Origin of the sequence: Aestuariimicrobium sp. Y1814, assembly GCF_050113895.1 — a bacterium.
Lineage (GTDB): Bacteria > Actinomycetota > Actinomycetes > Propionibacteriales > Propionibacteriaceae > Aestuariimicrobium.
Genome location: NZ_JBNJRW010000003.1, coordinates 225041 through 279733, shown reverse-complemented (window position 1 = coordinate 279733; position 54693 = coordinate 225041). Strand labels below are relative to the sequence as shown.

Sequence of the window (54693 nt, the reverse complement as noted above, 5' to 3'; positions counted from 1 at the left end):
GCACGGCCCGGACGCCCGGCGCGCGCGGTGGGTCGAGCCGATCCTGTGCGTCCAGGTGAGGTTCCTGGGCCGGGCCGGGGGTTTCAGCCGTGAGGACGCCGCCACTGCCGGCGACAACGGCCAGCTGCGCCAACCGGTGCTGCGGCGGTTGCGCCCCGAGGTGACCGCCTTGGAAGCGCCCTATGCGATGATCGAGGAGCCGACCTGATGGTCACCCACCAGCACCTGTGCCTCACCGAGCAGGGCGTCGTCGACGGATGATTCCTCCAGCCCGAGGTGGTCGTCGTAGGCGCCGATGAAGGCCTGCTCCAGTTCGTCGATGGTGACCCCGGGGGCCTCCGTGGCCACCGTGCCGACCGAGGCGACGTCGAAGGGCAGTTCGAGGGCCCGGTAGACCTCGACCAGCAGCGGGGCGATCACCTCATGGTCGTCGACGATCACCACCGAGCTGAAGAACCAGGCGTCACGCACCACCCGCTGCGCGGTGCCGACGAGTTTCACGGTGCCACGCGCGTTGACCGAGTGGGCGCCGGGGCAGAACTCCCCCGGCACCTCCCCCACCCGCGCGTCGATGCCGTAGCCACCCAGCACTTCGGCCAGCAGGTGGCCGAACACCTCGAAGCGTTCGTCCATGCCGCCGGGGGTGGGGTCACGCTGCACGTGGTCGAGCACGATGGCGTTGGCGGTGGTGGCCACCGCCCGCCCGCCGGTGGGTCGCACCACGGGGACGAAACCGGCCGCACGACAGGCCCGGGCCGCGGCGGGGAACCCGGGCCGGTTCGCGTCCCGGCGGCCGAAGGCCACCATGCGGGTGGGTCGGAAGACCCGCAGTGCGGCCTGGAGCCGGCCCGTGCGGGCGCGCTGCAGCAGGGCGTGGGAGGCGGCCATCTCCAGCGCGGGGTCGGGGTCGTGCGGGTCGGCGAGGCGACCGCGCAGCAGGTCCACTCAGAACCCCAGCCGGTTGAGGAACTTCGGGTCGCGCTGCCATTCCTTCATCACCTTGACCCGCAGGTCCAGGTGCACGGGGGTGCCCAGCAGGGCGCTGATCTGCTGGCGTGAGCGGGTGCCCAGGTCGCGCAGGCGGCTGCCCTGGTGGCCGATGATGATGCCCTTCTGGGAGTCACGTTCGACGACCAGGCTGGCGAAGATGTCGAGCAGCGGCTTGTCGTCGGGGCGGCCCTCCCGCAGTCCCATCTCGTCGACGACCACCATGATCGAGTGCGGCAGTTCCTCGCGCACCCCTTCGAGGGCGGCCTCCCGGATCAGTTCGGCGACCAGCGTCTCGGTGGGTTCGTCGGTGATCTGGCCGTCGGGGTAGAAGGCCGGGCCCTCCTCGAGCAGGCTGACCAGCACGTCCTCAACGTCGTCGAGCTGTTCACCGCTGACCGCCGAACAGGGCACGATGTGCTCGAAGCGCAGGCCCAGTTCGTCCTCGAGTTTGGTGATGGACAGCAGGTGTTCACGCAGCCGGGTGTCGCTGACTAGGTCGGACTTGGTGGCCAGGGCCACCAGCTTGGGGCGGCGTTCGAGCTTGGCGATCTCGCTGACCAGGTAGGTGTCGCCGGGGCCGATGCGCTGGTTGGCCGGCAGGCACACCCCGATGATGTCGACCTCGGTCCAGGTGTCCCGGACCAGGTCGTTGAGGCGTTCCCCGAGCAGGGTGCGGGGCTTGTGCAGGCCCGGGGTGTCGATCAGCACCAGCTGCGCGTCGGGCCGGTTGACCACGCCGCGGATCGCGTGGCGGGTGGTCTGCGGCTTGGACGAGGCGATCGCGATCTTCTCCCCGACCAGGGCGTTGGTCAGGGTGGACTTGCCGGCATTGGGTCGGCCCACGAAGCAGGCGAAACCGGACCGGAAGCCCTCGGGCCGGTCACCGACCAGCAGGTTGGACGGGTCAAGCGTCATCGGTCGACTCCTCGTCGGCGGGTTCGGGTTCCGGTGCGCGGCGCACCAGGCAGGTGTCGATCTGGTGGCGTCGTCCCACGGCCTTCTCGGCGGTGATCTCGATGCCCTCCCAGATGATCTGGGTTCCGGGGATCGGCACCACGTTCAGCAGCTTGGCCATCAGGCCACCGACGGTTTCGACCTCGTCGTCGTCGGCGCTGAGGCCGAACAGCTCGGCCATGTCGTCGACCGACATCCGTGCCGAGATCCGGTAGGTGCCCTCGTCGACCTCTTCGGTGTGGGTGGGTTCGGCGTCGTACTCGTCGACGATCTCGCCGACGATCTCTTCGAGGATGTCCTCGATGGTCGCCAGCCCCGCGGTGCCCCCGAACTCGTCGACGACCAGCACCAGGTGGTTGCGGTCACGCTGCATGTCGCGCAGCACCTCGTCGACCGGCTTGGAATCGGGCGAGAAGCTGACCGGGCGCACCAACTGGTCGACCGACTCATTCTGGGCGGCCTCAGGGTGGTCGTAGATGCGTCGGGTGATGTCCTTGAGGTAGATGATGCCCAGCACCTCGTCGAGACCGGCCTCACCGACGACCGGGATGCGGCTGAAGCCCGAACGCAGGGCCAGCGACTGGGCCTGGCGCAGCGTCTTGTCCGCGGCGATGAAGACCACGTCAGTGCGGGGCACCATCACCTCCCGCAGCAGGGTGTCACCCAGGTCGAAGACCGAGTGGATCATCTTGCGTTCACCGTCCTCGATCAGGTCGCTGGCCTCGGCGATGTCGACCATTTCGCGCAGTTCCGCCTCGGACGAGAACGGGCCGTCGGCGAACCCGCGTCCGGGGGTCAGCGCATTGCCGAGCAGGATCATCAGCTGCGGGATGGGCCCGAGCACGGTGTTCAGCCCGGAGATCAGCCCCGAGGTCCTGGTGGCGATCGATTCGGCCCGCTGGCGGCCCAGGGTGCGCGGCGCCACGCCCCACATGATGAAGGAGACCACCACCATCACGCCGATGGCGATGAGCAGTTGCAGCCCGAAGTTCTGGATGTGGCGGAACACCACCAGGCTGACCAGCACGATCGTGGAGATCTCGAAGATCGTGCGCACGAACATGACGGTGTTGACGTAGGGGGCGGGGTCCTGGGCGATGTCGCGCACCCGGGCGCTGGCCCGGCGGCCGTCCTCGGCGAGCTTGTCGGCCCGCGAGCGTGACATGGACTGCAGGGCGGCGTCGGCGGCCTGGAAGACACCGGCCAGGATCGCGCAGGCCAGCGCGACACCCAGCAGGACCCAATCCTGGGTGCTCATCAGCCTCAGGCCCCCAGTTTGCGCCGTTGCCAGGCGGCGATCAGCTTGTCGTTGAGCCCGAACATGACTTCCTTCTCGGCGGGCTCGGCGTGGTCGTGGCCGAGCAGGTGCAGCAGGCCGTGGATGAGCAGGTACTCGGCCTCTTCGTCGGGCCGGCGCCCGTTCTCGGCGGCCTGGCGGCTGGTGACCTGCGGGCACAGCACGATGTCACCGAGGTGCCCCTTCGGGGGGTCGTCGTCGGGGTCGGGTGCGCGCAGCTGGTCCATCGGGAAGCTCATCACGTCGGTCGGGCCCGGCAGGTCCATGTACTTCTCGTGGTAGCTGGCCATCGTCTCTTCGTCGACCAGCAGGATGTGCAGGTCGCTGCGCGGGTGGATGCGCAGTTCGTTCATCGCGAAGCCGGCCAGGGCCACCAGGCCCAGCTCGTCGGCGGTCTCGCCGGACTCGTTGTTCAGGTCGATCATGGTCAGGCTCCGCGGTCGTGGTCAGGGCGCCGCCGCGGGGGGCGTTCGGCAGTGGTGCGGGTGACGTCGTACTGGTCGTAGGCCTGCACGATGCGACCCACCAGCTTGTGGCGCACCACGTCGTGGTTGGTCAGTTGGCAGAACGCGATGTCGTCGACCCCGTCGAGGATCTGCTGGACCTCGCGCAGGCCGCTGAGTTGGCCGCCGGGCAGGTCGATCTGGGTGATGTCACCGGTGACGACCATCCGGGAGCCGAACCCGAGGCGGGTCAGGAACATCTTCATCTGTTCCATCGAGGTGTTCTGGGCCTCGTCGAGGATGATGAAGGCGTCGTTGAGGGTGCGGCCGCGCATGTAGGCCAGCGGGGCGACCTCGATGGTGCCCGAGGTGAGCAGCTTGGGCACCGACTCAGGGTCGACCATGTCGTGCAGCGCATCGTAGAGCGGGCGCACGTAGGGGTCGATCTTGTCGTTGAGAGTGCCGGGCAGGAAGCCGAGCTTCTCACCGGCCTCGATGGCCGGGCGGGTCAGGATGATCCGGTTGACCAGCTTCTGCTGCAGCGCCTGGACGGCCTTGGCCATGGCCAGGTAGGTCTTGCCGGTACCGGCCGGGCCGATGCCGAAGACCACCGTGTGCTGGTCAATCGCATCGACGTAGCGCTTCTGGTTCAACGTCTTCGGACGAACGGTCTTGCCGCGCCCCGACAGGATGTTCTGGGTGAGCACTTCGGCCGGCGCCACCTCGGCGCCGGTCGAGGTCATCTGGACGACCCGCTCCACCGTCTCGGAGGTCAGGCCCTGGCCGGTGCGCAGGATGGTGACCATCTCAGTGAGCACGTCGACGGCCAGCCCGATCTGTTCGGCCGAGCCGGTCAGCGTGACAGTGTTGCCACGCACGTGGATGTCGGCGTCGAGGTCGCGTTCCAGCAGGCGCAGGAACTCATCGCGCGGCCCGAGCATGTTGACCATCGGGATCGAGACCGGGATGTCGAACTGGCGGCTGCCGGGCAGGGCGCCCACTGCGGCCACTCGGCGGGGTTGGTTGGGGTCGGTCTGGCTGGTCAGGGTGAATCCTCCGTGGGTGGTGTGGCCTCCATCCTAGAGCAGCGCCCGCACAGCAGCAGGGTGCGTGGGGCGGTAGCCTCGTCCGGTGGCCCTGAACCTGCGCTCGATCCTGGCCGACACCCGACCCCTGACGCGGCCGGAGTTCCGCCGGCTGTGGGTGGCCTACATCATCACCACGATCGGGGCGCAGTTGACGGTGGTCAGCGTGCCGGCGCAGTTGTGGAGCATCACCGAGGACTCCTTCTACGTGGGCCTGACCGGGGTGTTCGGGCTGGTGCCGCTGATCATCTTCGGGTTGTGGGGTGGCGCCATCGCCGATGCCTTCGACCGGCGCACGGTGCTGGTCGTGGCCACCCTCGGGCTGGTCGTGACCGGGTTCGGGTTCTTCCTGCAGTCGTGGCTGAACCTGAACAATGTCTGGCTGATCCTCGGGTTGTTCGCGGTGCAACAGGCCTTCTTCGGCCTGAACTCCCCGGCCCGCACCGCGATCCTGCCCGACCTGGTGGCACCCGAGGAGTTGACCGCCGCCAACGCCCTCAACACCACGGTGCTGACCTTCGGTGGCATCGCCGGGCCCTTGGTCGGCGGCTCCCTGATCCCCGTGCTGGGGTTCGACCTGCTCTACCTGGCCGACGCGGTGTTCCTGCTGGCGACCCTGTACGCAGTGGTCAGGCTGCACCCGATGCCACCGGCCACCCAGCCCCGGGGCGGGCAGAAGCCGGCGGCGGGACTGCGTTCGATCATCGCGGGGCTGCGCTACACGTGGCTGAACAAGATCATCCTGGTCAGTTTCGTGGTCGACCTGATCGCCATGGTCTTCGGCATGCCCCGCATCCTGATCCCGCAGGTCGCCAATGTCGACTTCGGTGGCCCGCTGGCCGGTGACTGGCGGATGGCGGTGCTCTATGCCGCGATGCCGGCCGGGGCGTTCCTGGGTGGGGTGTTCAGCGGCTGGGTGGGGCGGGTGACCCGGCAGGGTCGGGCGATCGTGCTGGCCATCGGGGTGTGGGGCCTGGCGATGGTCGGCTTCGGGTTGTCGGTCACCTTCGCCGGTGGCCGGGTCTGGCCCTGGTTCCTGGGGGCGGTCGGCTTCTTCCTGCTGGGTGGCATCGCCGACATGGTCTCGGCGGCCTTCCGGCAGACGATGCTGCTGCAGGCGGCCACCGCCGAGGTCCGCGGACGCATCCAGGGGGTGTTCTTCGTCGTGGTGGTCGGCGGGCCCAGGCTGGCCGACATCATCCACGGGGCACCGGCGGGCGTCTTCGGCGCCGGCCCGACCTCAGCGGCCGGTGGCGTGCTGGTGATCATCGGGGTCGCGATCGCTGCCGCGCTGACGCCGGCCTTCTGGCGCTACACCGTCACCCATCCGCGCCACAGTGACGCCTGAGCCGACCGGCCCGACTCAGTCCTGGTCGTCGTTGTCCAGGTGGTCGTCGGTGATGATGTGCATCGCGGCTTCCTCGGCCGAGGCCGCGCCGCCGGCGAAACCGACGTCCTCACCGACGGCTTCGTCCTCGGTGTCGATCGCGTCGTAGCCGCCCGCGTGGGCGACCAACCGACCGGCGCGCTGGTCACCGACCTGACGGCGCTCCTTCAGCGGGTTCCAGTCGGCGTCCTCGTCGGGGTCGGAGCGTCGACGCTCGGGTTCCTCCTGCTTGATGCGCATCTCCAGGGTCTCGCCCTGGCGCATCTCGGCGGCGGTGTTGCCGAAACCCTGCGCGGGAGAGTAGTCGAAGGGGGCGATGATGCCCTCGTCAAGGGCGTCATCCACACCACGATCAATCAACGTCTCTGTTGGTTGCAGCTGCTCGATGACTCGATCCTCGGCAGCCTCTGTTTCGTAGATGGCTTCCATGAACCGATTCTGCCACGCTTTGTCGGCGCCCGGGCGGTGCCCCACCCGTTGCCAGCCTGATCACAGCGGACGAGGGGCGCCGCTGTGACCAACTTCACCGCGCACCAACCAGCGCCTACACTCACCCGGGTGACCACGACGAGCCCCACCCCCACCCGCAGCAGCCCGGCCTACGCCCAGCGTGGCTCGGCCTATTTCGACGTGCTGGTCGCCGGCATGGCGGTGGTGATCGTGCTGTCGAACATCGGCGCCTCCAAGGGGGTGCAGTTCGGCCCGGTGGTCACCGACGGCGGGTTCTTCCTGTTCCCGCTGGCCTACATCCTCGGTGACGTGATCAGCGAGGTCTACGGATTCCGGGCAGCTCGGCGCGCCACGCTGGTCGGCTTCGCCGCCTCTGCGCTGGCGGTGTTCAGCTTCTGGGTGATCATTGCCCTGCCCGGCTTCACCGACGACTACGGCCTGGCCAAGCAGGAGGCCCTCGAGGTGGCGCTGGGCCCGGTCTGGCAGATCGTGGTGGCCAGCATGGCCGGCTTCGTCGCCGGGCAGTTGTCGAATGCGTGGGTGATGAGCCGGATGAAGGCCCGCAGCCAGGAGAAGGGGCTGGTGGCCCGGCTGATGGGCTCGACCGGGGTCGGTGAGGCCATCGACACGATCCTGTTCTGCACGATCGCCGCCACCGCCATCGGCATCACCACGCTGGGACAGTGGGCCAGCTACGTCTTCTTCGGTTTCCTGTGGAAGACCCTGGTCGAGTTCGCGCTGGTGCCGCTGACCCGCGTGGTGATCGGACGGCTGAAGCAGCGCGAGCCCAGTTACCAGGCCGCGCTGCTCCAGTCCTGAGCCTGCTCAGCCGAGCAGTTCGGTGCCCTTCGCGATGTAGGAAGCCATCTCCGCCGGGGGCACCATGCCGCCGCCGGTGGCCCACGCCAGGTGCGTCGCCCGGGCCATGGTCGCCTCGTCGAACCCAAACCGGTCGCGGTACTCGGCATCGGCCAGCACCCGCCAGGGGCCGGGGAAGCCGGCAGCGGCCGACGGTTCGATCTCCAGGTCCTCGGTCTGCTTCAGTATCGCGATGATGCGGTACAGCTCGTCGTCGTCGACGCTCAGGTAGCCGTCGAGCAGGTGCTGCATCGCGGTGCCCACGAAACCGGAGGCCCGGCCCACGGCCAGCCCGTCGGCGGCGGTGACATTGTCGATGCCGAAGTCCTGCACGCTGACGGCATCGTGCTGACCGGTGTAGACGCCCAGCATCATGCACGGCGAGTGGGTGGGCTCGCTGAAGATGCAGTGCACGTTGTCGCCGAAGACACTCTTCAGGCCGAAGGCCACTCCCCCGGGGCCACCACCGACACCGCAGGGCAGGTAGACGAACAGCGGGTGCCGCTCGTCCACGGTGACGTCGAGGGACTGGAACTGGCCGGCCAGGCGTCGCCCGGCCACCGCGTAGCCCACGAACAGGCTCTTGGAGTTCTCATCGTCGACGAAGTAGGCCATAGGGTCACGCTTGGCCTCCTCACGGCCCTGGGCGACAGCCACGGAGTAGTCCGACTCGTACTCCACGACGGTGACGCCGTGGGAACGCAGCCGGTCCTTCTTCCACTGCCGGGCGTCCGAGGACATGTGGACGCTGGCCTGGAACCCGAGCTGGGCGCTCATGATGCCGATGGACAGGCCCAAGTTGCCGGTCGAGCCGACGGCCACCTTGTACTGGCCGAAGAACTCCCGCGCCTGGTCGGTGTTGAGCTTGCGGTAGTCGTCGTCCAGGGTGATCAGCCCGGCTTCGAGCGCGAGCGACTCGGCGTGCTGCAGCACCTCGTAGATGCCGCCGCGGGCCTTGATCGAGCCCGAGATCGGCAGCTGGCTGTCGAGTTTGGCCCACAGCTTGCCGGGCAGGTCGGCCCCGAAGTGCTGGGCGAGGCGCTGCTGGGCCGCCGGGACCCCGACCAGCGGGGATTCCAGGATGCCGGCGCTGCGACCAGTTTCGGGGAAGACGTCGACCAGGTAGGGCGCGAACCGCTTCAGGCGGGCGGCCGCGTCATCGATGTCGGCGACGGTGAGGCCCACCTCGGGCAGGGCGTCGGCGGTGGCCTTCACGGCCGGGTTGAACCAGGTGAGTTCCTGCAGTTCCCGCATCGGGGCGATCAGGGGGAACTCGGCCACCCAGTCGGTCAGCGGCTTTCCGAGAATTGTTTCTGACATGGGTTTCTCCTTACAGGACGAGGTTGACGACCATGGCGCCACCCAGGCCCACCACCGAGGCAATGGTGGTGGCGACGGTGAGCGTCTTCAGGGCTTGCGGCACCGACATGTGCAGGTATTCCTTCACCATCCAGAACAGCGAGTCGGTGACGTGGGTCAGGCCGATGGCACCGGCGCCGATGGCGATCGCCATGGTGGCCGGGGCGATGTCGGGGTTGAGGGCCAGCATCGGCAACACGATGCCCGCGGCGCTGATCATGGCGACCGTGGCCGAGCCGACGGCGAAGTGCAGCACCAGCGCGATCAGCCAGGCCAGGATGACGGGGCTGATGGCCAGGCCCGACAGCGCGGTGGCCAGGGCCGGGGCGATGCCGCTGGCGGTGAGCACTGCGTTGAAGGCGCCACCGGCACCGATGATCAGCAGGATGCCGGCGATCGGCGCGAAGCTGGACTCGGTCAGCTTGAGCACCTCGTCGCGGTTCATGCCCCGGCTGAAGCCGAGCGAGAAGTAGGCGAACAGCACCGACAGCAGTAGCGCGGTGATCGGGCTGCCGACCAGCGAGATGATCCGACCGGCCAGCGACTCCTCGGAGACGAACTCCAGGGCGATGGTGCGGGTGACCATCAGCAGCAGCGGCATCAGCACGGTCAGCAGCGTGATCCCGAAGCCGGGCAGTTCCCGGTCGGTGGTCTCGGCCTTGGCCTCGACGGCCTCCTCGGCCGGGGCTGCCTCGCCGACCACGTCGTCCTTGATGGCGAAGTGGGCGTACAGCGGGCCGGCGATCAGGGCGGCGGGCAGGCCGACCAGGATGCCGGCGATGATGACCGTGCCGATGTCAGCACCCAGGGTGCCGGCGATGGCTGTGGCCGCCGGGTGGGGCGGCAGGATGCAGTGCACGATCATCAGCGACACGGCCAGCGGAATGCCCACCTTGATCCGTGAAATGCCGGCCTCCTTGGCCACCACGAACACCAGTGGCACCAGCAGGACGAACCCGACCTCGACGAAGACCGGGATACCGGTGATGAAGCCCAGGATCGACATGGCCAAAGTGGCCCGTTTCGTGCCCAGGGCATTCAACATCGTGGAGGCCAGTCGTTCGGCACCACCGGAGACCTCCAGCAGCTTGCCGAGGATGGCCCCGAACCCGATGATCAGGGTGAGGAACCCGAGTGTACCGCCGACGCCATCCTCGAGCACATCGGTGATCTCACCCAGGGGCACCCGCGCCACCAGGGCGGTGACGAAGGCGGCAATGATCAACGCCAGCGAGGCGTGCAGCTTGAACTTGATGATGAGCACGATGATCAGCGCAATCGCACCGATCAGCGTGGCAACCAACGCAGGAGTACTCATGAGTGGCCTCTCGAAGGTATCTGTTTGGTTCGAGATGCTAGGACTGCGCCCAGAGCTGAATTCAGTTACCCCCATGGAAGTGATTTCTCAACATAGTTGAGAATGTTCATTGTGATTTCACTGTGATTCTCGTCACGCATTGTGTGACGGGTCACCCTTCGTGCCTTGACCCTGCCTGCAGTGACCCTGTCAGCGCAGCGAACCGAACAGTCGGCGCTGCTCGGCCTCGTGGCGCAGGGCGCGGGTGTCGGCGTCGCGGTGCTGTGCCACCTGGTCCCACTGGATGCGCGCGAACCAGCGCCGCAGGCTGGTCCAGCGGCTGGGCCGGCTGTGCGGCACCACTGCCGCGCGCCGGGTGGCCTGGAGTGTGCCCACTCGGACCGGGTGGGCCCGGGTCGCCATCGTTGTCATCGGAGTGCCTCTCGTCGTGGTGTTGACTCCACCCTAGGAGTGGTTCCGGACGACATCTGGTCAGAATTGGTGACACGATGGGGCAATGTTCCCCGACTCCGGACCCACTGCCCGCGCGCTGCTGGCGCTGGAGGTGCTGCAGAACCGTCCGGGTGCCACGGCCGCCCAGATCGGTGAGCGCCTGGGCGTCTCGGAGCGGGCCGCGCGGCGCAGCATCACCACCCTGCGCGACATCGGGGTGCCGATCGAGTCGGAGCGGGGACCCTGCGGCGGCTACCGGCTGGGCAGGGGGCTGCGGCTGCCCCCGCTGCTGTTCAGCGCCACCGAGGCGCTGGGCCTGGTGATGGCCGCGCTGGACGGGACGCACACCGGTGGTGGCCTGTCGGAGCCGGTCGAGCAGGCCCTGGGCAAGTTGGTCGGCGCGTTGCCCGAACGGGTCGGTCACCCGGCGGCGCTGATGATCCAGCACGCCCGGACCTCGTCGAGCCACCAGCGGGTCGACACCGACCCGGAGGTCATCACCGCCGTCATCGCTGCGGTGGCCGGCCACACCCAGCTCGAGCTGGACTACACCACCGAACACAGGCACTGGCGAGAACGCGTCGACCCGTGGGCGGTGGTGGTCCGGTTCGGCAAGTGGTACCTGCTGTGCCATTCGCACCGGGTCAAGGCGGTGCGCACCTACCGCATCGACCGGATCAGTGAGGTGGTCGACACCGGGGTGACCGCGGAGGTGCCCGAGGGGCTGGACCCGGTCGCCGAGTTCGAGAAGAACCTGGCGATGGGGTGGCGCTACCCGTTCCAGGTCACCTTCGATGCGCCGCTGGAGCAGGTGAAGCACTGGATCGGGCCGTCCATGGGCCGGCTCAGCCCCCACCCCGACCACCCCGGGCGCTGCGTTCTGGTCGGCAGCACCAGCACCCCGGACGCCTTCGCCGCCGAGTGGTTGGCCGAGATCCCGCACGACTTCAGCATCGACGAGGGCCCGGAACTGCAGGCGGCGATGGCCCAGCTGGTCACCCGGCTGGCGGCATCCCTGCACCCGCTGGACCCGCCAAGCGGGCCCGATCCGAGTTGACGCCCGCTAGCTGTACTGGCCGGGGCCGTAGAACCGGCCCATGAACTCCTCGCGGTAGGCCTCGAAATCACCGGCGGCCATCGCCGCCCGAATGTTGTCGACCAGCCGCACCGTGAACCGTTCGTTGTGGATGGTGGCCAGGGTCGCCGAGAGCATCTCCTTGGCCTTGAACAGGTGGTGCAGGTAGGCGCGGGTGTAGTGCGTGCAGGTGTAGCAGTCGCAGCCCTCCTCCAACGGCACGAAGGCCCGCCGCGACGCGGCGGTGTTCACGTTGTAGCGCCCGTCGGCGGTGTAGATCGCCGCGTTGCGGGCCACCCGGGAGGGGTTGACGCAGTCGAAGGTGTCGGCGCCGGCGGCGCAGGCAGCGAAGAAGTCGTCCGGTTCGCTGATGCCGAGCAGGTGTCGTGGCTTGTCGAAGGGCAGTTCCTCGGCGACCCAGCCGACGATGGTGCCCAGGTTCTCCTTCTCGAGCGCACCGCCGATCCCGAAGCCGTCGAAGCGTTGCCCGTCGACCTCCATGGCACCGAGGTCGCGGGCGGCCCGGCGCCGGAGGTCTTCGTACTGGGCGCCCTGCAGCACCCCGAACAGCGCCTGGTACGGCTTGTCTGCGCGTTCCTCGGTGAGGCGGCGGTGCTCGGCCAGGCAGCGGATCGCCCACAGCCGGGTGCGTTCGAGCGACTCCTCCTGGTAGGCGCGGGTGTTCATCAGGGTGGTCAGCTCGTCGAAGGCGAACATGATGTCGGCGCCCAACTGGTGCTGCACCTGCATCGAGACCTCCGGGGTGAAGCGGTGCTTCGACCCGTCGAGGTGGCTCTTGAAAGTGACCCCGTCGTCGTCGACGTGGGCCAGGCGTTCCTTGCCCTCGGCGATGACCTGGTCGTCGGTGACCCGGTCGGTGCCCATCGCCAGCACCTTCTTGAAGCCCGCCCCCAGGCTCATCACCTGGAAGCCCCCCGAATCGGTGAACGTCGGCCCGGGCCAGTTCATGAACCGGCCGAGCCCGCCGGCGGCATCGACGATGTCGGCGCCGGGCTGCAGGTAGAGGTGGTAGGCGTTGGCCAGCACCGCCTGGGCCCCCAGGTCGGCGACCGCTTCGGGGACGACGGCTTTGACCGTGGCCTTGGTGCCGACCGCCACGAAGGCGGGGGTGGCGATCTCACCGTGCGGGGTGTGGATCACCCCGGTGCGGCCCAACCCGTTGTCGAGCACCGCACCGGGGGTGAACCCGAAGTCCGTGGCGGTCATGACGTCGCCCCGCTCGTGGCACCGCCGTGCTGCTGGGCGGCGAGCAGTTGCAGTTGCACCAGCGCCACCGCGCCGGCGGTGGAGGCCCGCAGCACGTGCTCACTGATCAGCACCGGCGTGGCGCCGGCGGCTTCCAGTTCGGTGAGTTCCTCGGGGCTGATGCCGCCCTCGGGGCCGACCAGCACGGTCACCGGGCCTTCCGCGGGCAGCCTCACCTCGGCGATCGGGGTGGTCGCCTCCTCATGGGCGACCAGCACCAGCCCGCCGACCGCACGCAGGTGCGCGAGCAGGTTCCTGAGCGTGATCACCTCGGGGTGCACCTGCGGCACCCAGGCGCGCCGGGACTGCTTGGCGGCCTCCCGCGCGGTGGCCTGCCATTTGGCGAGTCCCTTGTCGGCCTTGGCGTCCCACTTGACGATGCTGCGCCGCGACTGCCAGGCGCTGAGCTGGTGCACGCCGACCTCGGTCAGGATCTCGACCGACAGGTCGCCGCGCTCACCCTTGGCCAGGGCCTGGACGACGCGCCAGACCCAGCGCGGCTCGGGCAGCTGGTCGATGCCCATCACCTGCCCGGTCAGGGTCTTCTGGTCGACGGCCTCGACCTGCACCCGCAGCATGCGGCCCTGGCCGTCGCTCACCAGAATCGACTCCCCCACCCGGGTGCGCTTGACGGCCACCGCGTGGCGGCCCTCGTCCCCGGACAGGGTGAAGCTGTCGCCCACCCCGGCCCGGGCGACCTGGTCGGGCTCGCCGAGGTAGAGCGCGTCGGTCATCCGCCGAAGGCTTCCTTGATGCGCCCGAAGACACCCTTGTGGCCCTTGTCGGGCTCGGAGCTGATGCTGGTCTCGTCGCGGACCTCGGCCAGCTGGCGCAGCAGGTCACGCTGCTGGTCGTCCAGCTTGGTGGGGGTCTGGACGACGAAGGTGATGCCCAGCTCGCCTCGTCCGCCGCCGCGCAGCCGGGGCACGCCACGGTTGGGGATGGCGATGCGGGTGCCGGACTGGGTGCCGGCCGGCACCTCGACGTTGACCTGGCGGTCGGCCGGGTCGGAGTCGTCGCGTTCGGCTTCCAGGGTGGTCACCGGGATCCTGGTGCCCAGCGCGGCAGCGGTCATCGGGATGCGCAGCGCCAGTTCGAGGTTGTCACCGTCGCGGGTGAACACGTCGTGGTTGGCCACGACCAGCTCGACGTACAGGTCGCCGGCCGGACCACCGCCGGGGCCGACCTCACCCTGGGACTCCAGGTGGATGCGGTTGCCGGTGCTGACCCCGGCCGGGATCTTCACGCTGATCTGGCGCTTGTGGCGCACCCGGCCCTCACCGGAGCACTCACCGCAGGGCTGCGGGATCACGGAGCCGTAGCCGCGGCACTGGGGGCAGGGCTGCGAGGTGCGGATGTCACCCAGGAAGGAACGCTGCACCGAGGTGACGTCTCCGCGGCCGTGGCAGGTGGCGCAGGTGACCGGCTCCGAGCCCTCCTCGGCGCCCGACCCGGTGCACTTGGGGCAGACCACGGCGGTGTCGATGGTCAGCGGCTTGGTGACCCCGAAAGCGGCCTCGGCCAGGGTCAAGCTCTGGCGCACCAGCGCATCCTGCCCGCGGCGGGTCCGCGAGCGCGGCCCGCGCTGGGCCTGGGCACCGAACATGGCATCGACCAGGTTGGTGAAGTCGAACCCACCGGCGCCGCTGGTGAACCCACCACCGAAACCACCGAAGTCTTGGAAGCCAGCGCCACCGCCGCGCCCGTTGGGGTCGCCACCGCGGTCATAAATTGCCCGCTTGTGCTCGTCGTGCAGGACCTCGTAGGCCTCCTGCACCTCCTTGAACTTCTCGGCCGAGTCAGCGTCGCTGGCGACGTCGGGGTGCACCTTCATGGCCATCTTGCGGTAGGCCTTCTTGATCTGTTCGGGGGTCGCATCGCGGGGAACCCCGAGCACCTCGTAGTAGTCACGGCTCATCTGAGTGGTGTCATCCTTCCGCCAGGAAACGGCCCAGGTAGCGTGCCACCGCACGCACCGAAGCAATGGTCGTGGGGTAGTCCATCCGGGTGGGGCCCATCACGCCCAGGCTCGCCGAGGTGTGGCCCGGCTCACCATACGGGCTGGCCACCAGCGAGGTCGACTGCAGGCCCTCGTAGGGGTTCTCCTGCCCGATCCGGACGGTCACGTCGTCGGTGTCCACCCGGGTCTCGCCGAGCAGCCGCAGCAGGACGACCTGCTCCTCCAGCGCTTCCAGCACCGGTTGGACGGCCGTCTCGAAGTTCTCGGCGAACCGGGTCAGGTTCGGCACACCGGCCACCACGATCCGGGCGCTGGGGTCGGTGGCCAACATTTCGAGCAGGGTCGCCACCACGGTGCTGGTGTGCACCCGGTCGGCGTTCGGGGTCTCCTCGATGACGGTGTTCAGCCGGTCGGCGGCCACCGTCGGCAGCTGGTCGGCGACCGCCACGTTCAGCCGTTGGCGCAATGCCGCCAGTTGGTCCTCGGTGTGGGTCGGCAGGTCGAGCACCCGCTGCTCGACCCGCCCGGTGGAGGTGATCAGCACCACCAGGGCCCGGTCGACGGTCAGCGAGACCAGTTCGACGTGGCGGACCACCGCGGCGTCGGTGCTGGGGTACTGGACGATCGCGACCTGGCGGGTGAGCTGGGCCAGCAGCCGTACCGTCCGCGAGACGATGTCGTCGAGGTCGACCGCGCCGCTCATGAAGGTGGTCACCGCCCGCTTCTCGGCCGCCGACAGCGGCTTGACCGCCCCGAGGCGGTCCACGAACAGGCGATAGCCCTTGTCAGTGGGGATTCGTCCGGCGCTGGTGTGGGGTTGGGTGATGTAGCCCTCGTCCTCGAGGACGGCCATGTCGTTGCGGACGGTGGCCGCCGAGACGCTCAGGTTGTGGCGTTCGACCAGGGCCTTCGACCCGACCGGCTCACGGCTGGAGACGTAGTCGGTGACGATGGCTCGCAGCACGTCCAGCTTGCGGTCGTCCATCCCCACGCACCTCCTTGACCGGTCCCGGCCACCAGCTCCTCCCGGGCCGCCATTGTTGGCACTCCGGGCAAACGAGTGCCAGTCTACTCCGATTCGTGGGGTGCTCGTTTCGTGGCAGGCTGGGGGCGTGGACTCTCGTGACGTGCAGTGGACGACCAGTACCTGGCAGCCGGTGGCAGACGACATCTGGGTGATGGCCTGCGAACCTGCCGGGGTGAACATCGGCCTGGTCGTCGGCTCCGAGCACGTGCTGCTCGTCGATGCCGGCTCCAGCCCCGACCACGGCCGGGCGATCGCCGAGTCGGCCCGTGACCTGGTGGGGCGCCCGGTCGACCGGGTGGTGATCACCCACGGCCACTGGGACCACTTCCACGGGCTGGGCGGCATTCCCGGGGCCGAGTCCTACGGTCACGAGCAGTTGCTGGCCGACCTCGAGGAGGCCCGTTCCCAGCCGGGGACCCCCGCCGGGCTGGTGGCGCCGACCAGGCCGTTCTCGCTGGTGCACGCCCTCGACCTGGGTGGCCTGCGGGTCGAGCTGCTGCACTTCGGGCCCGCCCACACCCAGGGTGATGTGCTGGTGCAGGTGCCGGCCCGCAGGGTGTGGTTCACCGGTGACCTGCTCGAGACCTCCGGTGACCCGCAGGTCGGCCCGGAGTCGACCATCGAGAAGTGGCCGATGGCCCTGGACGGCATCCTCGGTGGCGCCGACGAGACCAGCGTCTTCGTCCCCGGCCACGGGCCGGTGGCCACCCACCTGCAGGTCTTCGAGCAGCGGGCCCACATCTCCACCCTGTACGGGTCGGCCGAGGCGCTGGTCAACCGTGGGGTGCGGCTGGAGCAGGCACTCGAGGCGATCGACACCCCGACCCTGCCCGGCGGCAGCCCGCACCCGGGCGCCTCGGAATGGGAGTGGTACTTCAGCCCCGACACCGTCAAGGCGGCGCTGCCGCTGCTCTACGCCGAACTGGCCGGCCACGGCCAGGTGCCCCGGACGAAGCTGCCGCTGATCACACCCTGAGGTCGAGCAGCCGCTTGATGGTGGGCACCAGTTCGGGGTGGCCTACGGCCAGCAGGCCCTTCTCGGTGCTGCCGGCCTGGTAGGGGCTGCCGGTCCAGCTGAACACTCCCCCGCCGGCCTCGGCGACCAGCAGGGCGCCGGGGGCGTGGTCCCAGGGCTTGTTGTTGACGTAGAGCAGGAAGTCGTTGGAGCCGTTGGCGATGTCTGGGTAGTCGACCCCGCAGCACCACTTGCTCAGGTGGAACTGCAGTTCACCGCCGGTGTCGGTGTCCAGCAGCCGCTGGCGGCTGGTGCGCCCCTGCGGGGTGCCGGTGACCGGCCGCCGCTTGGTCAGCTTCTGCCCGTCGAGGAAGGCGCCGGCCCCGAGTTCGGCGATGTAGTCGTGGCCCAGCGCCGGCTGGTGGATCCAGGATCGGGTGGTGACCCCGTGCTTGAGTTCGGCGACCATGACGGCGTGTTCGACCTTGCCCTCGGTGAAGTTCTTGGTGCCGTCGATCGGGTCGACCAGGAAGGCGTGTTCGGCGGTGCCGACGCGGTCGAGCAGCCGCGGGTTCTCGAAGGTGGCCTCCTCGCCGATGACCACGCAGTCGGGGTAGGCGGCCAGCAGGTGGGCGGTGATCGCTTCTTCCGCCTCGCGGTCGGCGACGGTGACCAGGTCTGCGGGGCCGTCCTTCTCGATGATCTCGTCGTCGGCCAGCGCACGGAAGCGTGGGTTGATCACGTCGTCGGCAACCTGCTTGATCATGTCCATCACTGCTTCGGTGTCCATTGCTCTCCCCTGTGTGCAAGGCCTCGGAGTCGGCCGGGTCTCTGGGGTGAAGTCAACCAGTAGCGCTGGTCAGGTCACGAACCGGAGTCCAGATCTCGACTGCTGCGCGCCTCGGCGAGCCGGTCGGCACTCGCGGCCAGCTGGTGGGCGGTGTCGTCCAGTTCCTGGTCGGCGGCCGCGAGCCGGTCGTCGGCGCCGGTGAGTTTCTCGTCGGCCTGCTGCAGGTGGTCCTCGGCCCTGGCCAGGGCCTGCCGGGCCGCCTCCAGGTCGGCCCGGGCCTGGTCGCGGCGCAGCACCGCCTCCTCGCGGGAGGTCTGCGCCCGGGCCTGGGCCTGCAGGGCTCGTTCTTGGGACCGGGTGGCCCGGTCGTGGGCGCGTTCGGCGTGCTGGTGGTCCTGCTGGGCCCGGGCCAGGGCTTGTTCGGCGCGCTCCCTGGCGTGTTCCCGGGCCTGTTCGGGGTCGGGTTCGTCCGTCGGGGTCGGGTGGTCGGTCGGGTCGGGCACGACGCTGAGGTGGGAGCGGTCCCTGGGAGCGGCCGCGGCCGGGTCGGCGGCCAGCGCCTGGTCGAGGTCGACCGGGCCGAAGCCGGCGTAGCTGAGTGGTCGGGCCAGGCACCCCGAGCGGACGACGCGCTCAGCCTCGGGGTCGGCCAGTGCCGCGGTGAGGGTCTGGCGCACCTCGTCCAGGCTCGTGGGGCTGGGGTGAACGCCCAGGGAGTTGAGCAGCGCGACCAGGTCCTTGATGACCTGGTCCTCCAGGGCGCGGCGCTGCGCCCCGAAGGTGGCCAGTTCGGTGACGCTGAGTGCGGCCTGGGCCTGCCGCATCGGTTCACCCAGGTCGAGGAAGTCGAGCAGGGGTTCCAGCGGGGCGCGGACGGCGCGGTTGAGGTGGCTGGCCGCGACGGTGGGCCGGCGCAGCGCCTTGACCTGCTGGGCAAGCTCGGACTGTTTGAGGGCGCGGGCCTGCTTGGCCCACGCGTCGCGGCGCGTGACGAATTCGCCGGGGTCGAGGGAGTAGAGCTCGTCGGCGATCATGCGCAGCGGCGGCATCGTCGGGGTGTCAGCCACGCGCGTGTTTCCCCTTCAGTCCATCGGGTGGTCGGCGGTGACGAAGTCGATCAGCTTCTCGACCTCGGTGACCAACCGGGCGTCCAGGTCACGGTAACTGGTGACCCGGCCCAGCAGTGCCCGCCAGAAGTGGGCGACGTCGGCCTGGGTCTGGTGCGGCTGCTTCAGCGCGGCCAGGGTGCCCCTTTTGAAGTCGACGTCCCGGGGCACCTCGGGCCACTTCTTCAGCCCGATCTGTTCGGGTTTCACCGCGTGCCAGATGTCGATGTAGTCGTGGCCGGTGACCATCACCAGGTCCTTGTAGCCGGCCCGGGCGACCTGGGCGGCGATGCGGGACTCCTTCGAGCCGGGCACCAGGTGGTCGACCAGCACCCCGAGCCGGCGCCCGGGGGCGGGGTTGAAATCGGCGACGATGGCGGGCAGTTCGTCGATGCCGCCCATGAATTCGACGACCACCCCGACGTGGCGCAGGTCGTCCCCCCAGACCTTCTCGACCAGTTCGGCGTCGTGGCGGCCCTCGACGTACAGGCGTGAGGGCAGGGCGACCTTCGGCCGGGTGGGGGTCACATCGGCGCGGGACCCCGACGCGGTGTAGGTCGGTTTCGCCTTCCCCTGGCGCAAGGGGACCCGCAGGTTCACCGGCTTGCCCTCGACCCAGAAGCCGGGGCCGACGGGGAAGGAACGCTTGGCGCCGCGGCGGTCCTCCAGGATGACGATGCCGTTCTCCCAGCCGATGACGGCCCCGACGAAACCGGAGCTGGGGTCCTCGACGACCAGCCCTTTCTCGAGGGGGACGTCGGTGGCGGTCGGTCGGGCGTCCTTGCGCCAGCCGGGCTTGAGGACGTCACCGGAGTATCGATTCACGTCAGCAGAGGTTACCCGGTGGTGGTCGTCCGGTGGTGGTGACCGGGCCGGGGTCACCCGGCCGTGCCGGCCCGGTCATGGGGGTCACAGGGTGATGCCGACGTACTTGGTCTCCAGGTACTCCTCGAGGCCCTCGTGGCTGCCCTCCCGGCCGAGTCCGGACTGCTTGACGCCCCCGAAGGGGGCGGCGGGGTTGGAGACCAGCCCGGTGTTCAAGCCGACCATGCCGGACTCGAGCCGTTCGACCGCGCGGATGGCTCGTCCGATGTCGCGGGAGTAGACGTAGGCCATCAGCCCGAACTCGGTGTCATTGGCCAGCCGGATGGCCTCGTCGTCGTCGGCGACCTCCACGATGCCGGCGACGGGGCCGAAGATCTCCTCGCGCAGCAGCCGGGCGTCGCGAGGCACCCCACCGAGCACGGTGGGTTCGAAGAAGTAGCCCGGACGATCGAGTTGCGCTCCCCCGGTCAACACCTTCGCGCCGCGTTCTACGGCGTCGGCGGTGAGTTCGGCGACCTTGTCGAGGGTGGCCTGGTCGACCAGCGGGCCCAGGGTGGTGCCGTCCTCGATTCCGGGGCCGACGACCAGCGCGCGGGTGGCGGCGACCAGTTTCTCGGTGAACTCGGCGACCACGTCGCGGTGGACGTAGAACCGGTTGGCGGCGGTGCAGGCCTCACCGTTGTTGCGGAACTTGGCGACCATGGCGCCCTTCACGGCGGCGTCGACGTCGGCGTCAGCGAGCACCAGGAAGGGGGCGTTGCCGCCCAGTTCCATGGAGGTGCGCAGCACGTGGTCGGAGGCCTGTTCGAGCAGGGAACGGCCGACCTCGGTGGAGCCGGTGAAGGTGAGCTTGCGCAGCCGTGGGTCGGCCAGGATCGGTGCGGAGACCTCCCGGGAGAGGGAGCTGACCACGCAGTTCACCACCCCGGCGGGCAGCCCGGCCTCAGCCAGGGTCGCCATCAGGTAGAGCATCGTCAGCGGGGTGGCCGAGGCGGGCTTGATCACCATGGTGCAGCCAGCCGCCAGGGCGGGGCCAATCTTGCGGGTGCCCATGGCCAGCGGGAAGTTCCACGGGGTGATGGCGTAGACGGGGCCGACCGGCTGCTTGAGGGTGAGGATGCGGTTGCCGCCGCTCGGGGCGCTGCTCCAACGGCCCTCGATGCGGCAGGCCTCCTCGGCGAACCAGCGCAGGAACTCCGCGCCGTAGGTGACCTCGCCGAGGCCCTCTGCCAGGGGCTTGCCCATCTCGAGGCTCATCAGGGCGGCGAAGGTGTCCTTGCGGGCGGTGACCAGTTCGAAGCTGCGGCGCAGCAGTTCGGCGCGGTCGCGGGGGTCGGTGGCGGCCCAGTCCTCAGCGGCGGCGCAGGCGGCGTCCATGGCGGCCCGGGCGTGGTCGGCGCCGGCGTCGCTGACGCTGGCCAGGGGTTGTCCGGTGGCGGGGTTGATGACCTCGAAGGTCTGGTCGGTGGTGACCCACTGCCCGCCGATGAACTGCCCGAACGGGACGGCGGCCAGGACCTGGGCAACGTTGACGGCGCTCATGTCGGCGAGCCTACCGGGCTACCCCACGAGCAGGTCGAGGACGATGCCGTCGGCGAGCAGCCGGCCGGGCAGGGTCAGCCGGACGTGGTCGTCGACGAGTTCGGCGTGCCCTGAGCTGACCCACCGCTGGAGCCGGGAGCGTTCGTCCGGGGTGAGGGCTGCCAGCGGCAGGCCGTCGGCGATGCGCAGTTCGAGCAGGACGCGTTCCTCGTGGCGTTGTTCGGGGGTGAGTCGCTCGCGGCCCACCGCCGCCGGACGCCCCTCGGCCAGGGCGCGGGTGTACTTGGCTGGGTGCTTGTGGTTCCACCAGCGCACCCCGTTGACGTGGGAGTGGGCGCCGGGTCCGAAGCCCCACCAGTCCTGGGAGCGCCAGTAGGCGAGGTTGTGCTCACTGCGGTGCAGGCGGTGGTCGCGGGGACGGGCCCAGTTGCTGACCTCGTAATTCTGGTAGCCGGCGGCGGCGAGCACCTGTTCGGCGAGCAGGTACTTGTCGGCGTGGTCGTCCTCGCTGGGCATGGGGATCTCGCCGCGCTTGACCCTAGCGGCGAAGCGGGTGCCCTCCTCGACGATCAGGGAGTAGGCGCTGACGTGGTCGACCTCGGCCGACAGCACCGCGTCCAGGCTGGTGGAGAAGTCGTCGAGTGATTCACCGGGGGTGCCCATGATCAGGTCGAGGCTGATGTCGCTGAACCCCGCGCGGCGGGCCATGGCGACCACCTCGAGGGCCCGGCCGGGGGTGTGGGTGCGGTCGAGCAGGGCCAGGACGTGGGGCACGGCCGACTGCATGCCGAGGCTCAGGCGGGTGAACCCGGCGGCGAGCAGCCCGTCGAGCCATTCCTCGGTGACCGACTCGGGGTTGGCCTCGGTGGTGACCTCGGCGTCGTCGACCAGGCCGAACCCGTCGCGCAGGTGGGCGAGCAGGCCGGCCAGGTCGGTGGCCGGCACCAGGGAGGGCGTGCCGCCGCCGAAGAAGACGGTGGTCAGCCGGCGCTGGGGGGTCACGGGGCGCTGGGGGGTCAGCGCGGCGATGGCGGCGTCGATCTCGGCGTGCATGCCCTGGAGCCAGCCGTCCATGCCGGTGGCGTCGCCGAGCTCACCTGCGGTGTAGGTGTTGAAGTCGCAGTAGCCGCAGCGGGTGGTGCAGAACGGCACGTGGAGGTAGGCGCTGAGGGTGGTGGTGTCCTCGACGGTGAGCTCGGGCGGCAGCGGGCCGTCGGCGGGGACGTCCTCACCGTCGGGTTGCTGGGATGCCATGGGCAGCGAGCCTACCGTTCGGGCTCGGATTATGCCGACGGCGAAGTTTGGACTCGATTCGGTCTCAACGCAGGGGGTGCCGTAGTACTTGCAGCGACAAGTTTCTAGTATCCCCAGCATGAATCTGAATCGTCGTCACCTCTTTGCTGCCGCCAGCGGGCTCGCCGCTGCAGCGACCCTGGCTGCCTGTGGTTCCAACGATGGGGGCCTCAGCTCGTCGTCCGCGCCGCAATCCACCGGCGGCGGGGGCAATGTCGCGCTCACCCAGTGGTACCACGAGTACGGCGAGGCCGGTGTGAAGGAGGCGGTGGAGAAGTACGCCGCCGAGTACCCCAACGCGCAGGTCACCGCCGTGTGGAACCCCGGCGACTACGCCCAGAAGCTCGGCGCGGCGCTGTTGACCAATGACTTCCCCGATGTCTTCGAGTCCGAGCAGGGCGCCAGCCTGGACATGATCCAGCAGGGGCAGGTTGCCGACCTGACCGACATCGTGGCCCCGGTCGAGGCCGAGTTTGCGCCGGCGGTGATGAAGCGGTTCAAGTTCGAGGACAAGTACTTCGCGATCCCGCAGGTCATCGACATGCAGCTGCTGTACTACCGCAAGTCGGTGCTGGAGGCGGCCGGGGTGCAGCCCCCGCAGACCTTCGCCGAGCTGGCCGATGCCGCCAATGCGGTCGCCACCGACGACATGGGCGGGTTCTTCGCCGGCAACGACGGTGGAGTCGGTGTGCTGGGCACCATGTTCATCTGGGCTGCCGGGCTCGAGCAGTTCGACGAGGAGCGCACCAAGGCGACCTTCACCGAGACCTCGTTCTACGACGCGCTGGTCGCCTACCGTGACTTCTCCAAGACCAAGGGCCTGCTGCAGTCGGCCTCGGCCGAGTGGTACGACGGTGCCGCCTTCGTCAACGGCGAGACCGCGATGCAGTGGGGTGGGCTGTGGTCGATGCCTGACATCCAGGCTGCTCACGGTGATGACTTCGGTGTGGTCGCCTTCCCCGCCATCGGCGGCAGCGGACGAGTGGCTGTGCCGTTCGGTGCGTTCGGTGCCTGCGTCGCGGCCAAGGGGGCGAACGTGGATGCTGCCAAGGAGTTCGTGAAGTGGCTGTGGATCGACCAGGAGGACAAGCAGGTCGAGTTCGCCGATGCCTTCGGTACCCACATTCCCGCCAAGACGGCGCTGGTGTCGCGGGCCTCGAAGCTGGCGGAAGGCCCCGGTGCCGATGCGGCCAAGTTCGTCGCCGAGAACGGGTTCACCAACGACATCATGTGGACCGGCCCGCTGGGCCAGGCCTACAGCGCCGCGGTCACCAACGTGATCAAGCGGGACGCCGACCCGGCGGCCGAGTTCACGAGTGTCGGTGAGCTGGCCGCCACTGAGCTGCAGCGCGTCAAGGGCTGATGCCCCCGGGGACCACTCCCGTGGAGCCCGCCACCCGACAGTTGTCGCGGTGGCGGGCCTTCCGCGGTTTTCAGGGCCGCAACCTGTGGTACATGGCGTTCTTCGCGCCATTCCTGGTGGGCCTGGTGGTGTTCGTCTACATCCCCATCGCGTGGAGCGTCTACCTATCGTTCTTCGATGCCCGCAACACGATCAACCCGACGAACTTCGTCGGGTTGGACAACTACCGCTACCTGTTCGCCAGTGACCTGTTCGTCAGTTCGTTGCTGGTGTTCGTGGTGTTCGCGATCTTCATCGTGCCGTTGACCTATGTGTGTTCGCTGGGGCTGGCGCTGCTGTTGCAGGGGGCCCGGTGGGGGCAGGCATTCTTCCGGTCGGTGTTCTTCATCCCGACCGCGGTGTCGTACGTGATCGCTGCGATGGTGTGGCGGTTGAGTTTCTTCAACGGGGCCAGGTTTGGGTTGGCCAACTCGATCCTGCGTGACCTGGGTGGGGAGAACGTCAACTGGTTGGGCGGGACGAACTACTGGTACTGGCCGGTGGTGATCTCCCTGCGGTTGTGGCTGCAGGTCGGGTTCTACATGATCCTGCTGATTGCGGGGTTGAACCGGATTCCCACCGACACCTACGAGGCGGCCGCGATCGACGGCGCCACCGGGTGGCGGAGGTTGCGCTACATCACGTTGCCGCAGTTGCGCCCGACGACCATCGCGGTGCTGATGCTGCTGTTGATCGGGGCCTTCCAGGCGTTCGACGAGTTCTACAACCTGTTCGGGAGCATCGGCAGTTACCCACCCTATGCCCGGCCGCCGCTGGTGCACATGTACTTGATCAGTCTCGGTGGTGGGCAGCAGGACCTCGGCCTGGGTGGTGCGGCGACGGTCATCATCACCAGCATCATCGTGCTGTTCGGGCTGGCGCAGAACTGGCTGCTCGGGCGGGCGGATCGCAGGGAGGCCAAGCAGTCATGAGCATGGTCGGTGGGCGTCGTTCCAAGGTCGTCAATGTGGTGCGCTACGTGGTGCTGGTGGTGTTGGCGCTGTTCTTCCTGCTGCCGTTCTACGTGATCGTGCGCAACGCGTTCAGCACGAACCAGAGCATCATCGCGGCCCAGTGGCAGTGGATTCCTCAGGAGTGGGACTTCTCGGTGATCAGCCGGATGTTCGCCGACCAGAACCTCGACCTTGCGGGTGCGTTGGTGAACTCGGCGGTGACGGCGGTGCTGCAGACGTTGGCGACGGTGGTGATCTCGCTGCTGGCCGGTTATGCGCTGGCACGGCTCAAGAACTGGGTCGGGAAGTTGTTCATGGTGCTGACGGTGCTGACGTTGATGGTGCCGATGGCGGTGGTGTTCCTGCCGATGTTCGTGATGACGGCCAACTTCGGGTGGATCGACACCTACCGCGGGCTGATCATCCCGATCATGTTCTCTGCCTTCGCGACGTTCATGTTCCACACCGCGTTCGTGAACTTCCCCGCCGAACTGGAAGAGGCGGCCCTCATCGACGGCGCCAACCCCTTCACCACGTTCTGGAAGGTGGTGGTGCCCAACTGCAGCGGCATCATCGGGGCCGTCGGCGCGATCACCTTCATCGGCGCCTGGAACGCGTTCCTGTGGCCGCTCCTGGTCACTCGCGGCAGCACGACGACCGTGCAGTTGGCTCTGAGCCGGTTCATGACCAGCCAGGGTGTGCGCTACCCGGAACTGTTCGCCGGCGGCCTGGTCGCGATCGTGCCAGTGGTGGTCGTCTTCCTGGTGCTGCAGCGCTACCTCGTGCAGGGCGTCGAAACCTCCGGCATCAAGTAGGGCCAGCCGCTGCCCACCAGCCCCCGGGGGGAGACACCACACAGGGCCCTGCCCCGGCCGCCACCCGAGCCCCGGCCGGGGCGCTCGCAAGCTCGCTCGGCACTGCTGCCTCCTTGTCAGCAGTGCCGAGTGACCCCACGCATGCTCCCTCTGGGCCCTCAGGGAGCTCGTCGGGACAGGTTTTGTCAGTGCCCCATGTGAGGCTCGAGCCAGCGGACAGGACTGATTCGACCAGCACAGGTCTCACCCGGCCAGGACAGGTCTGATCGGCGAGGACCACAGGGGGCAATGATGTGGAAGGGATTCGGGGGCTACGGCCCACCACGCGGCGCCGAGCCGGAACCGGCCCATTCGGAGGAACCGGCAGGGTTCGACGTGATCGGGATCATCCTGCGCTGCCGCCGCACCGCAGACCTGTCCCAGCGCGACCTCGCGGCCCTGCTCGGCGTGTCCCCCACCACCGTGGCCCGGTGGGAGACCGGCGAACGCGTCCCCACCGCCGCCGCGCTGGCCACCATCACCGAACTGGCCGGCTATCGGCTCCTCCTGGTCGACCACGAGGACCAGCCCGTCCCACCTGTTCCCCGTGACACCGTGCGTGACCGCGGCGGCCGACGCGTCCCGGTCCACCTCGACGTGGTCCTCGCCCAGGACATCGCCTGGCGCCCACCTGCGCACGACCCCGGCCTGTCGTGGGGTTGGGTCCGCCAGACCATCCACACCCCACGACGCCCATGGCGTGACTACCAGCGCGACCGCCACGCCCACACCCCGCTCGAGGAGGCACCCGGGTGCGTCCCGTTCCACACCCAGGCGGGCGGTCTGACCAGGCACTGCCGCGACATCCCCACCCCGCGTGACCACGCCCACTGGTGGGCCCTGGTCCAGCACCGCCGCGCCGCCCATCTGGAAGCCCAGCGAGCCGCCCACCAGGCAGCCCTGCAACGCCACCGCGACCTGAACCCCCCGCCGGGCCCAGAACCTGAACCCGAGCACTGCACCTGCGACATCGACTGCCTCAACTCACCCGGCTGCACCACCGCCTGCCCGTGCCAGTGCGAACCCGCCCTCGACGCCCCAGGGCACCATCCCGGCGGCGGGTGAGGAGCCGAGGGCCGGTGAGGGCCCCTCAGACCTTCTTGTCCTTCTCCTTGCCGCCCTCACCGGTCTGCAGCGCCGCCACAAACGCCTCCTGGGGCACCTCCACGCGACCGACCATCTTCATGCGCTTCTTCCCCTCCTTCTGCTTCTCGAGCAGCTTGCGCTTGCGGCTGATGTCACCGCCGTAGCACTTGGCCAGCACGTCCTTGCGCATGGCGCGGATGGTCTCGCGGGCGATCACCCGTGACCCGATCGCCGCCTGGATCGGCACCTCGAACTGCTGGCGGGGAATCAGTTCCTTCAACTTGCCTGCCATGGCCACCCCGTACGAGTACGCCTTGTCGCGGTGCACGATCGAACTGAATGCGTCCACCGGGTCACCGTGCAGCAGGATGTCCACCTTCACCAGGTCGGCCGCCTCCTCGCCGTCCTCGTCGTAGTCCAGCGACGCATAACCCTTCGTCTTCGACTTCAGCGCATCGAAGAAGTCGAACACGATCTCGGCCAGCGGCAGCCGGTACCGGATCTCGACGCGGTCCTCCGACAGGTAGTCCAGCCCCAGCTGCACCCCACGACGGTTCTGGCACAACTCCAGGATGACCCCGATGTACTCACTCGGCGCCAGGATCGTCGCCTTGACCATCGGCTCGAAGACCTGGTCGATCTTCCCCTCCGGGTACTCCGACGGGTTGGTGACGATGTGCTCCTTGCCGTCCTCCATGACGACCCGGTACACCACGTTCGGTGCGGTCGAAATCAGGTCCAGGTTGAACTCCGACTCCAGCCGCTCACGGGTGATCTCCATGTGCAGCAGCCCCAGGAACCCGATCCGGAAGCCGAAGCCCAGCGCGGTCGAGGTCTCCGGCTCATAGGTCAGCGCCGCGTCATTGAGCTGCAGCTTCTCCAACGCCTCACGCAACTCGGTGAACTCGTCCCCGTCGATCGGGTACAGGCCCGCGAAGACCATCGGGTTCGGGTCCTTGTAGCCACCCAGGCTCTCCTGCGCCGGCCTCGCCAGCGACGTCACCGTGTCACCCACCCGCGACTGACGCACATCCTTCACGCCGGTGATCAAGTAGCCCACCTCGCCGACGCCGATCGCGTCCTCCTTGCGGGGCTCCGGTGAAATCACCCCCACCTCGAGCACCTCGTGGGCCGCCTTCGTCGACATCATCTGGATGCGTTCCCGGTGGCTGAGTTCCCCGTCCACCACCCGCACGTAGGTGACCACCCCGCGGTAGGTGTCGTAGACCGAGTCGAAAATCATCGCCCGCGCGGGCGCACTCTTGTCCCCCACCGGCGCCGGCACCTGCGCCACGATCTCGTCCAGCAGCTCAGCGACACCCTCACCGGTCTTGGCGCTGACCCGCAGCACCTCACTGGGGTCACAGCCGATGATCCCGGCCAGCTCAGCCGCGTACTTCTCGGGGTTGGCGCTGGGCAGGTCAATCTTGTTCAGCACCGGGATGATGTGCAGGTCCGCCTCGATCGCCAGGTACAGGTTCGCCAGGGTCTGCGCCTCGATGCCCTGGGCCGCATCCACCAGCAGTACCGCACCTTCGCAGGCCGCCAGCGACCGCGACACCTCGTAGGTGAAGTCGACGTGGCCGGGCGTGTCGATCATGTTCAGCACATGGGTCGTCCCGTCGACCTGCCAGGGCATCCGCACGGCCTGGGACTTGATGGTGATCCCGCGCTCGCGTTCGATGTCCATCCGGTCGAGGTACTGCGCCCTCGCCGCGCGGGCGTCGACAACCTCGGTCAACTGCAGCATCCGGTCGGCCAGGGTCGACTTGCCGTGGTCGATGTGGGCGATGATGCAGAAGTTCCGGATGACCTCGGGAGCGGTCGAACCGGGAGCGGGTGAACCATTGACAGCAGCGGGCATTCAGTGGATCCAGTCGAAGTCGGTCGGTGGGCGGCAGCGGATGTGCGCCTGACGCGCCATTCTCTCACGTCCCGCCGAGGACGACACGCTGCCAGCCCCGCACCGCGTTGAACCGGGCCAACTCGTCAGCCCGCCGCAGGTCCTCGGGCCACAACTGCCCCTCGACCAGCACCCCGCCGGCGAGCAGCTCGGCCCGCGTCGTCCCCGGCAGGCACCCCGATTCCACCGGCGGGGTCACCCACCGGTCCCCGAACCGCGCGGCGAGGTTCGCGATGGTGGTCTCGGTGACCTCGCCGCGTTCGTTGACCAGCACCACATCGTCGGCCTGCGGGTGACGGGCTGCCGCCGCCTCGTACCGCGCCCGCTGCGTGGTCTTGTGCCGGACGAAAGGGTCGCTGCCGGGTGTCGCCTCGCTGTCGACCACCACCCGCACGGGGCCGGCGTCCGCCGGGGGCAGGTCGGCGACCTCGACGCTTGGCACGCCCTGCTGGTCGACCTGCAGCCGTAGCCGCGCAGGCCGATCCCTTTCGACCACTGCCGCCGCGAGGGCGCCCTCGATCCTGTCCTGGTCCCAGTCAATGTCGAAGTAGGCAGCGCTGGCCCTGGCCCGGTCGCGGTGGCGCGACCACCGCCGCAGCCCCTCGTCCGGGGACCAGTGCATCGTCTCGAGCAGGCTGAACCGGGCCGGCGCCCGGCTGAGCACCTCCGCCTTCAGCACCGCCTCGGCGAACTCACCGGCGGCGGTCGAATCATGGGTGACCCCTCCCCCGGTCCCGTACCAGGCCGTGCCCCGCTCCCGGTCGACCAGCACCGTGCGGATGCCGACATTGAACGTCCACCGCGGCCCGCAAGGCCCAGGCCCCCCGAAACCGATCGCCCCGCAGTAGACACCCCGGGGAGTGGTCTCCAGCTCGGCGATGATCCCCATCGTCGACGACCTCGGCGCCCCGGTGATCGACGCGCACGGGAACAGTGCGGTGAACACGTCGACCAATCCGATGCCCGGCCTGGTGCGGGCGCCGACTCCGGAGGTGAGCTGCCAGACGGTGTCGTAGCGTTCGGCCGCGAACAGGTCGTGCACCGCGACGGTGCCGGGAACCGCCACCCTGGCCAGGTCGTTGCGGACCATGTCGACGATCATCAAGTTCTCGGCGCGGTCCTTGGCCGAGGCCAGCAGCCCGGCGCGCGCCGCCTCGTCGGCGGCGGCATCGACGCCGCGGCGGGCAGTCCCCTTCATCGGACGACACTCCAGCCGGTCACCGGACCGGTCCAGGAACAGCTCGGGCGAGGCCGAGACCACGGCCCATCGTCCGGTGTCGATGAAGGCCCCGAAGCCGCCCCGCTGGGCGTGGGCGATGCGGCCGTACAGGTCGGCGGGGTCCGCGTCGAAGTCGGCGGCCATCCGGAAGGTGTGGTTGACCTGGTAGGTCTCGCCGCGGGCGATCCGTTCGCGAATGTCGGCCACATCCCGGGCGTGCCGAGCCGCATCGATGGTGGGCCGCCACCGGCCCGGGACCACGTCGCCGCTGGGCGGTTCGGCACGTTCGCGGCGTTCGAAGACGGCGAAGAAGGCCAACGGCAGGTCTTCGAAGGGGGTGCCGGCCACGTCACGCACGGTGAACGAGTCGTCGAAGGCGGGGGCCGCCTCGTAGCTGACCCAGCCGGCGACCCAGCGGCCGGCGGCGACCTCGGCCTCGGCTCGGGCCAGCACCCCAGGCACCTCGTCCGGGGTGTGGGCGCGCAGCTCGGCGACCAGCCCCTGCAGCCGGAAGCAGCGGCGACGCTGCGGGCGCAGGTCGTCGAAGCGGGCCGTGGTGGTCATGAGGGCGATTGTGTCAGGCTGGGGCGATGACCACGAACACCCCGGAACCGCTGCAGGATCGCGCCGCCGGTGCGCTGCTCGGGCTGGCCGCCGGTGATGCGGTGGGCACCACGCTGGAGTTCAAACCCCCGGGCAGTTTCGCGCCACTGACCGACCTGGTCGGCGGCGGCCCCTTCAACCTCGAGCCCGGGCAGTGGACCGACGACACCTCCATGGCCCTGTGCCTGGCCGAATCACTGGTCGAGTGCGGCGGTATGGACCTCGCCGACCAGCTGCAGCGCTACCTGCGCTGGCGCGACGAGGGCCACTGGTCCTCGACCAGGCACTGCTTCGACATCGGCAACGCCACCAGCCACCAGCTGAACCGTTTCCAGCGCACCGGTGAGGTGGTCGACCCCCACGTCGACCAGGAGGCCGCCGCCAACGGGTCCCTGATGCGGTTGGCACCGGTGCCGATCCGCTGGCACGCCGACCCGCGGGTGGCCGCCGAACGTTCGGCCGAATCGAGCCTGCCGACCCACGCCGCCGATCGTCCGGTCGACACCTGCCGGGTGTTGGGGGCGATGACCGCCGCGCTGGTCGCCGGGCGGACCCCTGGTGAGGTCTTCGACCCCCAGTTCTGGCAGTTCGGCGACCTGCACCCCCAGGTGGAGGCGGTCACCCGCGGCTCCTGGGTCGGCAAACAGCCCCCACAGATCCGCGGGACGGGGTTCTGCATCGACGCCCTCGAGGCGGCGATCTGGGCCGTCGCCGGGGCCGACGACTTCCGGGCGGCCGTGCTTCGGGCGGCGAACCTGGGCGATGACGCCGACACCACCGCCGCCATCGCCGGCCAGTTGGCCGGAGCCCGCTGGGGTGCCTCGGGCATCCCGGCGCACTGGCGGGAACAGCTCACCTTCGGCGACCGGATCGAGGCGCTGGCGCTGAGGCTGCTCGACGACGGCCGGGCCGAAGCCACCAGACATCGCCAATCCCAGCCCGAGAACCTGTTCGAGTGAGACGGTGGTGCCATGGCACAGACCGCAACACTGACCTTCCTGGGTGCCTCGGGCACCGTGACCGGTTCGAAGTACCTGCTGAACCTTGACGGCCGCCGGGTGCTGCTCGACGTCGGCATGTTCCAGGGTGAGAAGGTCTGGCGTGACCTGAACTGGGCGGAGTTCCCCGTGGACCCCGCCACCATCAGCGACGTCGTCCTCACCCACGCCCACACCGACCACGTCGCCTACCTGCCCGCACTGGTGCGCCGCGGCTTCCGCGGGCCCGTGTGGGCCACTCGCGGCTCGATCCGCCTGGCCGAGATCGTGCTGCGCGACGCCGGCCGCCTGCAGGAGATGGAGACCGAGCAGGCCCGCGCCGGCGGCTACTCCAAACACGAGGACCCGCAGCCGCTGTTCACCTCCGAGGACGTCGAGGCCACCCTGCCGCTGTTCCGCGCGGTCGACTTCGACGTCGATGTCGACCTGGGTGAGGGCCTGGTCGCCCGCTGGACCCGCGCCGGGCACATCCTCGGCTCAGCGTCGGTGAACGTGCGCCACGGTGAGGCCCACGTGCTGCTGTCCGGCGACCTCGGACGACACGACCACCCGATCCTCAAGGGTCGCGACGTGCCCCCGGCGGCACCGTTCGTCCTGATGGAATCGACCTACGGTGACCGGGAGCACCCCGAACCCGAGGTGCCGCACGCCGACTTCGCCGACGTGATCACCCGCACCGTGGCCCGCGGCGGGCAGGTCGTGGTGCCGGCCTTCGCGATCGACCGCACCGAAACCGTGCTGATGGCGTTGAGCGAGATGTTCCGGGCCGGGCGCATTCCCGACGTGCCGGTCTTCGTCGACGGCCCGATGGCACTGTCGGCGCTCGACGTGTACCGCGACACCAGCCTGGGTGAACTGCGCGACGACGTGTCGGTGGCCGACTTCCTCGGCATGCCCCGCATCCGGGAGACCCGCAACGGTGAGGAGTCCCGCAAGATCAACAGCTACCGCGGCCCGGCGATTATCATCTCCAGCTCGGGCATGGCCGAGGGCGGCCGGGTGCTGCACCACCTGAAGCGGCTGCTGCCCGACAAGCGCAACGCCGTCGTGCTGACCGGCTACCAGGCCGAGGGCACCCGCGGGCGTGACCTCGAGGAGGGTGCCAGCCACGTGAAGATCCACGGCAAGCACATCCCTGTGCGCGCCGAGGTCGTGCGTGACCGGGAGTTCTCGGTGCACGGGGACTCCTCCGACCTGGTCGACTGGCTGCGTGACGTCCATGCTGACCTGGCCCCGGAAGCGGTCTACCTCGTCCACGGCGAACGCAGCGCCCAGGCCGCCCTGCAGCAACGCATCCACGACGAGCTGGGTTGGCTGCCGGTGCTGCCCCGCCACGGCGAGGTGATCTCGATCATCCCGGGCACCCCCGACCCGGACGACCTGGACCTGTCCGGCCCCGAGGACCTGCCGGGCACCAGCTACCACGTCTGACAACCCCCCGGGAAGTGACCCTGCCGCCGACAATGATGGGGCCATGTCATCGCCCGAGATGCCCGAGATGTTCGACAGGCTCACCGCGCAGGTCGGTGACTGGGCGGCCCAGCACCCGGGGCCGCCCGAAGAGTTCGAACTGTCCAGCACCCGTGAACTGACCGCCACCGACCCCGAGGGCCTGGTCAGCGTCACCATGAAGGACTTCAAGGTCGAACGCATCGATTTCGACTCCTACTGGTACGAACAGTCCGACCCCCGGCCCCGTGCCAAGGCGGTGGCCGCCGCCACCGCCGCCGCCGTCAACGCCGTGCTGACCCAGTACCTACGCGAAGAGATCCTCGAAGCCCAGTCCCACGCCCTGCCGATGAGCGAAGTCTACGAGGGCCTGAAGACCCTCTCGGCCGACTTCGAGGACGCCTTCACCCGGGCCATGGCCCGCATCCCCAGCGGGGAGGCGCAATGACCCAGGTGCAGTTCAGCCCCGAATCGTGGTCCCGCGGCGGGCAGGCCTACCTCGAGGAAGCCGCCGCGCTGCGCTCAGCGGTCTCGTCCCACCTGGCCAGCCTCGACGTCAACGCGCTGGGCTCGGGCAACGGCGGCCACCCGATCGACATCACCCTGGCCGTGGTCGTCCCGGTCGTCAAGGACGCCTTCCTGGAGGCCTGCGAGAACCTGGCCGCGAACCTCGAAGCGGTCGGCACCCTGATGAACGACACCGGCGCCGCCTACGCCGCCGTCGAGGCGGGCGCGGCCGCCGACGCCGGCCAGTCCACCACCCTGTGAGCGAAGGATCCCCTCATGGCACTCACCCTTCCCGGTTGGCTGGTCGAGGCCATCCGCTACCTCGGCAAGGAGTTCCCGCAGACCAACGAGGACGCCCTGTTCCAGTGGGCATCCCAGCTGCGGGCCATGTCGGGGGTCTTCGAGCAGTCCAATGCGGCGCTCGCCCAGGCGGTCTCCCACCTGCAGTCCCACAACGAGGGCCCCGCCCTGGCGGCGTTCAGCAGCCAGGCCACCGGCCCCGACAGTGACCTGGTCACCCTCGACCGTTTCGGGGAGGGCACCGAGGTCGCCGCGCAGGGCTGTGAGATCTGCGGCTACGCGGTGGTGACCCTGAAGGGTGTGGTGCTGTTCCAGCTGGCGCTGCTGGCCCCGGCGCTGGCGGCGGGCCCGGTCAGCTTCCTGCTGAAACGTGGCGTCGAGTACGCCATCGACCGGGCCGTCGAGCTGGCCATCACCAAGATCCTGGAGGCGTGAGGATGGCGACCAGGGTTCCCTCGGCCGCACTGCGTGGCCCGTTCCGCCGGTTGGCGGCGAAGCTGAAGGTCGTCGAGTTCAACCCGCGCCGCTACGACGCGGGCACCAAGGGTGGGCTGGCCCCCAACCAGTACTACCGCGCCGGCAAGACCGGCCCCGGCAAACCGAAGTACGAGTACGTCACCGACGACAAGGGACGCATCCGCGGCGCCTACGCCGAGAACCTGCAGCTCAAACCGGCCGGGCAGAAGCGTGGCTCGCACAACTCGAAGTCGAAGGGCAAACTGCCCGGGGACGACGCGGGGCACCTGTTTGCCGACCAGTTCGACGGCTCCGGTGGGCTGGACAACATCGTCTCCCAGGCCCGTGACCTCAACCAGGGCGCCTGGAAGAACATGGAGGAGGGCTGGGCCGACGCCCTGCGCAACGGCAAGACCGTCGAGGTGTTCACCGAGGTGCACTACGTCGAAGACGCGGCCAGACCATCAGGCTTTACAGTGAAGACCGTCATCGACGGGGTGCCACAACCCCCCACGAAGTTCGCCAACTAGCCCCACGAGGAGCCCCCCATGTCATCGGATGCCCAGGCCGGCGTGCAGCAGGCATACCAGGCCTACATCGAGCACACCCTGCAGGCGATGGTGGACTTCCTCGGCGAAGACAGCCCCGTCGACCGGCTGTGGGTCTACACCGACATGGCCCACGAGACCATCACCAGCCACCCCTTCTTCCGGCTGGACGGGCGCTTCCTGCACCACGGTGAACTCGCCGAGGCCGACCCCGACAACGAGTACGACGTGTGGGCACTGGTCGACGACATCGGTGACACCAGCACCGACCTCGACCTCGTCCGGGCCTGCCGCGCCGCCGGTGACGTGCCTCAGCGCATCATCAGCGTCTACGACCCCACCTCGGGTGAACTCGATTCCGAGTGGGACTACGAGGACGTCCTGCTCGACGACCAGGACAACTCCTCACGGGCGATGGACCGCTGGATCCGGACCATGGGTGGTACCCCGATCCACGGCGCCTGATCGCGGCTACTCGCGCGACCTCCGGTCTTCTAGGGTGGGCCCGTGAGCCCCGTCCCCACCCCGAGGAGAACCCGATGACCGCCCAGCCCACCCCGGCTGTTGACACCTACGCGTCGGTGGCCGGCAAGACGTTCATCGTCACCGGCGGCAACAGCGGCATCGGCGCCGAGATCTGCCGGTTCATCGGCCACAACCGGGCCAATGTGGTCATCGACTGGATCGACCGGGAAGAGAACAACCAGCCGCTGATCGACGAGATCACCGCCGCCGGCGGCCGGGCGGTCGCGGTGCGCGCCGACGTGACCAAGGTGGACGAACTGCAGACCCTGGTCGACGCGGCGGTCGAACACTTCGGGCGCCTCGACGTGATGGTCAACAACGCCGGCCTGGAGACCCGCAAGTCGCTGCTGGAATCAACCGAGCAGGACTACGACCTGACCATGAACGTCAACCTCAAGGGCGCCTACTTCGGCACCCAGCTGGCCGCCCGCCAGTTCATCGCCCAGGGTGGCGGCGGGGTGGTGGTCAACATGAGTTCGGTGCACGAGGACTGGCCCATGCCCGGCAACCACGCCTACTGCGTCAGCAAGGGTGGCATGCGGATGCTGACCCGCAACGCCGCGATCGAACTCGCCGAGCACAACATCCGGGTGGTCGGCATCGCCCCCGGCGCGGTGGCCACCCCGATGAACACCGAGTCCCCGGGGTGGCGTGAAGCCGAGCAGGCGTTGAAGCAGGAAATCCCGCTGGAACGCATTGCCACCACCGACGAGATCGCCGGCCTGGTGATGTTCCTGGCCAGTAGTCACGGCACCTACATCACCGCGACCACGATCACCGTCGATGGTGGCATTGCGCTGGAGTCCAGCGGGTTGTGAGCCGTCGGCTCAGAGGTTCCCGGCCTTGAGCTCACCGAGGATGTGGTCGGCCTGGCGCATGGCCAGGGCCACGATGGTGAGCGTCGGGTTCGCGGCGGCACCGGTGGTCATCACCGAACCGTCGCTGGCGAACAGGTTGGCCACGTCGTGGGCCTGTCCCCACCGGTTGAGCACACCGTCCTCGGGCTTCTCGCTCATCCGCAGGGTGCCCAGGTTGTGGGTGGACGGGTAGGGCGGGGTGCGGTGGGTCCACAGGGCCCCGACCGAGGAGTAGATCTGCTCGGCCACACCCCAGGCGTGCTCACGCATGGCGACGTCGTTGGCGTGGTCGTCGAAGTGGACGTTCGGCACCGGCAGGCCGTGCTGGTCCTTGACGTCCAGGTTCAGGGTGACCCGGTTGTCGGCCTGCGGCATGTCCTCACCGACGATCCACATGCCGGCCAGGTTCTCGTAGGCCTCCATGAGCTTGGCGAAGTCGGGGCCCCAGGTGCCGGGCTCGACGAACGCGGCCATGAACGGCACACCCAGCGAGAGGGTTTCCATGTAGTAGCCGCCGGCGAAGCCCCGGTTGGGGTCGTGGATGGCGTTGTCGGCGATGATGCCGGCCATGGTTTCGCCGCGGTACATGCGCACGGGCTTGTCGAAGGCCGCGTACGCCGAGGCGGTCATGTGACGCATGTAGTTGCGGCCGACCTGGCCCGAGGAGTTCGCCAAGCCGTCGGGGAACTGCGGCGAGTCGCTCATCAGCAGCAGGCGGGGCGACTCGATCGAGTTGCCAGCCACGGCCACGATGCGGGCGGCCTGCTTGTGCAGCGCGCCGGAGGCGTCCAGGTACTCCACCCCGTCGGCGAGGCCGGCGCTGTTGTGGGTGATCCGGACGGCCTGGCATTCGGGCCGCAGGTCGAGGTTGCCGGTGGCCAGTGCCCGCGGGATCTCACGCACCAGCGTCGACCACTTCGAGCCCTGCTTGTCGCCCTGGAAGTTGAAGCCGTCCTGCACGGTGGCGGGACGACCGTCGTAGGGCTGGGCGTTGGTGGCGTAGGGGCCGGTGGCGTAGTGCTTCAGCCCAGCCCGCTCGGCGCCGTTGGCGAAGACCTTGTAGTTGTTGTTCGCCGGCAGCGCGGGACGACCGTGGCGGTGGGTCGAGCCCATCGCGATCTCGGCCTTGTCGTACCAGGGCGCCATCTCTTCGTGGTCGATGGGCCAGTCGAGCAGGTTCGCCCCCTCGATCTCACCGTAGGTGGTGCGGGCCTTCCACTCGTGGGCCATGAAGCGCGGGGTGGCGCCAGCCCAGTGGGTAGTGGTGCCGCCGACGGCCTTGACGATCCAGGCCGGCAGGTTCGGGAAGTTCTTCGAGACCCGCCAGGATCCGCTGGTGGTGCGGTTGTCGAGCCAGGCCATCTGGGCGAAGGCACGCCACTCGTCGTTCTCGTAGTCGTCGCCGGTCAGGTGGGGGCCGGCTTCCAGCAGGACGCACTTGACGCCGTGGGTGGTCAGTTCGTGGGCGAGGGTGCCGCCACCGGCGCCGGAGCCGATGATGACGACAACCGGGTCGTTCAGGTCGATCGTTGCCATGATCAGTTCCCTTCGTTGGTGGCCAGCGGGACGAGTTCGACGCGGGGTTCACCCTCGTACTCGAGCACCCGCGGGTCGGGCAGCCAGTCGAGGTCGTTGAACCCGCGGTCGAGGTAGCCGCCCTTGTCGAACGAGGATCCCTCGTAGCCGAGCAGTTCCCAGACCTCGTGGTCGTCGTAGAGGGTGTTCACGGCCACGCCGTGGACCGGCAGCAGGAAGTCGGCGTCCTCACCGAGTCCGTCGATGACCTGGCGGACGGTGGCCTCGTCGGCGTCGGCGAAGGAACCGCCGGCCAGTTCGTCCACCCGGGCCAGGCCCGCGACCAGGTCCGTCTGTGCGTTGTCACGCACCGCCTCGGCGGTGCGCTGGTAGGGGCCGTCGGGGAAACTGGGGTGGGGGTAGAGCCCCCTCAGGACCGCCACCAGGGTGGCGAGCTGCTTCTCGTCCAGGTCGGGTCGCTGGGGCTCATCGGCCTCGGTCTGGTCCACCTGGATGTCATCGGGGTCAAGTTCGGGTTCGCGTCCTTCGACACTCACTGCGCTCTCCTTTGAGTCGGATGTGAGGGATTTCTCACAACCTAGGCAGCAGCGCGGCGACCCCAACAGGGTGGGTTCTCACCCAGTGATAAAGCCGGGAAGAAGTTCTCAGAGCCCCGAACGCAGCAATCCACCCACCCGGGAGGACACCGCCCGCAGGGTCGACTCGAGGACCCGTTCGCGCCCGGCGAGTCGTCCGGCCTGCCCCGAGACGGCCACCGAACCGAGCAGCCGGTTGTCGCCGGCGCGCACCGGCACCGCGGCGCAGTCCCAGCCGGCGATGAACTCCCCGAACTCCCAGGCAATGCCGCGGCGGCTGACCGTGGCCAGTTCGGCGGCCAGTGCGTCAGGTTCGGTGGTGGTGCGTGCGGTCAGCGCCACCAGGCCGTGGCGGTCGAGGTAGTCGTCGCGGTAGTCGGGGTCGAGGTCGGCGAGCAGCAGCTTGCCGAAGGCAGTGGCGTGGGGGGCCTCGTGGAAGCCGAATCGCAGCGGTTTCAGGCGGGGACAGTCGGGGGAATCGACCACGTGCACCACCACCATTTCTCCGCCGCGCAGGATCGCCAGGTAGGCCGCCAGCCCGGTGGCCTCATGCAGCCGGGTGACCTCGGCGGTCACCGGACGAGAAAGGCCGACCTGGCGGTGCAGGGACATGCCGAGCTGGTGCAGCTTGTGGCCCAGTTCGAAGCGGCCGGCCTGCACGTAGGTCAGGTAGCCGGCGCCGGTGAGTTCCTTGGCGATCCGGTAGACCGTCGGCAGCGGCACGTCGAGGGCATCGGCCAGTTCACGGGCGCTGGCACCGTTGCGATCGGCGACCACCTCGAGCATGCCGAGGGCTCGTTCGAGCTGGCCGGTGCGTGGGGGTGCAGCGGTGCGTGCGGATGACGTCGTCGTCATGGCTGTGATGCTACCGGGTATTGACGAGTGCGCCCGGGGCCTCAACGATGGGTGGCGTCAGATGACTCACCGACGAAAGGACGCCCATGTACTTCATCGCCGTCAAGTTCACCGTGAAGCCCGAGCATGTCGACAGCTGGCCCGAACGGGTCCGCGAGTTCACCGAGGCCACCCGCCAGGAGCCCGGCAACATCTTCTTCGAGTGGTCGCGCAGCCTCGAGGAGGAGAACACCTATGTGCTGGTGGAGGCCTTCACCGATGAAGGTGCCGGCCCGCACGTGAACTCCGACCACTTCAAGGCCGGACTCGAAGCGATGCGCCCGGCCATCGTCGCCACTCCCCGGATCATCAGCCGTCAGGTTGACGGCACCGGCTGGGACGAGATGGGCGAGCTCAAGATCGACTGAGCACCACCCCCGCCTCTCCGCTGAAGAACCCCGGTCCCGCCGGCGCCGCACCGTCGCGGCGTCGGCGGGGCTCGGGGTTCGGGCCCGGATTTTGGTGCCGCTGCAGGGCGCTGATAGAGTCGTGTGTCGCGCCTGCCGTGCTGGTCGGTGCACCACCCAGAACACCCCTGAACTCCTGGAGAACACCACCCCATGGCAAACATCAAGTCGCAGATGAAGCGCATCAAGACCAACGAGAAGGCGCGCCTGCGCAACAAGGCCGTCAAGTCCGAGCTGCGCACCCACGTCCGCAACTTCCGCGAGGCCGTCGAGGCCGGCGAGACCGAGAAGGCCCAGGAGCTGGCCAAGGTCGCCACCCGCGCGCTCGACAAGGCTGCCTCGAAGGGTGTCATCCACGCCAACCAGGCCGCCAACCGCAAGTCCGCCGTGGCCTCCAAGGCCGCCTCGCTCTGACCTGCTGCCACTGAACTGCTGACACCGCGCCCGCGGTGTCCACACCAGCGTCCGGATCCTCTGGGTGATCCGGGCGCTGGTTTGTGTTGTCCCGCAGCTGGCCGTTCAGCCCTGGCGGCGGGGTGTCGGCTCAGCCCTGTCGGCGGGCGGCGTCGAGCCTGCTGACCAGCTGCTCCAAGGCGAACTCCGGGTCGTGGGCGGCCCCCTTCACCGCGGCATCGGCCACCGCGACGGCACGCACACCGGCGGCGATCGCGGCGGGGCTCCACTGGCGCGACTGCTGGGCCAACTGCTTCACCTTGAACGGCGGCACCCCGATCTGGCGGGCCAGGTCACCCTCCGACATCCGCGTCGAACGCAGGTCGTGGTACTTGCCCAGCCCCCGCAGGGAACCAGCGATCGCCGAGGTGAGCAGCACCGGTGCCACGCCGGTGTCGAGGGCCCAGCGCAGCTTGAGCAGCGCATCCCCGGTGCGTCCGAACATGATGTCGTCGGCCACCGAGAAGCTGGACACTTCGGCGCGGCCGGCGAAGTAGCGGGTGATGTCGGCGACCCCGACCTGGTCGTCGGTGACGTCGCCGGCCAGTTGTTCCACCGCGCTGGCCAGGGCGCGGGCGTCGTGGCCGACGGCCTCGACCAGTGCGTCGGCCGCACCGGGAGCGAGGTCGATGCGGGCCCGTTTGGCCTCGGCCTTGACGAAGTCGGGCAGCTTCCACGGCTTGATGGCCGAGGCGTCGGCGAAGGCGACCTTGGCCTTCTTGAGCTGGTCGACCAGCCGCTTGCCCTTCACTCCCCCGGAGTGCACGAGCACCAGCGCCAGGTCGTCCGAGGGGTGGGCGGCGGTCTCAGCGACCAAGTCGAACAGGCCCTGGTCGAGGCCCGAGATGTCCTCGAGCACCACGATCGAGGCGGACGAGAACAGTGACCCGCCGACCAGTTCGCTGAAGCTGCCGGCATCGAGGGTGGCCGCGTCGACCCGGTGCACGTCGGCGTCCGGCTCGGCCCGGCGGGCCGCGGCCACGAAGGTCTGGACCGCCCGCTCGGCCAGCAGGGATTCAGGTCCCTGCACGAACAGTGAGCTGCCCAGCATCAGACCAACGGCCAGAACAGGTCGGTGCGCAGGGTGGCCGGGTCGGTCTCAGGGGTGGGGTCGGTGACGTAGACCTCCCACATCGAGGGGCCGACTTGGCGTCCCTGCTCAGAGATCCACCCGAACAGTTCCTGCCACGCCCCACCCAGGCCGTCATAGGCACCCACGTAGGAGGCATGCGCCAACTCACCGCCGGGCAGTTCACCGGGGACGACCTCACCGGCGGCGGCGACCACGGCGTCGGTGACGAAGCCGACCTCGAGGTCGACGGTCTCGGCGGGCATGCTGAGGTAGTGCCCGAACGCCCCCTGGACGCCGATCCCCTGCGCGGCGGCAGCCTCGTAGGCGGCGGGGAAGGCCTTGTCATAGAACTCACGGATCCGGTCCATGGGCACGGTGCCGCGGACGACCGCGGTGTGCTGCGGGTCGGCAGTGATGATGGCTGGGTTTTCGAGCATGCCCCCATGCTTGCACGCCGCCCCGACATTTCTGCAACACCGGTGCTCAGCCGACCCGGGCGGCCCTGACCTGCAGCCGGTTGCCGTCGACCCAGACAGTGAACGACTCCCCGGCGTCGGTGCGCAGCACCCGCATCGACAACGAGCCGGCCAGCCGCAGCGCTGCCGCGGCCGGGTGCCCGTGGGTGTTGCGTTCACCGGCCGAAGCCACCGCGACCCGGGCACCGGAGGCCCGCCAGAACGCCTCCTCCTGACGACTCGACCCATGGTGGGGCATCTTGATCACGTGCGCGGACAGGTCGGCGCCACCCGACAACGCCACCTGCTGGCCCAACGGTTCCAGGTCACCGGGCAGCAGCACCCGGGTGTCGCCCACGGTGGCCACCAGCACGATCGAGGAGTCGTTCTCGGCGGAGCTCTCCCCTGCTGCCGTGCCGCTGGAACCCGCCAGCGCCCCGGCCTGCACCACCTGCAGCGTGGCCGCACCGGCCACCAGCGTCGTCCCGGCGGCAGCGGTGCGCACGGGCACCTGTTCCCGAGCGGCCAGCGCCAGCACCTCGCGGTGGGCGGAGGCGGGTTCCTGCAGGGGGTTGACCAGCAGCAGTCGCACCGGACGAGCCGCGAGCACCCCGGCCAGGCCACCGATGTGGTCGGCGTGGTTGTGGGTCAGCACCACCAGCAGCAGTTCCCGCACCCCGAGGCTGGCCAGGCAGGAGTTCACCGGCCGGGCTTCGGGGCCGGCATCGACCAGCACTGCCCGCCCGGCGCCGGCGTTCAGGACCGTCGCATCGCCCTGGCCGACCGAGCAGAACGCGACGGCCCACTGGCCGGGCCAGCCCGCCGGTGGGGGTTGGCGCAGCATCGCGGCCACCAGCAGCACCGCCATCAGCAGGCTCGCCCAGCGCCGGGCCAGCACCCACCCCATGCCCAGCCCGGCCACCAGGCAGGCCACGGCCAGCACCACCAGCGCCCAGGGCCCCGGCGGCCATGTCCAGGTCGCGGCCGGCAGCCCGGCCCCGGCGTGCGCGATCAGGAGGATGGGCTGCACGCACCAGCCCGCCAGCCACCCGAACACCAGCGCCACGCCCGGCGCCACCAGGGCCACCACCGCCGTGCACAGCCCGAGGATGGTGGTCGGCCCCACGAACGGGCCGACGAGCACGTTGGCCAGCAACCCACTGGTGGAGACGGTCCCCGACAGGGCGGTCACCAGCGGTTGGGTGGCCAGTTGTGCTGCCAGTGGCACCGCCAGGGAGTCGGCCAGCCAGCCCGGCATCCACCGTGCCAACCGCTCACGCCAGCCGGGCCCCCACCACAGGATCCCGGCCGAGGCGCTGGCCGACAGCGCGAACCCCCATGAGCGCGCCAGCCAGGGGTCGACCACCATCAGGGCGATCACCGCGACGCACAGGTGCCGGATGCCGCGTCGCCGGTCCGCCCCGGCCCCGACCGCCGCCAACCCCACGATGCCCATCGCCGAGGCCCGCAGCACGCTGGGCTCGGAGCGGCAGACCACCACGAACACGACCACCCCGGCGACCCCGACCAGGTGCAGCCAGCGCCCCCGCACCCCCACGGTGCGGGCGACCACGAGCAGGGTCACCAGCAGCATGGTGAGGTTGGTGCCCGAGACGGCGGTCAGGTGGGTCAGCCCGGTGGCCTGGAACGCATCGCGGGTCTGCGGCAGCACCCCGCTGGTGTCACCCACCACTAGTGAGGGCACCAACCCCGCCTGCTCCGCCGGTGACCAGCCCATCGACGCCACCAACCCGGAGCGGGTGCGGTTCACCTGCCGTGACCACCAGCCCGGCCCGGCCACCAGTTCCGGGGCGCGGGTCAGGCGCAGCACGGCAGCCTGGGGGCTCCCGGGGTCCGGCGGTTGCGCGATCACCTCCACCCGCAGCCGGGCCCCTGCCGGGAGCGCAACCAGGTCGTCCAACAGCCTCGCGGGGGCCACCAGCTGCACCGGTTGACGCACCCGCCACCCCACACCCCGCGATTCAGCCCAGTGGGTGCGGGCCGGCACCACGGCGCGCTGCCGGCCCGGCTGCCCCACCACCCGCACGTCCGAGGTCAGCACCACCTCGGCCACCACCAGCGCCGACTCGTCAGCCGCCCGCCCCAACGGGGAGCTGCCCAGTGCCCCGGCACGCACCAGCCCCACCCCGGCGCAGGCCACCACCACGACGCACAACCCGGCCACGGCCCACCTGCGTGCCAGCACCGCGACCACCGCGCCCGCGAAGGCCGGCCCGACCAGCGCCAGCACCCACCCCGGGGAGGCGGTCAACACCCACCACGTGACCAGCCAGGCGGCGGCGGCCAGCGGCACCAGCCTCAGGTCGAGCGGAGCCTCGCTCACACCGTGACCAGGGGTTTGAGGCGTTCGAAGGTCTTGGCGCCGATCCCGTCGACCTCCTGCAGTTCCTCGACCTTGCTGAACCGGCCGTGCTGTTCGCGCCAGTCCAGGATCTTGGCGGCGGTGGCAGGCCCGACGCCGGGCAGTGACTCGAGCTGCGCTGCGGTGGCGGAGTTCAGGTTCACCAGAGCGGCGTTGGTGTCGGTGCCGGGTGGCCCACCGCCGCCGTCGTCTCCGGTGGTGGTGGAGGTCTCCTGCGGGCTTGAGGCCACCAGGATCTGCATGCCGTCGCTGACCAGTGCGGCCAGGTTCAGGGTGCCCAGGTGGGCCACTGCGGTGATGCCGCCGGCGGCCTCGATCGCGTCATTGACCCGCGAGCCCGGCGGCACCCGGACGATGCCGGGGTTTTTCACCGCCCCGGTGACGTGGACCACCAGCAGCGTCACCTCGCTCGGCGACTCCGCTCCGCTGGGCACCGATGTGGTCGATTCGACCGCGACCTCGGGCACCACCAGCGGCACCTCGCTGGGCCTGGCCCGCAGCAACTGGACCGTGGTGAACACCAGCGCGACCACGACCAGGATGGCGATGGCCTGCAGGTGTCGCAGGGTGAAGGCCCGCACCCTGGCCAACGCCCCGGGCGGCAACTCCCCCGGTTCGTCGTCCCCGGCGAGGTCGTCGTCCTCGAGGACCTCGGGCGGCGGCGTGATCGGGCGGACGGTGAACCCCCCGTCCAGCCCGGGTGACTCGTCCGGTTCGGGGAGTTCGACCAGCGCGCGCCGGGGCCCACGCTGCAGCGCGGGTTGCCCGGCCAGCACCGTGCGGAGCCGCTCGGCATGCTCGCTCTCGATTCGCATGCCCCGGTTATGGGGTGCGACCCGCCCCCATCACCACACGGACAACACCTTGTGGACAGCGACTACTTCGCGGGGACGATGCTCACCATCTTCGGCAGGCGGCAGATCACCTTGGCGACCTCGCGGCCGTCCAGGGAACGCTGCACACCGGCGTCGGCCAGCGCGAGCGCGGTGGCCTCGTCCTCGGTGATGTCGGGCGAGACCTCGAGCTTGGCGCGGACCTTGCCCTGCACCTGCACGACCATGGTCACCTGGTCGGCCACCAGCAGTTCGGGCTCGGCCGCCGGCCAGCGGCTCTGCGCCACCGACGGCGGCAGCCCCAGCTGCTCCCACATCTCCTCGGCGACGTAGGGGGCGACCAGCGACAGCGCCTGGGCGACGAACTGGGTCGCTTCCCGCACGGCGGGGTCGGCCGGGCCGGCACCGGTGTCGATGACGCGGCGGGTGGCGTTGACCAGCTCCATCACCCGGGCCACGACCACGTTGAAGCGCTGCGACTCGACCAGTTCGGTGATCTCGGCGATGGTGCGGTGGGTGGCCTGGCGCAGGCCGCGGTCACCGGTGGTGACATCGACGTCGACCTCGCTGCTCACCTCGGCGGACAACCGCCAGGCACGCTGCAGGAACTTCAGGGTCGAACCGGGTGACACGTCGGCCCAGTCGATGTCCTCGTCCGGCGGCCCGGCGAAGATCACGGTGGTGCGCACCGCGTCGACGCCGAACTCGTCGATCTGCTGACCCAGGTCGACACCGTTGCCCAGCGACTTGCTCATTGCCTTGCCCTGGTTGATCACCTGGCCCTGGTTCATCAGCTTCAGCATGGGCTCGTCGAAGTCGACCATGCCCATGTCGCGCAGCACCTTGTTGAAGAACCGGCTGTACAGCAGGTGCATGGTGGCGTGCTCGACGCCACCGACGTACTGGGCGACCGGCATCCACTGCTTGACGGCCTCCACGTCGAAGGGGCCCTCGGTGTAGTGCGGCGAGATGTAGCGGTAGAAGTACCACGACGAGTCGACGAAGGTGTCCATGGTGTCGGTGTCACGCACCGCCGGGCCGCCGCAGGTGGGGCAGGCCACGTTCTTCCACCCGTCGTTGGCCGCCAGCGGGGACACCCCCTTGGGGGCCAGTTGCTCACCGCGCATGTCGTCGGGCAGCCGCACCGGCAGCTGGTCGTCGGGCACCGGCACCTCACCGCAGGCCTCGCAGTGGATGATCGGGATCGGGCAACCCCAGAACCGCTGCCGGCTGATCAGCCAGTCACGCAGCCGGTAGGTGATCGCCGCCTTGCCCAGCTCATCGGCCTCCAGCTGGGCGTTGATCCGTTCGATGGCCTCGGCCTTGGTGGTCAGCCCGTCGAGCACCCCGGAGTTGACGTAGGTGCCGTCGCCGGCGGTCGCCACATCGGTCTCGGCGGGGTCACCCTCACCGGTGTCGATGACCATCCGCACCGGCAGGTCGAAGGCGCGGGCGAAGTCCAGGTCACGCTGGTCGTGGGCGGGCACCGCCATGATCGCTCCGGTGCCGTAGTCGGCCAGCACATAGTCGGCGGCCCAGACCGGCACCTTCTCACCGTTGACCGGGTTGGTGGCGTGCACGCCCAGGAACACGCCGGTCTTGACGTGTTCGGTGGACTGCCGTTCGATCTCGGTCTGCTTCTTGACCTGTTCCAGGTACTCCTCGAACGCCGGGCGCTGCTCGTCGGTGACGATCTCGTCGGCCAGGGCGGCGTCGGGGGCGACCACCATGAAGGTGGCACCGAACAGGGTGTCGGGGCGGGTGGTGAACACGGTCACCGGCTCGCTGCGCCCCTCGACCTGGAAGTCGACATGGGCACCCGACGAGCGGCCGATCCAGTTGCGCTGCATGGCCAGCACCCGCTCGGGCCAGCCACCCTCCAGCTGGTCCATGTCGTCGAGCAGCTGCTGGGCGTAGTCGGTGATGCGGAAGTACCACTGGTTCAGCTGCCGCTTGGTGACCAGCGACGAGCACCGCTCGCAGCGGCCCTCCTTGACCTGCTCGTTGGCCAGCACGGTCATGTCCTGGGGGCACCAGTTGACCCAGGAGTCCTTGCGGTAGGCCAGGCCCTTCTCGAAGAACCGCAGGAACAGCCACTGGGTCCAGCGGTAGTACTCCTCGTCGGAGGTGTGCAGGCGGTGGTCCCAGTCGAAACCAACGCCGTAGCGCTCGAAGGACGCCGCCTGGGTGTCGATGTTGCGGTAGGTCCACTCGGCCGGGTGGGCATTGTTGCGGATGGCCGCATTCTCGGCGGGCAGCCCGAAGGAGTCCCAGCCGATCGGGTGCAGCACGTTGTAGCCCTGCATCTTCCAGTAGCGGCCGACCACGTCGCCGATGGCCCAGGCCTCCGCGTGACCCATGTGCAGGTCACCGGACGGGTAGGCGAACATGTCGAGCAGGTAGCGCTTCTCGAGCGACTCGTCGTCCGACACCGCGAAGGTGCGGTTCTCACGCCAGTAGCGCACCCACTTCTCCTGCGCGGCGACAGCGTCGTAGCCGCTGCGCTCGTCATGCTGCTCGGCCATGTGCTGCTCGGCCATGGGGGTCCTCTTCCTCTCGTCCTGCCAAGGACCCACGCTACCGTGACACCCTCCCCGCGACCCAACCCGCGACCCGGCCGCACTACGCCGAGTCGGGCCAGATCTGCTCCCACATGGACGGGTGCACCGCCGCGACGCGCATCTGCTCGAGCAGGCCCAGCATGGAGTAGTCGGGGTCAAGTTGGTGGGCCCGGTCGAGGGCGCAGCCCATCAGGGCGCCGTTGCCGTCGAGCCAGGCCGCTGCGGCCAGCAGGCACAGCGGGGGCACCGCCCACTTGTCGGGGACCAGGCCCACCACCTGGTGCCACAGTGCCGCGTGGCGGCGGGCGGTGGGCCGCTGCATCAGCAGCCACGCCTCGTCCCGGGGGCCGACCTGGTCGACCAGCTTGGCCAGTTCGCAGGCCTCGACCTCACCCAACCCGGCCTGTTCCAACCCGGTGGTGACCAGTTCGGCGACCCGGTCACAGCGGTCGAGGACGTCGGGCAGGTCCGCGGCCCGGTCGGACGCCTCGGTGTAGGCGCCGAGCAGTTGCGACTGCGCCAGCAGGGTGGGCCCCTGGACGCTGCGTTCCAGTTCGGCGCGTGAGCCCAGGGCCGAGGAGCCGGCCAGCACCGCGGAGGCCACTGCTGCGGTGGCGGTGTCACAGGGGACGCGCTGGCAGCATTCCTGGTCGCACAGCCGCGACCACCAGTGCTTGCCGTCGGTGTAGACCGACTCGATCACCTCGTCGAGTTCGAGCACCTGTTCCAGGATCGCCAGGGCCGATTCGGCCTCGTCACGGTCAGCGCTATAGGCGGCCAGGAAGAAACGGGGGTGCTCGAACCGGGCCGCCAGGTGGCAGAACCGGGCCTGCACCTGCACGGGGTTGTCGGAGAACATCTCCAGGTCGAAGCGCATGGTCAGTTCCACGCTGCGCCCAGTGCAGACCAGCACGACCAGTCCACGGTCGAGGTGAAAGCCGAGCAGGTAGGGCACCAGGGAGAGCAGGTCAGTCGCCGAGCGGGCGGTGATGGGCTGGGTCATGTCCCGGTTATGGGCCCCGGCGGACCCGACTGCCCAGTTGTCCACAGGCCAATTCCGTGATCCGGGCCCCGAGTACGATGGTTCGCAATGAGCCAGCAACCTCCGTGGCAGCCCCCGCCCCCGCCACAGGGCCAGCAGCAGTGGACGCCCGGCGCTCCACCGCAATGGAACGCGCCCCCACCGCAGCAGCCCCAGCAGTACCAGCAGCCGATGGGCTGGACCCTGGCCAACGGTGACCAGGCCCCCCGCCAGCAACAGGAGCAGCCGCAGCAGCCCGCCGGCTACGACCCGCTGGGCCAGCAGGACCACGCCTCGGTCTCCATCGACGACTACCAGTTGCCGAAGTCGCGCTCGCGCCTGTGGCTGGGCGCCGCCGCGGTGGTCGTGGTCGGCGCGCTGGCCGCCGCCGCGATCTGGACCTCGGGTCGTCCGCAGCCGACCCCGGTCGACTCCCCCAGCCCCACCCCGTCGCAGCGGGTGCTGCCCAGTTCGGTGCCCTCGGGCAACGCGGTGGCCTTCGCCTCGCAGAGCGACGGTGCGCAGGGCTACTGGGAGATCAAGGAGTCGAACTGGACCGACCGTGGCCTGGAGCTGCTGGTCAAGGTCACCGTCACCGAGGGCACCTTCGGGTTCACCTTCTTCGCGCTCGACAACGCCACCGTCGAGGACTTCGACCCGGCCAACATCCCCGATTCCGACGTGCTGCGACCCGGCACGCTCGGCGCCGGTGAGAGCGCCGAGGGCCGGGTCGTGTTCAACAAGGACCAGGGGGCGACGATGGTCTACCTCGCCAACCGCTACGGACGACAGGTCTCAGCGCTCGCCGTGGAGGGCTGAGACCGTCTCGTCCGGTGTTCGCTCAGCGGTAGACGATCACCTTGTCACCCTCACGGGTCTGGTCGAACAGCCAGATGATGCCGTTCTTGTCGCGCACGTTCACGCAACCGTGGGAAGCGCCGTTGTACCCGCGGGCCGCGAAGTCGGCCGAGTAGTGCACGGCCTGGCCGCCCGAGAAGAACATCGCGTAGGGCATCGGGGTGTCGTAGATGGTCGAGTGGTGGTTGCGTGACTTCCAGTAGAGCGTGAACACACCCTCACGGGTCGGGGTCAGCTCCGAACCGAACCGCACGTCCATCGTCTTCAGCACCTGGCCGTTGACCACCCAGTTGATCTTGTTCGACGACTTGCTGATGCACAGCACGCGTCCGGTCATGCAGCGGGGGTCGATGTTCCCGGTCGCCTTCTTCGGCGGCTTGTTGGTGAGTTCCTCGGTGGTCGGCTTCGAGGTCATCGCGTACAGCCGGTCGAGGGTGCGCTGGTCGACCTCACCGGTCACCGGAATCTCGCGCTTGCCCTGGAAGCCCTTCACTGCGGCCACCGTGTCGGCGCCGTAGACGCCGTCGACCAGCTTCTCGTACCAGGCGACCTGCTTCAGCCGGGCCTGCAGGTCACGCACCTTGTCACCCTTGTCCCCCGACTTCAGCAGCGCCGGGCCGGGCTTGAGGATGTTGTGCATCTGGTCGTGGGTGGGCTTGGCGGTCATCTTCACCAGCGCATCCCAGGTGGCCTGGTCGACCTCACCGGTCACCGCCAGCCCGCGCTTGCCCTGGAAGCCCTGCACCGCGACCTGGGTCTGCTGCCCGTAGTCGGGGGTGATCTTGCCGGCGTACCAGTCGATCTGCAGCAGGCGGTGCTGCAGTTCGCGCACCTTCTCACCGGAGTCGCCGCGCTTGAGGATCGCCGGCGCCTTGGTCGGGGCGGCGGTGGTCGTCGGCGGGGTCGTGGTGGGTGCGTCCGTGGTCGGGGCGTCGGTGGTGGGCTCCGGGCTGGGCGGGGTCGGCGTCACGTCCGGGCTCGACGTGGTCGTCGCCGGACGATCGGGGCTGGGCATGCCGGACGGGTCCGGGGTGGCCGCCGGCGCGGTCGTGGTCGAAGGCAGGTGCGGCGAACCGGACAGGTCCTTCGCGCAGCCGGACAGCGCCAGCGCGAGCACGCCCAGCAGGGCGACGCTCTTGACGACACGGGACATGATTCCTCCAGGGGGAAGTCGCAGAAACCGCCTTCAGGGTAGGTCATCGGCGGTGGTACACCCCTACTACGCGGCCCGGGGCGGCGCGGTTGCAACGGTTCTGTGACTGGACTCGTGACCCCGGGTTGAGACTTCGGCGGGGCGACCGCCTGAGTCGGCCCGGGGTCCGACCCCGGACGAACCGGGGCTGCCACCACGGTCAATGCTCGCTGCCCCGCAGTCTGTGATGCCGCGCCGCCCGGTGACCGGTGCCCCACCGGGGGCCCACGATGGATCCATGACCCAGCCGCACCTCGTCCCCCTGCCGCATCCCGCTGCCCAGCCCGTGATCAAGCCGGGCCTGCGGATCGGTGATGCCGAACGCGACCAGACCTGCCAGGTGCTGGCCGCCCACTTCGCCGCCGGCCGCCTCGGTCCGGCCGAACTCGACGAACGCACCAGCCTTGCGGTCACCGCGACCACCGGCACCGAACTGTTGGCCCTCACCTCGGACCTGCCTCCGCTCGGCACGACCCAGCGGCCCCCCGTCGCCGGCCCGCAGCACGCCACCGCCCCGGCGCGGGGCCACGACAGCGGACGAGCCGTGGTGCTGACGCTGTGGGGCATGCTGACCGCGGCCGCGGCGCTGTGCACCATGGCAGTGCTGTTCGGCAGCGCCGTCATGCCCGACGGTGGCCTGGTCTGGCTGACCGCCTTCGGCACGGCGGTCGCCACCAGCGGCATCACCTATTTCGCCACCAGGCTGCGGCCGCCGTCCGGGAACTGACGTCGAGTTTGGGGTTGATGTTGGCGAGGTGGCGGCCCACGGTCTTTTCACTGATGAACAGCCGCTGGCCGACCTCCCGGTTGCTCAGGCCGATGGCCACCAGGGCGAGCACCTCCGCCTCCCGGGTGCTGAGCGGGCCAACTGCGGGGCGGGTGCCCCGGGCAGCCCGAGCCGTTCACGCACCCCCGCCGCCTTCGCGGCATGCCGAGCGGCCTGGTCGGGTTGGCCCATGGACGAGCAGGTCTGCGCGAGCAGGTCCAGCACTCGCGCCGACTCAGCCAGCGTGCCCGCTCGCTGGAGCCGAACCAGTGCTGATTCAAGCAGCGCCACCATGGCCTCGGCGTGCTCGGCCCAGGCCAGGAACCCGGGGCTGGCATAGCGTTCCGCGCAGGCCCACAGCTCATCGAAGAGCTGCACCGCCTCCCCGTCGTGGCCCGAGGCCAGCGCGATCTCGACGCCGGGACGCAGCAGGGACACCCGCGGAAGTGGCTCGTCCGCCTCGGCCAGCGCGGCCTCGAGTCGTGCCAGGGTCCGGTCTCGCGCAGCAGTTCCTGCCGGTGGACCCGGCAGATCGTGCCGAACACGTGGTCGCCGCTGAATTGCTCGCACCAGGTTTCGGTGGCGCGGATCCAGTCGGCCATCCGCCGGAAGTCGGCCAGCCGGGGGCAGCAGTGGATGACGGTGCGATAGATGTCCCCGGCCCAATCGAGCGGCAGCCGTCAGGAGCCCCTCGACGCTGCAGCGCTACGCGCAGTTGGCCGTCCGGCCGGGACCGGCAGCATCGCTTCTTCGAGTCGGGCGAGGGCCTCGAGGGTGAGCACCGCGTCAAAGGGCTCGTGCTGGGCGATGGACGCCCCATCGGCGTGGTGGAACCTGACCCGGTCACCCACCCCGACCTCGAGAGCGGCGGCGCGGGCGCACGCCAGGGACGGTTCGTCGACGTCGAAGCCGTCCACCAGCATTGTGGGGTTGCTGCTGGCCACGCGATCGCCGACCAGCAGGCGCCGGTCCCGATGTCGGGCACGCGGGCACCGGGCCTGGCGAGGACCTGCTGGATGCGCCCACCCGGCCCAGGTAGTTGGGCAACTGCTCGAACCAGGGCTTGTTTACCCGATGCGGGCGATGGGGGTGGCATGGGCGAGGCTGGCTTCGCAGGTGAGGTCTTCTTCGGCCCCGACCGGCAGCCGGAAGCGCCAGCCGGAGTCGGGGCGGGAGTGGCCTCGAGGATTCCGGTGGCGACCTGCTGTTCGAGAGCCACTCCCGGGCGTAGCGCTCGGAGCAGTGGGTGTGCCGGGCGAGTTCGGCAGCGGTGCTGGGTCCAATTTCGGCCAGGGCGCGGTACCACCCGAGCCGGTCGCCGAGGTGGATGGCCATCGCATCGGCCCAGCCCAGCGCTGCCTGCAGCACCCGCTCGGCGACCTCGTCGGCCGTGCCTGCATCATCGTGGTGGTCATCGTCGTCCCTCCTGTCAGCCGAGGTTTCGGCTCGTGGTGACAACGCTAGGTGTCGCGGCCGGGTGACCACATCGGGCAGATGATGCAATCCCGCCGGGGGGCGCTGCAGCGAATGATACAGCGGTTCAGGCGGCCACCCTGGTGACCAGGTCGAGCAGTTGGCTGCGCAGGCCGGTGGCCCGGCGGCTGAACTCGCGCTGGCTCGCGACGTAGGTGGCCTTGCCGGCGGGGGTTTCGACGGGCACGGGGTCGTAGCCCCAGTCGCTCAGGTCGTAGGCGCTGGCCCGCATGTCGAGTTCGCGGACGTCGAGCGCGAGCTCGTAGCAGTCGAGCAGCAGTTCGGAACTGGTCAGCGGCAGCAGTTTCCCGGCGTACTTGTACAGGTCCATGGTGACGTGCAGGCAGCCGGCCTGGTCCAGGCGGACCTGGTCGTCCCGGGCGAGTTGGTGCTGGTTGCGCGGGGCGGCCTCGTCGGTGAAGAAGCGGAAGGCGTCGTAGTGGCTGCAGCGCAGGCCGTTGTCATCGACGACCTGGCGGACGACCTCGGGGGTGAAACGCAGCGGCAGCCCGGCGTGGCGCACCTGGTCGGGGGCCAGGCCGTAGACCATGGCCCATTCGTGCATCCCGAAGCAGTCGAACCGCGGCGCCCGTTCGGTGGTGGCGCGCAGCAGGTCGCCGGTGAACTCGATCGTCCCGGCCCTGGCCGTGGTGACCGCGGCAACGTCGACGCCGACCAGGCCATCGTCCAGGCGGGTGTACCAGCGCCGGTCGGCGAACTCGTCGGCGTCGGCCAGCGCGACCCCCGCGCCCGGGTGCCACTCGGTGAGCTGGCCCGGACGAAGCCGGTAGTAGTCGAACATGAAGTCCTCGACGGGGTGGCGTTGGCCCCGGGAACGGCGCTCGACGACGTCAGCGAGCAGGACGCCGGCGCGCTGCTCGTGGGCGGCCCGGCGGGCCTGCCACTGGTCGCGGGTCAGGACGTGCATCAGCGGCTCGCGGGCACCGGCACGTCGGAGGTGGCGCGGCGGCTCGACAGCACCCCGGACAGGGCGACCACGAACAGCCCGGCGGCCGGGACGACCAGCAGCGCCCACCGGATCGAGCTGGCGTCGGCGATGAGTCCGAGCAGCGGCGGGGAGGCGAGGAAGCCGATCCGCAGCAGCAGGGAGGTGACCATCAGCGCGGTGCCGGGCTTGAACCCGGGCATCGCGTCGGCGGCCTCGAAGATCGAGGGGACGACGGTGGCGACGCCGTACCCGGCGCAGGCGTAGCCGATCACGGTCAGCCAGGGGCTGGGGAAGGCGATCGCCAGGCCCATGCCGACCACGACGAGCAGGCCGCCGAGGCGGGCCATGGTGGCCTGGCCGAGGCGGTTGACCAGCCAGTCGCCGCTGACCCGGCCCAGGAAGTGGGAGCCCATCGCGGCGACGTAGGCGGCGGCGGTGAGGCCGCCGGTGACGCCGAGCTCAGTGGACATGTACAGGGTCGCCCAGGTGCCGGCGTTCTCTTCGATGGTGGCGCCGGCGATGGCCAGCAGGGACAGGGCGGCCAGCACCAGCCAGGGGTGGCGCAGCCAGGAGGTCCGGACGTCTTCGGGGTGGGCGGCCTCGGCGGCTTCGGCTTCGACCGGTTCGGGGCCGGGCAGCATCATCCGGTAGCCCCGGGTGGCGGTGACCAGGATCAGCACGGCGATGATCGCGAGGTGGGGCACCCGGCCCAAGCCGGTAGCGATGGCGGCGGCACCGAGGGCGCCGCCGAGCAGGGCGCCGACCGACCACATGGCGTGGTAGCTGTTGATGATGCTGCGGCCCATGTGCTTCTGGACCCGCAGCGCGTGGTGGTTCTGGGCGACGTCGGTGACCGAGTCGGAGCAGCCGGCGAGGAACACGGCGGTGATGAACACGGCCAGGCTCGGTGCGGCTGCGGCGGCGAGGATCGCGATCATCGACAGTGCCATGCCCACCCAGGCCACCATCGGTGAGCCGAACCGGCGGATCAGGACCGCGGCGAAGAGCCCGGACGCAAACGCCCCGGCTGGGAAGGCCGCGATGGCCAGCCCGAACATGGCGTTGGTCAGTTCGAGGTCGGCCTTCACCTCGGGCAGCCGCGGGACGAGGCTAGCGTAGGCGGCGCCGTTGGTGAGGAAGATCAGTCCCACGCCGAGCCGGGCCCGGTGGAGCTGGCTGGCGCTGAAGGCCTG

Annotated in this window: 58 protein-coding genes (2 of these 58 only partly in view); 22 read left to right on the top strand and 36 right to left on the bottom strand. The window is 69.5% G+C overall.

Translation table 11 applies throughout. From position 1 onward, the window contains the following. On the top strand, window positions 1-208 hold the final stretch of the coding sequence (locus ACQE3C_RS05495) for a DNA ligase (RefSeq protein ID WP_434538168.1). The gene continues 812 nt to the left of window position 1, outside the view; the window shows 208 of its 1020 coding nt (coding positions 813-1020); its start codon lies off the left edge, out of view; its stop codon occupies window positions 206-208. Here ACQE3C_RS05495 and ACQE3C_RS05490 read toward each other — a convergent pair. From ACQE3C_RS05490 to ACQE3C_RS05470, 5 genes are read right to left on the bottom strand one after another with little or no spacing between them, the layout of a single operon-like run. Then, entirely contained in the window at window positions 181-945 is a 765-nt protein-coding gene (locus ACQE3C_RS05490) for a lipoate--protein ligase family protein (protein WP_434538167.1), read from the bottom strand. The two genes, ACQE3C_RS05495 and ACQE3C_RS05490, sit on opposite strands and share 28 nt — an antisense overlap. Then, window positions 946-1905 (bottom strand): GTPase Era, encoded by a 960-nt coding sequence (era, locus tag ACQE3C_RS05485; RefSeq protein ID WP_434538166.1) that lies wholly within the window; start codon window positions 1903-1905, stop codon window positions 946-948. It lies immediately after the preceding gene. Beyond that, window positions 1895-3202 carry a hemolysin family protein gene (locus ACQE3C_RS05480; RefSeq protein WP_434538165.1) on the bottom strand — a complete coding sequence of 436 codons (1308 nt, stop codon included), beginning with the start codon at window positions 3200-3202 and terminating at the stop codon, window positions 1895-1897. The genes era and ACQE3C_RS05480 overlap by 11 nt, the downstream gene beginning before the upstream one ends. 5 nt (window positions 3203-3207) lie before the next feature. After that, on the bottom strand, window positions 3208-3666 hold the full coding sequence (gene ybeY / locus ACQE3C_RS05475; RefSeq protein ID WP_434538164.1) for an rRNA maturation RNase YbeY: 459 nt from the start codon (window positions 3664-3666) through the stop codon (window positions 3208-3210). A gap of 2 nt (window positions 3667-3668) precedes the next feature. Continuing rightward, window positions 3669-4634, bottom strand: coding sequence for a PhoH family protein (locus tag ACQE3C_RS05470; protein WP_434538240.1), 966 nt, complete (start codon window positions 4632-4634; stop codon window positions 3669-3671). Between the two features lie 181 nt (window positions 4635-4815). Between ACQE3C_RS05470 and ACQE3C_RS05465 the strand changes: the two genes are divergently transcribed. After that, window positions 4816-6117, top strand: a complete 1302-nt coding sequence (locus tag ACQE3C_RS05465; protein ID WP_434538163.1) for an MFS transporter — start codon at window positions 4816-4818, stop codon at window positions 6115-6117. A gap of 15 nt (window positions 6118-6132) precedes the next feature. On the opposite strand, the gene ACQE3C_RS05460 is transcribed toward ACQE3C_RS05465, so the two are convergent. Then, entirely contained in the window at window positions 6133-6585 is a 453-nt protein-coding gene (locus ACQE3C_RS05460; protein ID WP_434538162.1) for a DUF5709 domain-containing protein, read from the bottom strand. A gap of 129 nt (window positions 6586-6714) precedes the next feature. Here ACQE3C_RS05460 and ACQE3C_RS05455 point away from each other — a divergent pair, with 129 nt between their 5' ends. Further along, window positions 6715-7425 (top strand): queuosine precursor transporter, encoded by a 711-nt coding sequence (locus tag ACQE3C_RS05455; protein ID WP_434538161.1) that lies wholly within the window; start codon window positions 6715-6717, stop codon window positions 7423-7425. A gap of 6 nt (window positions 7426-7431) precedes the next feature. Here the strand turns inward: ACQE3C_RS05455 and ACQE3C_RS05450 are convergent, their stop codons facing one another. The 3 genes from ACQE3C_RS05450 to ACQE3C_RS05440 all read right to left on the bottom strand — a co-directional run bounded on the left by ACQE3C_RS05450 (window position 7432) and on the right by ACQE3C_RS05440 (window position 10516). Then, entirely contained in the window at window positions 7432-8784 is a 1353-nt protein-coding gene (locus ACQE3C_RS05450; RefSeq protein ID WP_434538160.1) for a D-serine ammonia-lyase, read from the bottom strand. Between the two features lie 10 nt (window positions 8785-8794). Next, on the bottom strand, window positions 8795-10141 hold the full coding sequence (locus tag ACQE3C_RS05445; protein ID WP_434538159.1) for a gluconate:H+ symporter: 1347 nt from the start codon (window positions 10139-10141) through the stop codon (window positions 8795-8797). A 189-nt stretch (window positions 10142-10330) separates the two neighbouring features. Next, the gene (locus ACQE3C_RS05440; protein ID WP_434538158.1) at window positions 10331-10516 is read right to left on the bottom strand and encodes a hypothetical protein; all 186 of its coding nucleotides are present in this window, start codon (window positions 10514-10516) and stop codon (window positions 10331-10333) included. 121 nt (window positions 10517-10637) lie between these two features. Here ACQE3C_RS05440 and ACQE3C_RS05435 point away from each other — a divergent pair, with 121 nt between their 5' ends. Beyond that, entirely contained in the window at window positions 10638-11630 is a 993-nt protein-coding gene (locus tag ACQE3C_RS05435) for a helix-turn-helix transcriptional regulator (protein ID WP_434538157.1), read from the top strand. Window positions 11631-11636: 6 nt separating this feature from the next. Here ACQE3C_RS05435 and tgt read toward each other — a convergent pair whose 3' ends face one another. From tgt to hrcA, 4 genes are read right to left on the bottom strand one after another with little or no spacing between them, the layout of a single operon-like run. Then, a complete protein-coding gene (tgt, locus tag ACQE3C_RS05430) occupies window positions 11637-12875 on the bottom strand; it encodes a tRNA guanosine(34) transglycosylase Tgt (protein WP_434538156.1) in 1239 nt (412 codons plus the stop codon). Next, window positions 12872-13648 carry a 16S rRNA (uracil(1498)-N(3))-methyltransferase gene (locus ACQE3C_RS05425; protein ID WP_434538155.1) on the bottom strand — a complete coding sequence of 259 codons (777 nt, stop codon included), beginning with the start codon at window positions 13646-13648 and terminating at the stop codon, window positions 12872-12874. Before ACQE3C_RS05425 ends, tgt begins: the two co-directional genes overlap by 4 nt. Further along, window positions 13645-14832 carry a molecular chaperone DnaJ gene (gene dnaJ / locus ACQE3C_RS05420; RefSeq protein ID WP_434538154.1) on the bottom strand — a complete coding sequence of 396 codons (1188 nt, stop codon included), beginning with the start codon at window positions 14830-14832 and terminating at the stop codon, window positions 13645-13647. Before dnaJ ends, ACQE3C_RS05425 begins: the two co-directional genes overlap by 4 nt. A gap of 10 nt (window positions 14833-14842) precedes the next feature. Continuing rightward, on the bottom strand, window positions 14843-15859 hold the full coding sequence (gene hrcA, locus ACQE3C_RS05415; RefSeq protein ID WP_434538153.1) for a heat-inducible transcriptional repressor HrcA: 1017 nt from the start codon (window positions 15857-15859) through the stop codon (window positions 14843-14845). Between the two features lie 127 nt (window positions 15860-15986). On the opposite strand from hrcA, the gene ACQE3C_RS05410 reads away from it, so the two are divergent. After that, window positions 15987-16877, top strand: a complete 891-nt coding sequence (locus tag ACQE3C_RS05410) for an MBL fold metallo-hydrolase (protein WP_434538152.1) — start codon at window positions 15987-15989, stop codon at window positions 16875-16877. Here the strand turns inward: ACQE3C_RS05410 and ACQE3C_RS05405 are convergent. From ACQE3C_RS05405 to hemW, 5 genes are all read right to left on the bottom strand, one after another. Beyond that, complete coding sequence (locus tag ACQE3C_RS05405; protein ID WP_434538151.1) at window positions 16867-17646, bottom strand: inositol monophosphatase family protein; 780 nt, start codon at window positions 17644-17646, stop codon at window positions 16867-16869. The two genes, ACQE3C_RS05410 and ACQE3C_RS05405, sit on opposite strands and share 11 nt — an antisense overlap. Before the next feature lie 74 nt (window positions 17647-17720). Then, window positions 17721-18713: a hypothetical protein gene (locus ACQE3C_RS05400; protein WP_434538150.1), complete on the bottom strand. Its 993-nt coding sequence runs from the start codon at window positions 18711-18713 to the stop codon at window positions 17721-17723. A gap of 15 nt (window positions 18714-18728) precedes the next feature. Then, on the bottom strand, window positions 18729-19577 hold the full coding sequence (locus tag ACQE3C_RS05395) for a DUF3097 domain-containing protein (protein WP_434538149.1): 849 nt from the start codon (window positions 19575-19577) through the stop codon (window positions 18729-18731). A gap of 84 nt (window positions 19578-19661) precedes the next feature. Continuing rightward, window positions 19662-21119 (bottom strand): NAD-dependent succinate-semialdehyde dehydrogenase, encoded by a 1458-nt coding sequence (locus ACQE3C_RS05390; RefSeq protein WP_434538148.1) that lies wholly within the window; start codon window positions 21117-21119, stop codon window positions 19662-19664. An 18-nt stretch (window positions 21120-21137) separates the two neighbouring features. Then, complete coding sequence (gene hemW / locus ACQE3C_RS05385; RefSeq protein WP_434538147.1) at window positions 21138-22373, bottom strand: radical SAM family heme chaperone HemW; 1236 nt, start codon at window positions 22371-22373, stop codon at window positions 21138-21140. Between the two features lie 118 nt (window positions 22374-22491). Here hemW and ACQE3C_RS05380 point away from each other — a divergent pair, with 118 nt between their 5' ends. From ACQE3C_RS05380 to ACQE3C_RS05365, 4 genes are all read left to right on the top strand, one after another. After that, window positions 22492-23775, top strand: a complete 1284-nt coding sequence (locus ACQE3C_RS05380) for an ABC transporter substrate-binding protein (RefSeq protein ID WP_434538146.1) — start codon at window positions 22492-22494, stop codon at window positions 23773-23775. Next, the gene (locus ACQE3C_RS05375) at window positions 23775-24746 is read left to right on the top strand and encodes a carbohydrate ABC transporter permease (protein ID WP_434538145.1); all 972 of its coding nucleotides are present in this window, start codon (window positions 23775-23777) and stop codon (window positions 24744-24746) included. The genes ACQE3C_RS05380 and ACQE3C_RS05375 overlap by 1 nt, the downstream gene beginning before the upstream one ends. Continuing rightward, window positions 24743-25582: a carbohydrate ABC transporter permease gene (locus ACQE3C_RS05370; protein WP_434538144.1), complete on the top strand. Its 840-nt coding sequence runs from the start codon at window positions 24743-24745 to the stop codon at window positions 25580-25582. Before ACQE3C_RS05375 ends, ACQE3C_RS05370 begins: the two co-directional genes overlap by 4 nt. Window positions 25583-25870: 288 nt before the next feature. After that, window positions 25871-26686 carry a helix-turn-helix domain-containing protein gene (locus ACQE3C_RS05365; protein WP_434538143.1) on the top strand — a complete coding sequence of 272 codons (816 nt, stop codon included), beginning with the start codon at window positions 25871-25873 and terminating at the stop codon, window positions 26684-26686. A gap of 25 nt (window positions 26687-26711) precedes the next feature. On the opposite strand, the gene lepA is transcribed toward ACQE3C_RS05365, so the two are convergent. Together lepA and ACQE3C_RS05355 are read right to left on the bottom strand one after the other, a co-directional pair. After that, on the bottom strand, window positions 26712-28571 hold the full coding sequence (gene lepA, locus ACQE3C_RS05360) for a translation elongation factor 4 (protein WP_434538142.1): 1860 nt from the start codon (window positions 28569-28571) through the stop codon (window positions 26712-26714). Between the two features lie 64 nt (window positions 28572-28635). Then, the gene (locus ACQE3C_RS05355; RefSeq protein WP_434538141.1) at window positions 28636-30393 is read right to left on the bottom strand and encodes a chorismate-binding protein; all 1758 of its coding nucleotides are present in this window, start codon (window positions 30391-30393) and stop codon (window positions 28636-28638) included. Between the two features lie 26 nt (window positions 30394-30419). On the opposite strand from ACQE3C_RS05355, the gene ACQE3C_RS05350 reads away from it, so the two are divergent. The 8 genes from ACQE3C_RS05350 (at window position 30420) to ACQE3C_RS05315 (ending at window position 36033) form a co-directional block, all read left to right on the top strand. Beyond that, complete coding sequence (locus ACQE3C_RS05350) at window positions 30420-31391, top strand: ADP-ribosylglycohydrolase family protein (protein ID WP_434538140.1); 972 nt, start codon at window positions 30420-30422, stop codon at window positions 31389-31391. Window positions 31392-31403: 12 nt separating this feature from the next. Next, window positions 31404-32861 (top strand): MBL fold metallo-hydrolase RNA specificity domain-containing protein, encoded by a 1458-nt coding sequence (locus ACQE3C_RS05345; RefSeq protein WP_434538139.1) that lies wholly within the window; start codon window positions 31404-31406, stop codon window positions 32859-32861. Window positions 32862-32904: 43 nt separating this feature from the next. Continuing rightward, window positions 32905-33327, top strand: coding sequence for a hypothetical protein (locus ACQE3C_RS05340; RefSeq protein WP_434538138.1), 423 nt, complete (start codon window positions 32905-32907; stop codon window positions 33325-33327). Further along, window positions 33324-33647 carry a hypothetical protein gene (locus ACQE3C_RS05335; protein WP_434538137.1) on the top strand — a complete coding sequence of 108 codons (324 nt, stop codon included), beginning with the start codon at window positions 33324-33326 and terminating at the stop codon, window positions 33645-33647. Before ACQE3C_RS05340 ends, ACQE3C_RS05335 begins: the two co-directional genes overlap by 4 nt. 15 nt (window positions 33648-33662) lie before the next feature. Further along, window positions 33663-34121, top strand: a complete 459-nt coding sequence (locus ACQE3C_RS05330; RefSeq protein WP_434538136.1) for a hypothetical protein — start codon at window positions 33663-33665, stop codon at window positions 34119-34121. A gap of 2 nt (window positions 34122-34123) precedes the next feature. Continuing rightward, window positions 34124-34672 (top strand): DNA/RNA non-specific endonuclease, encoded by a 549-nt coding sequence (locus ACQE3C_RS05325; protein ID WP_434538135.1) that lies wholly within the window; start codon window positions 34124-34126, stop codon window positions 34670-34672. 18 nt (window positions 34673-34690) lie between these two features. Beyond that, entirely contained in the window at window positions 34691-35155 is a 465-nt protein-coding gene (locus ACQE3C_RS05320; RefSeq protein ID WP_434538134.1) for a hypothetical protein, read from the top strand. 74 nt (window positions 35156-35229) lie between these two features. Further along, window positions 35230-36033: an SDR family NAD(P)-dependent oxidoreductase gene (locus ACQE3C_RS05315; protein ID WP_434538133.1), complete on the top strand. Its 804-nt coding sequence runs from the start codon at window positions 35230-35232 to the stop codon at window positions 36031-36033. A 9-nt stretch (window positions 36034-36042) separates the two neighbouring features. Here the strand turns inward: ACQE3C_RS05315 and ACQE3C_RS05310 are convergent, their stop codons facing one another. The 3 genes from ACQE3C_RS05310 to ACQE3C_RS05300 all read right to left on the bottom strand — a co-directional run bounded on the left by ACQE3C_RS05310 (window position 36043) and on the right by ACQE3C_RS05300 (window position 39038). Beyond that, window positions 36043-37608, bottom strand: a complete 1566-nt coding sequence (locus ACQE3C_RS05310) for a GMC family oxidoreductase (protein ID WP_434538132.1) — start codon at window positions 37606-37608, stop codon at window positions 36043-36045. A 2-nt stretch (window positions 37609-37610) separates the two neighbouring features. Beyond that, complete coding sequence (locus tag ACQE3C_RS05305) at window positions 37611-38144, bottom strand: hypothetical protein (RefSeq protein ID WP_434538131.1); 534 nt, start codon at window positions 38142-38144, stop codon at window positions 37611-37613. Between the two features lie 108 nt (window positions 38145-38252). Continuing rightward, complete coding sequence (locus ACQE3C_RS05300) at window positions 38253-39038, bottom strand: IclR family transcriptional regulator (protein ID WP_434538130.1); 786 nt, start codon at window positions 39036-39038, stop codon at window positions 38253-38255. 86 nt (window positions 39039-39124) lie between these two features. Between ACQE3C_RS05300 and ACQE3C_RS05295 the strand changes: the two genes are divergently transcribed. Then, window positions 39125-39445, top strand: a complete 321-nt coding sequence (locus ACQE3C_RS05295) for a putative quinol monooxygenase (protein WP_434538129.1) — start codon at window positions 39125-39127, stop codon at window positions 39443-39445. Window positions 39446-39637: 192 nt separating this feature from the next. Further along, window positions 39638-39898, top strand: coding sequence for a 30S ribosomal protein S20 (gene rpsT / locus ACQE3C_RS05290; RefSeq protein ID WP_434538128.1), 261 nt, complete (start codon window positions 39638-39640; stop codon window positions 39896-39898). 130 nt (window positions 39899-40028) lie between these two features. On the opposite strand, the gene holA is transcribed toward rpsT, so the two are convergent. The 6 genes from holA to ACQE3C_RS05260 all read right to left on the bottom strand — a co-directional run bounded on the left by holA (window position 40029) and on the right by ACQE3C_RS05260 (window position 48244). Next, window positions 40029-40988 carry a DNA polymerase III subunit delta gene (gene holA, locus ACQE3C_RS05285; RefSeq protein WP_434538127.1) on the bottom strand — a complete coding sequence of 320 codons (960 nt, stop codon included), beginning with the start codon at window positions 40986-40988 and terminating at the stop codon, window positions 40029-40031. Further along, complete coding sequence (locus ACQE3C_RS05280) at window positions 40988-41446, bottom strand: GyrI-like domain-containing protein (RefSeq protein ID WP_434538126.1); 459 nt, start codon at window positions 41444-41446, stop codon at window positions 40988-40990. The genes holA and ACQE3C_RS05280 overlap by 1 nt, the downstream gene beginning before the upstream one ends. 46 nt (window positions 41447-41492) lie before the next feature. Beyond that, on the bottom strand, window positions 41493-43808 hold the full coding sequence (locus ACQE3C_RS05275) for a ComEC/Rec2 family competence protein (protein WP_434538125.1): 2316 nt from the start codon (window positions 43806-43808) through the stop codon (window positions 41493-41495). Further along, on the bottom strand, window positions 43805-44662 hold the full coding sequence (locus tag ACQE3C_RS05270; RefSeq protein WP_434538124.1) for a helix-hairpin-helix domain-containing protein: 858 nt from the start codon (window positions 44660-44662) through the stop codon (window positions 43805-43807). Before ACQE3C_RS05270 ends, ACQE3C_RS05275 begins: the two co-directional genes overlap by 4 nt. A gap of 62 nt (window positions 44663-44724) precedes the next feature. Then, window positions 44725-47205 carry a leucine--tRNA ligase gene (leuS, locus tag ACQE3C_RS05265; RefSeq protein WP_434538239.1) on the bottom strand — a complete coding sequence of 827 codons (2481 nt, stop codon included), beginning with the start codon at window positions 47203-47205 and terminating at the stop codon, window positions 44725-44727. A 97-nt stretch (window positions 47206-47302) separates the two neighbouring features. Beyond that, window positions 47303-48244, bottom strand: a complete 942-nt coding sequence (locus ACQE3C_RS05260) for a DUF4192 domain-containing protein (protein ID WP_434538123.1) — start codon at window positions 48242-48244, stop codon at window positions 47303-47305. Window positions 48245-48331: 87 nt separating this feature from the next. Here ACQE3C_RS05260 and ACQE3C_RS05255 point away from each other — a divergent pair, with 87 nt between their 5' ends. Further along, the gene (locus ACQE3C_RS05255) at window positions 48332-49081 is read left to right on the top strand and encodes a hypothetical protein (RefSeq protein ID WP_434538122.1); all 750 of its coding nucleotides are present in this window, start codon (window positions 48332-48334) and stop codon (window positions 49079-49081) included. A gap of 22 nt (window positions 49082-49103) precedes the next feature. On the opposite strand, the gene ACQE3C_RS05250 is transcribed toward ACQE3C_RS05255, so the two are convergent. Continuing rightward, on the bottom strand, window positions 49104-50273 hold the full coding sequence (locus ACQE3C_RS05250) for a L,D-transpeptidase family protein (RefSeq protein WP_434538121.1): 1170 nt from the start codon (window positions 50271-50273) through the stop codon (window positions 49104-49106). A gap of 277 nt (window positions 50274-50550) precedes the next feature. On the opposite strand from ACQE3C_RS05250, the gene ACQE3C_RS05245 reads away from it, so the two are divergent. Next, window positions 50551-51039 (top strand): DUF1707 SHOCT-like domain-containing protein, encoded by a 489-nt coding sequence (locus ACQE3C_RS05245; RefSeq protein WP_434538120.1) that lies wholly within the window; start codon window positions 50551-50553, stop codon window positions 51037-51039. Here ACQE3C_RS05245 and ACQE3C_RS05240 read toward each other — a convergent pair. The 4 genes from ACQE3C_RS05240 to ACQE3C_RS05225 form a co-directional block, all read right to left on the bottom strand. Further along, window positions 50996-51139: a response regulator transcription factor gene (locus ACQE3C_RS05240; RefSeq protein ID WP_434538119.1), complete on the bottom strand. Its 144-nt coding sequence runs from the start codon at window positions 51137-51139 to the stop codon at window positions 50996-50998. The two genes, ACQE3C_RS05245 and ACQE3C_RS05240, sit on opposite strands and share 44 nt — an antisense overlap. Beyond that, window positions 51124-51516 (bottom strand): hypothetical protein, encoded by a 393-nt coding sequence (locus tag ACQE3C_RS05235; RefSeq protein ID WP_434538118.1) that lies wholly within the window; start codon window positions 51514-51516, stop codon window positions 51124-51126. The genes ACQE3C_RS05240 and ACQE3C_RS05235 overlap by 16 nt, the downstream gene beginning before the upstream one ends. A 242-nt stretch (window positions 51517-51758) precedes the next feature. Next, window positions 51759-52022 carry an SAM-dependent methyltransferase gene (locus ACQE3C_RS05230; RefSeq protein ID WP_434538246.1) on the bottom strand — a complete coding sequence of 88 codons (264 nt, stop codon included), beginning with the start codon at window positions 52020-52022 and terminating at the stop codon, window positions 51759-51761. Further along, the gene (locus ACQE3C_RS05225) at window positions 51922-52413 is read right to left on the bottom strand and encodes a hypothetical protein (RefSeq protein ID WP_434538238.1); all 492 of its coding nucleotides are present in this window, start codon (window positions 52411-52413) and stop codon (window positions 51922-51924) included. Before ACQE3C_RS05225 ends, ACQE3C_RS05230 begins: the two co-directional genes overlap by 101 nt. On the opposite strand from ACQE3C_RS05225, the gene ACQE3C_RS05220 reads away from it, so the two are divergent. Then, window positions 52327-52533, top strand: a complete 207-nt coding sequence (locus ACQE3C_RS05220) for a hypothetical protein (RefSeq protein WP_434538245.1) — start codon at window positions 52327-52329, stop codon at window positions 52531-52533. The two genes, ACQE3C_RS05225 and ACQE3C_RS05220, sit on opposite strands and share 87 nt — an antisense overlap. Window positions 52534-52618: 85 nt before the next feature. On the opposite strand, the gene ACQE3C_RS05215 is transcribed toward ACQE3C_RS05220, so the two are convergent. Both ACQE3C_RS05215 and ACQE3C_RS05210 read right to left on the bottom strand, forming a co-directional pair. After that, entirely contained in the window at window positions 52619-53479 is an 861-nt protein-coding gene (locus ACQE3C_RS05215; protein WP_434538117.1) for a 3-methyladenine DNA glycosylase, read from the bottom strand. Further along, window positions 53479-54693 carry the 3' portion of an MFS transporter gene (locus ACQE3C_RS05210; protein ID WP_434538116.1) on the bottom strand. It continues 12 nt past the right edge of the window, so the window shows 1215 of its 1227 coding nt (coding positions 13-1227); its start codon lies beyond the right edge, outside the window; its stop codon occupies window positions 53479-53481. Before ACQE3C_RS05210 ends, ACQE3C_RS05215 begins: the two co-directional genes overlap by 1 nt.

Excerpts from the sequence above, each read along its gene's own strand:
- era (WP_434538166.1), bottom strand. The coding sequence starts at position 1,905 with ATGACGCTTGACCCGTCCAACCTGCTGGTCGGTGACCGGCCCGAGGGC.
- ACQE3C_RS05480 (WP_434538165.1), bottom strand. The coding sequence starts at position 3,202 with ATGAGCACCCAGGATTGGGTCCTGCTGGGTGTCGCGCTGGCCTGCGCG.
- ybeY (WP_434538164.1), bottom strand. The coding sequence starts at position 3,666 with ATGATCGACCTGAACAACGAGTCCGGCGAGACCGCCGACGAGCTGGGC.
- ACQE3C_RS05470 (WP_434538240.1), bottom strand. The coding sequence starts at position 4,634 with ATGGTCAACATGCTCGGGCCGCGCGATGAGTTCCTGCGCCTGCTGGAA.
- ACQE3C_RS05460 (WP_434538162.1), bottom strand. The coding sequence starts at position 6,585 with ATGGAAGCCATCTACGAAACAGAGGCTGCCGAGGATCGAGTCATCGAG.
- ACQE3C_RS05450 (WP_434538160.1), bottom strand. The coding sequence starts at position 8,784 with ATGTCAGAAACAATTCTCGGAAAGCCGCTGACCGACTGGGTGGCCGAG.
- ACQE3C_RS05445 (WP_434538159.1), bottom strand. The coding sequence starts at position 10,141 with ATGAGTACTCCTGCGTTGGTTGCCACGCTGATCGGTGCGATTGCGCTG.
- ACQE3C_RS05435 (WP_434538157.1), top strand. The coding sequence starts at position 10,638 with ATGTTCCCCGACTCCGGACCCACTGCCCGCGCGCTGCTGGCGCTGGAG.
- tgt (WP_434538156.1), bottom strand. The coding sequence starts at position 12,875 with ATGACCGCCACGGACTTCGGGTTCACCCCCGGTGCGGTGCTCGACAAC.
- ACQE3C_RS05425 (WP_434538155.1), bottom strand. The coding sequence starts at position 13,648 with ATGACCGACGCGCTCTACCTCGGCGAGCCCGACCAGGTCGCCCGGGCC.
- dnaJ (WP_434538154.1), bottom strand. The coding sequence starts at position 14,832 with ATGAGCCGTGACTACTACGAGGTGCTCGGGGTTCCCCGCGATGCGACC.
- hrcA (WP_434538153.1), bottom strand. The coding sequence starts at position 15,859 with ATGGACGACCGCAAGCTGGACGTGCTGCGAGCCATCGTCACCGACTAC.
- ACQE3C_RS05405 (WP_434538151.1), bottom strand. The coding sequence starts at position 17,646 with ATGGACACCGAAGCAGTGATGGACATGATCAAGCAGGTTGCCGACGAC.
- ACQE3C_RS05390 (WP_434538148.1), bottom strand. The coding sequence starts at position 21,119 with ATGAGCGCCGTCAACGTTGCCCAGGTCCTGGCCGCCGTCCCGTTCGGG.
- hemW (WP_434538147.1), bottom strand. The coding sequence starts at position 22,373 with ATGGCATCCCAGCAACCCGACGGTGAGGACGTCCCCGCCGACGGCCCG.
- ACQE3C_RS05380 (WP_434538146.1), top strand. The coding sequence starts at position 22,492 with ATGAATCTGAATCGTCGTCACCTCTTTGCTGCCGCCAGCGGGCTCGCC.
- ACQE3C_RS05375 (WP_434538145.1), top strand. The coding sequence starts at position 23,775 with ATGCCCCCGGGGACCACTCCCGTGGAGCCCGCCACCCGACAGTTGTCG.
- ACQE3C_RS05370 (WP_434538144.1), top strand. The coding sequence starts at position 24,743 with ATGAGCATGGTCGGTGGGCGTCGTTCCAAGGTCGTCAATGTGGTGCGC.
- ACQE3C_RS05365 (WP_434538143.1), top strand. The coding sequence starts at position 25,871 with ATGATGTGGAAGGGATTCGGGGGCTACGGCCCACCACGCGGCGCCGAG.
- lepA (WP_434538142.1), bottom strand. The coding sequence starts at position 28,571 with ATGCCCGCTGCTGTCAATGGTTCACCCGCTCCCGGTTCGACCGCTCCC.
- ACQE3C_RS05355 (WP_434538141.1), bottom strand. The coding sequence starts at position 30,393 with ATGACCACCACGGCCCGCTTCGACGACCTGCGCCCGCAGCGTCGCCGC.
- ACQE3C_RS05350 (WP_434538140.1), top strand. The coding sequence starts at position 30,420 with ATGACCACGAACACCCCGGAACCGCTGCAGGATCGCGCCGCCGGTGCG.
- ACQE3C_RS05345 (WP_434538139.1), top strand. The coding sequence starts at position 31,404 with ATGGCACAGACCGCAACACTGACCTTCCTGGGTGCCTCGGGCACCGTG.
- ACQE3C_RS05340 (WP_434538138.1), top strand. The coding sequence starts at position 32,905 with ATGTCATCGCCCGAGATGCCCGAGATGTTCGACAGGCTCACCGCGCAG.
- ACQE3C_RS05335 (WP_434538137.1), top strand. The coding sequence starts at position 33,324 with ATGACCCAGGTGCAGTTCAGCCCCGAATCGTGGTCCCGCGGCGGGCAG.
- ACQE3C_RS05330 (WP_434538136.1), top strand. The coding sequence starts at position 33,663 with ATGGCACTCACCCTTCCCGGTTGGCTGGTCGAGGCCATCCGCTACCTC.
- ACQE3C_RS05325 (WP_434538135.1), top strand. The coding sequence starts at position 34,124 with ATGGCGACCAGGGTTCCCTCGGCCGCACTGCGTGGCCCGTTCCGCCGG.
- ACQE3C_RS05320 (WP_434538134.1), top strand. The coding sequence starts at position 34,691 with ATGTCATCGGATGCCCAGGCCGGCGTGCAGCAGGCATACCAGGCCTAC.
- ACQE3C_RS05315 (WP_434538133.1), top strand. The coding sequence starts at position 35,230 with ATGACCGCCCAGCCCACCCCGGCTGTTGACACCTACGCGTCGGTGGCC.
- ACQE3C_RS05310 (WP_434538132.1), bottom strand. The coding sequence starts at position 37,608 with ATGGCAACGATCGACCTGAACGACCCGGTTGTCGTCATCATCGGCTCC.
- ACQE3C_RS05300 (WP_434538130.1), bottom strand. The coding sequence starts at position 39,038 with ATGACGACGACGTCATCCGCACGCACCGCTGCACCCCCACGCACCGGC.
- ACQE3C_RS05295 (WP_434538129.1), top strand. The coding sequence starts at position 39,125 with ATGTACTTCATCGCCGTCAAGTTCACCGTGAAGCCCGAGCATGTCGAC.
- rpsT (WP_434538128.1), top strand. The coding sequence starts at position 39,638 with ATGGCAAACATCAAGTCGCAGATGAAGCGCATCAAGACCAACGAGAAG.
- holA (WP_434538127.1), bottom strand. The coding sequence starts at position 40,988 with ATGCTGGGCAGCTCACTGTTCGTGCAGGGACCTGAATCCCTGCTGGCC.
- ACQE3C_RS05280 (WP_434538126.1), bottom strand. The coding sequence starts at position 41,446 with ATGCTCGAAAACCCAGCCATCATCACTGCCGACCCGCAGCACACCGCG.
- ACQE3C_RS05270 (WP_434538124.1), bottom strand. The coding sequence starts at position 44,662 with ATGCGAATCGAGAGCGAGCATGCCGAGCGGCTCCGCACGGTGCTGGCC.
- leuS (WP_434538239.1), bottom strand. The coding sequence starts at position 47,205 with ATGGCCGAGCAGCATGACGAGCGCAGCGGCTACGACGCTGTCGCCGCG.
- ACQE3C_RS05260 (WP_434538123.1), bottom strand. The coding sequence starts at position 48,244 with ATGACCCAGCCCATCACCGCCCGCTCGGCGACTGACCTGCTCTCCCTG.
- ACQE3C_RS05255 (WP_434538122.1), top strand. The coding sequence starts at position 48,332 with ATGAGCCAGCAACCTCCGTGGCAGCCCCCGCCCCCGCCACAGGGCCAG.
- ACQE3C_RS05250 (WP_434538121.1), bottom strand. The coding sequence starts at position 50,273 with ATGTCCCGTGTCGTCAAGAGCGTCGCCCTGCTGGGCGTGCTCGCGCTG.
- ACQE3C_RS05245 (WP_434538120.1), top strand. The coding sequence starts at position 50,551 with ATGACCCAGCCGCACCTCGTCCCCCTGCCGCATCCCGCTGCCCAGCCC.
- ACQE3C_RS05225 (WP_434538238.1), bottom strand. The coding sequence starts at position 52,413 with ATGGCCATCCACCTCGGCGACCGGCTCGGGTGGTACCGCGCCCTGGCC.
- ACQE3C_RS05215 (WP_434538117.1), bottom strand. The coding sequence starts at position 53,479 with ATGCACGTCCTGACCCGCGACCAGTGGCAGGCCCGCCGGGCCGCCCAC.